This window comes from Kribbella swartbergensis (genome assembly GCF_054784135.1).
Map to the genome: position 1 here is coordinate 370,953 of NZ_BAAGPM010000022.1, position 56,712 is coordinate 427,664.

The window sequence follows — 56,712 nt, forward strand, 5'->3', positions numbered from 1 at the left end:
CGCGGGAAGCGCCTCCGCCGCGGACGGCGCGGGAAGCGCCTCCGCCGCGGACGGCGCGGGAAGCGGCTCCGCCGCGCACGGGGCGGGGTGCGGCTCCGCCGCGGATGGGGCGGGGTGCGGGGTCGCCGGTTTTTCGTGGAGTTTGAAGAGGGCTAGTTGGGTTGGGGGGCCTAGTTGGGGGTCTTCGGGGCCTACTGGGCGGAATTCCACTGAGTAGGCGTAGAGGTCGGCGATGTGGGTTGCCCAGTGGGAGAACTCCTCGCGGGTCCACTCGAAGCGGTGGTCGGGGTGGCGGTAGGTGCCGGCGGGGAGGGAGTCGAAGCGCACGTTGTACTCGCTGTTCGGGGTGGTGACCACGACGGCGCGGGGGCGGGCGGTCTGGAAGACGGCCTTGGCGAGGGCCGGGAGGCGTGGCGGGTCGACGTGTTCGATCACCTCCATCAGCACTGCGGCGTCCAGCCCGGTCAGGCGGTGGTCGGCGTACGTGACCGACGACTGGAGGAACCGCAGCCGCTCCCGTTGCCGGTCGGGCAGCTCGTCGTACCGCAGCCGCCGCTTCGCGCCGATCAGCGCCCGCGCCGAGACGTCCGTCGCGATCAGTTCGCCGATCATCGGGTCCTTCAGCAGCTCACCGACCAGCGCCCCCTCACCACAGCCGAGGTCCGCGATCCGCCGCGCTCCGAGTTCCTTCAGTAGGGCGGCAACCGTCGTACGACGCTCGACAGCAAGCGACAGCGGACCTTCCGCGTCGTCCGGCACCACCTCCGGCTCGGCCAGACCGTCCGCCTCGGCGAGACGTTCGAGCGCGGAGTCCGCGAGGTAGCGGCGGTGCGCCAGGTACCGGCGGGAGATCAGGTCCTTCTCCGGGTGCGCGCCGAGCCAACCCGAGCCGGCCCGGACAAGTTTGTCGACCTCGTCGGGGCCGACCCAGTAGTGCTTGGCGTCGTCCAGGACCGGGAGCAGCACGTAGAGGTGATTGAGTGCGTCGGCCAGCCGGAGTACGCCGGTCAGCCGCAGATCGACGTACCGGGAATCACCCCACCCGGGGATCTCCGGGTCGAGCGGCACGGCCCGCGCGTCGACGGTCCACCCGAGCGGACCGAACACCCGCGCGGCCAGCTCGGCACCGCCGCGGCACGGGAGCGCCGGGACGTGGATCTCGAGCGGGATCGGGCGGGCGGCGAGTTCGGGGCGGGCGTCGCAGCGGCCGTTCATCGCGGTCCGGAACAGCTTGCCGAGGGCGACCGCGAGCAGGCTGGAAGCGGCGTACGGGCGGTCGTTCACGTACTGCCCGAGGGTGAACCCTTCCGGCGCCTTGCCCCGGCCGGACCGGACCAGCGCGATCGGGTCGATCTCGAGCAGCACGGCCGCCGTACAGCGATCGTCGGTTGCCTCGGGGTAGAAGACGTGCGCCGTGCCACCGGTGATCTCGATGCCCTGCGGTCGCGCCGGGTTCTTGTGCAACAGGAACCCGAAATCACTCGCGGGTGCGTCAACTCCGGCAAGATCGGTGGCAAGTGTCAGGAACACTTCAGTATTCGATCATGCCCGGCGTTCATCCCACATCCGATAAAACGCCCGATATGTCAGGAGTTGCGCGGCCGGCCGCAACCGAACGTCGAGACACGCGGGCGAGAGGTCTGGCGTGTCGGCCGGTTTGGTTCTAGCTTGATTCGGAGAAGATGAGTCGCTACAGACCGTCCTTCCCCGCTGACAGTCCGTATTGTCCCCGGTTTGTGGCGAGCGCCCACCCACGCCGACCACGGGGAAAGGACCATGGCAGCACCCTCAGGCCCGTCACCTTCCGACAGAGCCAGTTCCAGTTCAGGCCGATCCGGCGAGGTGCGCCGGTGAAACCGCAGACCTTCGAACTCGTGCGTTACACCGACATCAGCGGAGTGTCCGGGACCGGCGTCGTCGCGGAAGGGTGCGTCTTCACCGACGGCTCGGTCGCGCTGCGCTGGCACGGCGCGAACCCGTCCACGGCCGTCTGGCCGGATCTCGACTCCATCCTCGCCGTCCACGGCCACTGCGGCGCGACCGTCGTCCGCTGGCTGGACGTCTCCGAGATGGAGCCGGTCCCCGGCACCGACCTGCTGCCCGGCGAGGTGGCCCACATCCTCGCCACCGGGCGACAGACCCACCGTCACCCGCCGGCGGTGGCCAGCGCCTGACGCCTACGGAGTCAGGCCGGTCAGGGCGAAGAACTCCTGGCGCGAGCTGAGGTTCTCCCGCAGTACGCCGTGCAGGGACGACGTCACGGTCCGGGAGCCGGTGGCACGGACACCGCGCAGCGACATGCATTGGTGTTCGGCCTCGATCACCACGCCGACACCCTTCGGCGCGAGGTGGTCCTGCAGCCAGTCGGCGACCTGCTTGGTCAGCCGCTCCTGCACCTGGAAGTCGCGCGCGAACAACTCCACCACGCGGGCCAGTTTGGACAGTCCGAGGATCCGCTCCCCCGGCAGGTAGCCGACGTGCGCGACGCCGTGGAACGGCAGCAGGTGGTGCTCGCACAGTGACTGGACCGGGATGTCCTTGGCCAGGACGAGTTCGTCGTACCCCTCGTCGTTCGGGAACGTGGTCAGTTCGAACTCGCGCGGCGTGAGCATCTCGGCGTACGCGTTCGCCACCCGGCGCGGGGTGTCCGCCAGATGCGCGCTGCGCGGGTCCCGCCCGAGCGCGACCAGCAGGTCTGCGACCGCACGCTGGGCCGCGGGGAGGTCGATCTCCGCGCGACCGGCGACGATGCGGAGGGGGACGGGTTCGAGATCGGCCGAAATCGCCATCTGCACTCTCCTGAGGGGTCAACGAACTGTCATCATACTCTTTCATCAATCGAAGTTGTCGATAGAATCATTGGGTGGACACGTCCTGGGACGCGCAGGTTCAGGCGGTCGCCGTACTCGAGGAACCGACTCGGCGGCGTCTGTACGAGTACGTCGTCGGGCAGCCCGAGCCGGTCGGCCGGGACGAGGCGGCCGCCGCGGTCGGCATCCCGCGGACCACCGCCGCGTTCCACCTGGAGAAGCTCACCGAGGAAGGCCTGCTCGCCACCTGCTACGAGCGCCGTTCCGGGCGCAGCGGTCCCGGCGCCGGGCGGCCGGCGAAGCTCTACCACCGGTCCGACCGTGAGATCGAAATCACCCTGCCCGAGCGGCAGTACGCCGTCGCCGCCCGCCTGCTGGCCGCCGCGGTCGCGGACGCCGAGGCGTCCGGCGGCTCGGCCCGTGAGGCGGCCAACCGCCGGGCCCGGGAGTACGGCGAGTCGCTCGGCACGACCGCGGGCGCGACCTCGCTGACCGAGATCCTGGCGGCCCACGGCTTCGAGCCGCGCCCCGATCAGGACGGCATCGCGCTCGCCAACTGCCCGTTCCAGCAGGTCGCCCGGGACCAGCCCCAGTTGGTCTGCGGCATGAACCTGCATCTGCTCGCGGGCCTCGTCAGCACCCTGGAGATTCCGTACGAAGCCCGCCTTGTCCCGTCTCCCGGCCATTGCTGCGTTCGTCTGGTGCCACAACTAAGCTCGGCGCGTGGCTAAGAGCAAGCAGAGTCAGGGCACTCCAGCGACGGTGGCGCTGACGAAGGCGCAGGTCGAGTTCACCACGCACACCTACGACCACGACCCGACGGCCAAGTCGTACGGGCTGGAGGCGGCCGAGGCGCTGGGGCTCGCACCCGAGCAGGTGTTCAAGACGCTGCTCGTCGAGGTCGACGGGAAGCTCACCGTCGGCGTCGTACCGGTGGACAAGCAACTGGACCTGAAGGCGATCGCGGCCGCCGCCGGCGGGAAGAAGGCGGTGATGGCGGACCCGGCCGCCGCCGAACGCACCACCGGGTACGTGGTCGGCGGCATCAGCCCGATCGGCCAGAAGCGCGCGCTCCCGACGGTGATCGACTCCACCGCCACCGCCCACGCGACCGTCTACGTCTCCGGCGGCCGCCGGGGCCTCGACATCGGCCTGGCCCCGGCGGACCTGATCACCGTCACGAGAGCCCGTACGGCGGCCATCGCCCGGTGACTGTCCGGCGTCTCAGCCGGTGATGCTCGGCTTGCCGGTTTCCAGGTGGCCGGTGAGGCGGCGCCGGTACGACGTGTCCTCGGCAACCGTGACCTCGACGTCGTACCAGCCGTGGTCGGTCGGCCAAGGCAGTTCGCGGGTCTGCTTGCCCCGCAGCTCCACGGTGACGGTCTTGTTGCCGTAGCCGCGGGCCTTCACCTTCAGGGTCAGCGGCTTGCGCGACCTGTTGACCAGCGCGAGCTCGAGTGAGCTGCCGTGCTGCTCGGCGCGGACGTCCAGGCCCGCCGCGGCACCGTCCGCGGTGCCGGCCAGCTCGGCCCAGAACCGGTTCGGGCCCTGGACGGCGAACTCGTACGGCCCGTCGACCGCGATGATTTCGACGTGTTCGCGCCGTACGTCGACATGCTCCGGCGCGGGCAGCTCACCGCCGTAGGAGTAGATCGCGAAGTGTGCCGCCTCGCGGCCCTTGTTGCCGAGGGCCAGCGTCAAATTGCCCTCGGCAACGAAGCCCGAGACGGACGGCTGATAAGGCAAGGCGCGGGCCGGGCGGTGACCAGGCTCCTGCCGCGGCACGGCCTGGTCGGCCGGCGGCGTCGGCTTCCAGCGGGCGATCGGCGCGGGCACCGGACCGGGTGCGTCCACCGACGGCCGGCGGTAGCCGCGGGCGAAGTCGAACGCCGAGGTGAGGTCACCACAGACGGTCCGCCGCCAGTCGCTGATGTTCGGCTCGCGGACACCGGTCCACTGTTCGAGGAAGCGGATCACCGAGGTGTGGTCGAACACCTGCGAGTTCACGTGCCCGCCGACCGACCAGGGCGAGACGACGGTCATCGGGACCCGCGGACCGAGGCCGATCGGCCGGCCGGCATACCAGTCGTCACCCTCCCCCGACGCAGGCCGCGGTGCGACCGGCGGCGGGACGTGGTCGAAGTACCCGTCGTTCTCGTCGAAGTTGATGAACAGTACGGTCTTGGACCAGGTCTCCGGGTCCGAGGCGATCGCGTCGAGCAGGTCGTAGACCAGGTTCGCGCTGCCGACGGGCGTGGAGGCGCCCGGGTGCTCGGAATCGACCGCGGACGGCACCAGCCAGCTGACCTGGGGCAGCGTGCCGGCCTTGATGTCCGCCCGCAGCCGCGGGATCAGCGACTCCGGCTCGGACCGGTACATCGCCTGGTGGAACAACTTCCGGTCCTTGGCGGGCAGCTTGTCGACCGAGGCCTGGAACTGCTTCAACGCCTCGGCCCGCTCGGCCGGCGTCTTCGCGAAGAGCTTGTCGTAGAACTCCTCGGTGGTGCGGTAACCACCCGGCACCGACGCGAGGATCCGGCGCCCGATCTCCTTGAAGGTCTTGAAGTACTCGACCGCGTTGTCGGTGAAGTTGTCCCACTCCTGGTAGATCTGCCAGCTCACCCCGGCCTGCTCGAGGCGTTCCGGGTACGACGTCCAGTCGTAGCCCTTGTGGTCGTACGAGTACGCCGCGTTCGTCACCGCCCGTTGGGTCGTCCCGGGCTCGTATCCCGTCGTACCGGACCAGAGGTAGTTGCGGTTCGGGTTGGTGGAACCGTTGACCGAGCAGTGGTAGGCGTCGCAGATCGTGAAGGTCTCGGCGAGCTCGTACTGCAGTGGGATGTCGCGGCGGTCGTAGTGCGTCATGGTGGCCGCCGTCTTGGCCTGGACCCAGTCGTCGTTCCAGCCGTTGGCCCAGGCTTGGGTGGCGTCGTTGAAGCCGTGCGGCAGGTCACCGAGGTACTGGATGTCGTGCGGTGGCCGGCCTGCGTCGGCCGCGGCCTTGCGGATCGAGAACGGCAGGACCTCACCGCCACCGGCCTTCGGCTGGTGGAACACGCTCTTGCCGTTCCGCAGCCGCAGCGGCTGCCGGTCACCGAACCCGCGCACCCCGCGCAGGGTCCCGAAGTAGTGGTCGAACGAGCGGTTCTCCTGCATCAGCACGATCACGTGCTCGACCGCGCGCAGACCACCGCGCCTCACCGGTTGCGCCATCGCCGTGTGCAGCGACGGGGGGAGCAGTGATGCCGCCACTCCCCCCGCCGCCGACCCCAGCACCAGACGCCGAGAAATCTCAGTCATGCGCGCGAGACTAGGCGGAACCCGTAGCCGACGCGAGGCCACGGGGTGAACAGCTCATCCGCGCCGCGCCACCGCCGCCGCGTGAAGCTGCTCCAGCACAGCCTCCGTGGTGTCCCAGCCCATGCAGGCGTCGGTGATCGACTGGCCGTAGGTGAGATCGCGGGTCGGGTCCAGTTCCTGGCGGCCCTCGACCAGGAACGACTCGAGCATCACCCCGACGATCGCGTGGTTGCCGGCCGCCACCTGCCGGCCGATCTCCTCCGCGACCACCGGCTGCCGGCGGTGGTCCTTGCGGCTGTTGCCGTGGCTCGCGTCGACGACCGCACGCTCCTGCAGCCCGGCCTTGCGCAGCAGTTCCATCGCGCCCGCGACGGAGTCGGCGTCGTAGTTGGGTCCGCCGTCGGACCCCCGCAGGACCAGGTGACAGTCGGGGTTGCCGCGGGTGTGCAGGATCGCGGGGGCACCGTCGTGGTCGATACCGGTGAACACGTGCGGCACCGAGGCGGCCTTGATCGCGTCGACCGCCGTACCGATGCTGCCGTCGGGGCGGTTCTTCATGCCGATCGGCATCGACAGCCCGGAGGACAACTGCCGGTGCACCTGGCTCTCCACCGTCCGCGCGCCGATCGCGCCCCAGCCGACGGTGTCGGCGATGTACTGCGGTGTGATCGGGTCGAGGAACTCGCAGCCGACCGGCAGGCCGAGCTCGAGCACCTGCAGCAACAACTGCCGGGCGGTCCGCAGACCGCGGTTCACGTCACCCGAGCCGTCGAGACCCGGGTCATTGATCAGGCCCTTCCAGCCGAGGGTCGAGCGCGGCTTCTCGAAGTACACGCGCATGACCACGAGCAGACCGTCGGAGAGTCGCTCGGCCACCGGTCGCAGACGCTGGGCGTACTCCAGGGCTGCCTTGGCGTCGTGCACCGAGCACGGGCCGACCACGACCAGCAGGCGGTCGTCGACGCCGTTCAGTACGTCGGTGACGGCCTCGCGACCGTCCATCACGCGCTGGGCCAGGGCGTCGTCGAGCGGAAGCTCGTCGTGCAGGGCGAGCGGCGTAATCAGCGGGACGGTCTTCTCGATCCGTCGGTCGACGACCGCCGCCTGACTGGTGCTCTGCGGGAGGGTGTTCATCTGCTGGGGCTCCTTTGGATGGCCGGCTTCGCCAAGGAAGTCCCAGGCAGCGCCGGCGGGGAACGAGAAAAGGCAAGGACGCGTGTCCTTGCCTTCGTGCCGGCTCTGGTGTCTTCGGTTGGGCGTCAGCAGGCGGCTGAGTCGCCCGGCACCAGGGCCGGCCACTCAAAAAATCGCCAATAGCTGCGCTTCACGGGACCGACCATACCATCCCGGCCATCCGGACCATCCCGCCTGCCCCGTCCGCCGATCTGTAACCACGGACGGCCCGGCGTCGTTGAGGGCTGCAACGACGGGTCGAGACGATGAGGGGTGCAGTGACGGTGGCAGGTCCGCTCGGGGTACTGGTTCTGCTCGGTGACCGCCCACGCGGGGCGGGACGGTGAGGCCGCGGACTTTCGAGCTGGTCCGGTACCGCGACCCCAGTGGTGTCTCGGGGACCGGGGTGGTTGCCGAGGGGTGTGTGTTCAGCGACGGCTCGGTGGCGTTGCGCTGGCGCGGCAGCAACCCCGCCACGGCGGTCTGGCCGGACATCGACTCGGTGCTGGCCGTGCACGGCCACCAAGGCGCCACGGAAGTCCGCTGGATCGAGCAACAGCCCAAGTCCGGCCTCTTCGACGACCTGCACCAGGTGCGTGCACCATCCTCGATCACCGACCCGCCGCTGCCCGGCGGCCACGCCCGTGGATGGGCGGGCGCTCGCCATCTCAGGTAGAACATGGCCGTGACGCAGATCTACCTGGTCCGGCACGGCGAGCCGGACTACGGACCGGTCGACGCCCAGGGACTGCCCGGGCCGGCCGCCGACACCGCCCCGCTCACCTCCCTCGGCGCCAAACAGGCCGAGGAACTCGCCGACCTGCTCAGCGGCATCGGAGCGACGTACCTGGTCAGTTCACCGTTCACCCGCGCCCTGCACAGCGCCGCGATCATCGGGCACCGGCTGGCGCTCGGCGTCCGGGTCGACTACGACCTGCGCGACTGGCTGCCGGACCACACCGGGATGTGGCGCGGAGTGGCCGACGTACGCGCGGCTCAGGCCGAGTTCGAGGCATACGACGGGGAATGGCCGCACGGGATCCAACGACCCTGGGAGCCGCTGTCCCGGGTGCGTGAGCGGGCTCGTGCGGCGCTCGGCAGGCATGTCGCGAGCACGGACGGACCGGTGCTCGCCGTCACCCACGCGGTGGTGATCCGCGCGCTGACCGGTGAGACCGGCACCGCCCACGGCGGGCACGAGTACTACCGCTACGATCCGGCGGAGGATGGCTGACACCGGACTCCCCCGCGTGCTGGGCGTCGTGGCGCTCGGCGGGATCATCGGGTCACTGGCCCGCTACGGACTCGCCGAGACGTTTCCGCACGGCCCGGGCGAGTTTCCCTGGGCAACGTTCGCGACGAACGTCCTCGGCTGTTTCGCGATCGGCGTCCTGCTGGTGCGGTTGACGCCACGATCGCACCAGTTGCTCAGGCCGTTCCTCGGCACCGGGATCCTCGGCGGGTTCACCACCTTCTCGACGTTCGCCGTCGACACCGAGAAGTTGCTGCCCGACCACGTCGTCGTTGCCCTGGTCTACTTCTTCGGAACCGTCGCGGCGGCGTTGTCGGCGGCAGCGCTCGGCGAGTGGGCCGGGCGGCCCGAGCGCGGAGAGAAGAGGCGATGAGCGTCCTGCTGGTCGCGCTCGGAGCGGCCGCCGGAGCTCCGCTGCGGTACCTGGTCGACAAGCACATGGTCGGCCGGTTGCTGCTGAGCAGCAGGACCGAGACACCACTTCCGTGGGGAACCTTCACCGTCAACATCCTGGGGAGTTTCGTGCTCGGGCTGCTGACCGGAGTGACCGACCGCACGACGGTACTGCTCGTCGGAGTCGGGTTCTGCGGCGCGTTCACGACGTACAGCACCTTCGCCGCCGAGACGAACGCGCTGGCCGCTTCCGGCCATCGCGGGAAGGCGTTGCTGAACGTCGTACTCAACCTCGGGGCCGGTGGGCTGGCCGCCGTACTGGGCGCTGTCCTGGCCTGAAGCAATCGAGTGACTCATGTCACAGACGGTGATGACGTGAACACGCTCACCGTGTGAAGACGGTCCGATTACGGCGTGCGACGCCGGGGTCCGATAACAAAAGGACCGAACTTCGAGACAACAAGGGTTGAACTCGCTGTGAGTTGAGCATAGTTTTCACCGAGCGCCCGTCCGCGCTCACGGTGAGTCAAGGAGGTTGCCATGTCGAGAGGGATGCCTCGCCTACCCCGCCCGCTCATGGATCTGTGGGACTGGCAGTCACAAGCGGCTTGCCGCGACGTCAACCCGGAGTTGTTCTTCTCGCCCGAATCGGAGCGCGGCGTTCGCAAGAGGGCCCGCGAGATGGTGGCGAAGTCGCTCTGCGGGACCTGCCCGGTCCAGCCCGAGTGCCGGCAGCACGCGATCTCCGTCGGCGAGCCGTACGGCGTCTGGGGCGGCACCACCGAGTCCGAGCGCGACAACACCCTCCTGCCCGAACACCGCAAGTCGGCCTGACGGAGGCTGCGACCTCACCAGCCGCACCCCGGCCGTTGCCCTCGACGTGAGGCCTGCGCGAAAGGTCAGGCCTTACCGTCGTCCGGCTCCGACGGGGTTTCGGTGGTGTCGTCCTCGGCCTTCTTCTTCGTCGGCTCGTCGTCCTTCGCCGACTCCGGCTCCGGGTCCTTCGGCGGTTCCGGCGGCTTCACCGTCGTCCGCGGGTCGCGATAGCGGTCCAGCGAGGCGAGGAAGTCCGGATCGTCGTCGGGCGCGACCGGCCGGGCGGCCGGCTTCACCGGCCCGGTGCCGCGATCGCGGCGGCCGAGCCGGCTGCGCAGCATGAGCAGCCAGACGATCGGCCCGACGAACGGGACGAACACGATCAGGACGATCCACACCAGCTTCGGCAGGTGCGGCACGTCCTCGTCGGGCGTCTGGATGCAGGAGAACAGCGCGTACACGCTGAGCGCCAGGCTGATCAGGAACGGCAGAAATCGGACCACGCTCCAACAGTACGGCGCGAGTCCGAACGCACCGCATCCACGGCCGCACCGGTGGCCAAGCCGTGATCCAGGTCAGCGGGTGGTAACGGTCAGGCCACGGGCTCGCAGAACGGAGTTCTCCAGCGGCCGGAACACCAGCAACTCGATCCCGACGCCGACGACGAAGATCAGCAGGATGCCGGCGAACACCATCGAGATGTCCGACAGCGACATCCCGTTGTGCAGGAACTGACCGAGTCCCTCACCGAGTTCGGGCGAGGTCGCGATCAGCTCCGCCGCCATCAGCGACCGCCACGAGAACGCCCAGCCCTGCTTCAGCCCGCCCAGGAACCCGGGCAGCGCGGCCGGCAGCAGGATGTACCGGATCCCCCCGAGCCGGCCGGCACCGAGCGCCTTCCCGACCCGCGGCAGGATCGGCGGCACCTGGTCCAGACCGGACACCAGCCCGTTCGCGATCGACGGTACGGCGCCGAGCAGCACGACCCAGTAGATGGCCCGATCGTTCAGCCCGAACCACAGGATCGCCGCCGGTACCCAGGCCACCGACGGCAGGCTCTGCAGACCGGACACCAGCGGGCCGATCCCCCGCCGTACGACGGTGATGTTGGCGATCGCCAGGCCGAGCGGCACCGCAATCACCAAGGAGATCGCGAATCCGATCACGGCCCGGTGCAACGACACCCAGAACAGCTCGAGGATCTTCCCCGTCGTCACCAACTGCCAGATCTGACCCCAGACGTCGACCGGCGCCGGCAGCTTGAACTCGGGCCAGAACGCGGCCGCCCAGAGGGCCTGCCACACCGCCACCAGCAGAGCGATCGCGACAACGGGCGGCAGCATCCGGCCGGCGAGCCGCCGACCCAGCGAGCCCTCGCCGGGGTTGACGGGTGTGTCCAGCGCGTCGAGACCCGCTTCGACGTCGTACAGGTCCTCCTGCACGTCAGGCCGCGGCATGACTGCTGATCACCTTTCGCAGCGCCCCGTTGATCTCCTCGACCGCACCGGACTCGTCGGCACCGGTCAGCCCGTCGACGTCCCAGTGCCGGACCACTCGTCCGGGCCGCGACGACAGCAGTACGACGCGTTGCCCGAGCCGCACGGCCTCGCGTACGTCGTGCGTCACGAACAGGATCGCCGTGCCCGTCGCACGCCAGATCCGCAGCAGCTCACCCTGCAACACGTCGCGGGTGATCGCGTCCAGCGCGGAGAACGGCTCGTCCATCAACAGCAGCGACGGCTTGCCCGCATCGGTGCCGGTGATGTCGTCCGTCGACGCCAGAGCCCGTGCCAGCGCGACCCGCTGCCGCATACCGCCGGACAACTCGTGCGGCCGCTTGTCACCGAGCCCGGCGAGCCGCACGAGCTCCAGCAACTCAGCAGCCTTCGCGCGACGAGCGGCCTTCGGTACGCCGGCCATCCGCAGCGGCAGCTCGACGTTCCCGGCGGCCGTCAGCCACGGCATCAGGGCGGCCTCCTGGAACACGACAGCCGGCCGCGACGAGCTCAGCTCGATCCGCCCGGTCGTCGGCTGGTCGAGACCCGCCACCAGGTTGAGCAGCGTGGTCTTCCCGCAGCCGGACGCACCGACCAGGCAGACGAACTCCCCCGCCCCCACTTCGAGGTCGACACCTTCCAGCGCCACGACCGCGTTACGTCCGTGGCCGAACGCCTTGCCGACCTGATGAAACCGCACGGTCCGCACCACGTCCTGCTCGACCTCGACTGTCACGGTCATCGTCCGCCTCCTACTTCGTGTCGAGGCCGGCCGCGTCCACGGTCGGCTTCCCTGCCTTGGCGAGTACGTCGTTCAGCGGGCCGAGATCGGCGAAACCGGCGACCGCCGGCGCTTCCTTCGCGATCCCCGCGGTGACCGAATCCTTGGCCAGTTGCGGGAAGGTCGACGCAATCGGGTCCGCGGTGATCTGGATGTTGTCGAACGCCCGATCGATCACCTCCGGCTTCAGCGCCTTGCCGGTGAGCTCCTTCAACTGCGCATTCACCACGGTCTTCGCAGCCTCCTTGTCGGTGGTGGCGAAGTCGATCGCCGCGACCAGGCCGGTGAGGAGCGCCTTCACGGTCTCTGGGTGTTCCTGGAGGAACTGGGTCCGCACGATCAGCACGGTGGTCGGGAACCTGCCGTCCGGCCACAGGGCCTTCTCGTCCAGCAGCACCTTGGCCCCGGCGTCCAGGACGAGCCGCGACGACCAGGGCTCGGGCAGCCAGGCCGCGTCCACCTCACCCTTCTTGAACGCGTCCAGCGTCTGCGCGTTCTCCAGGTTGGCGACCTTCACCTTGCCGGTCAGGTTCTTCTCGGCCAGCCACTTCTTCAGCGAGACGTCCTGGGTGTTGCCGAGCTGCGGGGTGACCACGGTCTTGCCGGCCAGGTCCTCCGCCTTGGTGATCGTCGGCTTGACCACGAGCTGCGCGCCGCCGGACGTCGTACCGGCGATCAGGCGGACGGCTTCGCCGTTGGACTTCGCGTAGGCGTTGATCGCCGGGCCGGAGCCGATGAAGGACGCGTCCAGCGAGCCGCCGAGCAGTGCGCCGACGGCCTCGGGGCCGGCGTTGAACTTGGTCGGCACCAGCTTGGTGCTGCCGAGTTCCTTGGAGAACAGGCCCTTGTCGAGGCCGACCAGCGCGGCGGCGTGGGTCACGTTGGGGAAGTAGCCGAGCCGCAGCTCGGCGGCCGGGCCCTTGTCGGTCGCGGCGGCCGGCGCGTCGTTGCCCTCCGCGCGGGAGCAGCCGGCCGCGGCGGTGACCAGGGCCAGTACAGCGGCGGAGGCGGCGAACAGCCGGCGACGGGCAGGACGGAAGCTGGGAGTGCTCACAGAAAGACCTTCGATCGTGCGGGCGACCGAACAGCCCGCGGGCGGAAGAAGCAGCAGGTCAGGCGACGGTCTCGAGATCGCGCTCGTCGGCGAGGACGCGCTCGGCCTCGGCAACGGCCCGGCGAGCGGCGAATCGCACGCCGTAGGCAACGACCGCGGCCCAGCCGGCGACCAGTGCGGTGTACACGACGTAACGCGGGCCGTCGGCCACGCCGAGCCCGTTCAGCAGCGTGCGGGCGTTGGTCAGGATCAGCACCAGGCCGACGCCGACGCCGAGCCAACGGGTGGCCAGTCGCGACACCAGCCAGGCAGCCAGCGGTGCGGCGAGCACGCCACCGGCCAGCAGCGCGGCGACGATGCCGAACGGCAGGTTCTGCCGGCCGAGGCCGATCAGGAACCCGATGCTGGCGGCGATCGAGACGAGGAACTCCGCCGCGCTCACCGAACCGACCGTGCGGCGCGGCGTCAACTTGCCGCTGCTCAGAAGCGCCGAGTTGGCGACCGGCCCCCAGCCGCCACCTCCGGTGGCGTCGATGAACCCCGCCGCCAGGCCCAGCGGGCCGAGGAACCGCCCGGCCGGCCGGCCCTCGATGATCGCCCGGACCTTCCCGGTGGCGAACCGGGCCAGGATGTAGACCCCGAGCAGGAGCAGCAGGCCCGCCACCCAGACCGAGGCCGACTCGGTCGACAGGCTGGACAGGAACGTCGCCCCGGCGAACGCGCCGACGGCCCCCGGGACGCCGATCAGCGCGACCACGCGCCAGTCCACGTTCCCGAACCGCCAGTGCGACAGGCCGGAGGCAAGGGTCGTGCCCACCTCGGCGAGGTGGACGGAGGCGGACGCGACGGCCGGCGTGATGCCGGTGATCAGCAGGGCCGTGCTGGCGGTGACGCCGTAGGCCATGCCGAGGGTGCCGTCGACGAGCTGGGCTACCGAACCGAGCAAGGCGATCAGGATGAGACGACGCACAGAGCTGTTCCTTCGGGCGAGGACAGTGGTGGACGGGACCGAAGTGGTGCGCCGAAGATCAACAGCTCGCGGAGTTCACCCGCAGCAGGTCGACGTGCCGGCGCCGCGTCAGGGCGTCGCCGGGTGCGTTCGTGGTGACCTGCATGCCTCCATGAAAGCGGACAAAGTCGAGCAAGATGCTCAGGTTTCACGATCTGAGACAACAATTCCCTGGGTGAGACGGGCGGCCGGTTGCGGTCAGGGTGTTGAAAGCGCCCCGCGCGCCTGTCTACGGTCCTCGGGGACCCACGAGCCGGAGGAGCCGCCTGATGCACGAACTGCCGGACGGTTGGACGCCTGGTGGTCCGCTGAGCGCCGGAACGCTGAAGACCGAGTACGCCGTCCGGCCGCTGGGGACCGACGTCCGGCGCCCCCGGTTCGGGTGGGTCGCCACGGCACCGGGCTACGGCGCGACGCAGACGGCGTACCGGATCCTGGTCGGATCGGCCCCCGGCCTCGGCGACGTGTGGGACTCCGGCAAGGTGGCGTCGTCACGGACCTTCGGTGTCGAGTACGACGGACCGTCGCTGAAGCCACGCACCCGGTACCACTGGACCGTCCGCCTCTGGGACGGCCTGGACCGGGAAGGCGGCTGGGCCGATCCCGATTGGTTCGAGACCGCACTCCTCGACGAGGGTTTCGGCGCTGCGCGCTGGATCGGCGGCACGACCGACAGTGCTCCCCTGCTCCGGCGTGCCTTCGCTGTCGACGGAGTCGTGAAACAGGCCCGGCTCTACGCCAGCGGCCTCGGATACGCCGAACTGCGGCTGAACGGTCAGCAGGTCGGCGACGCCGTACTCGATCCGGGCTTCACCGACTACGACCACACCGTCCTCTACGTCACCCACGACGTCACCGACCTGCTGCGGACCGGGGACAACGTGGTCGGTACCGAACTCGGTCGCGGATTCTTCGGACTGAGGGCACCGAACGTCTGGCGGTGGCACCAGACACCCTGGACCGCGGAGCCACGCCTGCTAGCCCGCCTGGTCATCGAGTACGACGACGGCAGGACGACCGAGGTGGTGTCCGACGAGTCCTGGCGTATCACGGGCGGGCCGACCATCTCGGACGACCTGTACACCGGCGAGACGTACGACGCCCGCCGCGCGCTCCCGGGTTGGGACACGGCGGCCTTCGACGATTCCACCTGGTCGACGGCCGCGGTCGTGGACGCGCCGAAGGGCACCCTGCAGGCGCAGGCCCACGAGCCGATCCGGGTGACCGAATCGGTCGAGCCGCAGGAGGTGACCGAGGTCCGCCCTGGCGTGTGGATCGTCGACTTCGGCCGCACCACGGCCGGCTGGACCAGGCTCCGGGCCACCGCGGACGCCGGGACGACGATCAGCCTGACCCATGGCGAGACAGTTGCCGATGGCAACGTGGTGGCGGTCAACGTGCACGTCGAGGGCGACCGGATCCAGCGCGACGAGTACATCGCCGCCGGCCACGGCGTCGAGGAGTGGGAGCCGCGCTTCTCCTACAAGGGTTTCCGGTACGTCCAGGTCGAAGGCATCACGGAGCGGCCGGACCTGCTGATGCGGGTCGTGCACTCCGACGTTCGCACGGTGACCCGGTTCGCCTCCACGCAGCCGGCGTACGAACAGTTCGACCAGGCGATGCGCCGGACGATTCTGAACAACCTGCACGGCATCCCGACCGACACGCCGTTCATGGAGAAGAACGGATGGACCGGTGACGCCCAGGTGGGCGGGCCGACCATGCTGGCGAGCCTCGACCTGGCGCGGTTCTTCACCAAGTGGCTGGGCGACATCCGCGACAGCCAGGCCGAGTCCGGGCAGCTCCCGGTGATCGTTCCGTCCAGCGGCTGGGGTTTCACCGACCTCTCCCCCGCCACCGAGTGGCCGACCGTGTACCCGTTCCTCCTGCGCGAGATGCATCGCGCGTACGGCGACGAGCGGCTGCTGCACGAGCACTGGGAACCGCTGACCCGCTACCTGTCCTGGGAACTCGACCGGGTCGAGGACGGCCTGTCCGTCAGCGTGCTCGGCGACTGGCTTCCACCGGGCTTCGGCAGCGGCCCGGCTCCGGAGGACCGGCGGCTCACCGGTACGGCGTACCTCTACCGGGCACTGATCGCCGCGGCGGAGATCGGCGACGTCATCGGCAAGTCCAACGACTACCGCAAGGCCGCGGCCGAACTGGCCGACGGTCTCAACCGTGCGTTCCTCGATCGGGACGCCGGGATCTACAGGTCCGGTGAAGACCCCGACTACCGGCAGACGTCCAACGCGGTGCCGCTGGCGTTCGGCATCGTGCCGGAGGAGTTGGCCCCGCAGGTCGCGGCCAACCTGGCCGCGGATGTCGAAGCCCGCGGGTTCCACCTCAACACCGGCTGCCTCGGTGTCGGCGTCCTGCTGCCGGTGCTCACCGCCTACGGGTACGGCGACGCGGCGACGAAGGTCGCGTTGCAGCGGACCTATCCGAGCTGGGGTTACTGGTTCGAGCTCGGCGCGGACACGATGTGGGAGAAGTGGGAGGAGGATTCGCGATCGCGGAACCACTACTTCCAGGGCACCGTCGTGGAATGGCTGTACGAGAACGTGGCCGGGCTGCGCAACCTCGAAGCGGGTTGGCGGCGGATCATGGTCCGGCCGGACGCGCGTTCCGAGGTGGACTCGGCGACGATCAGCACCGACACGATCCGCGGCCGGGTGTCGGTGTCGTGGCAGCGGGCGAGCCGGGTGCTCTCGCTGGACGTCCAGGTCCCTGTCGGTACGACGACCGAGGTCCACGTGCCGTCCGCGGCTGCCTCGGACGTCACCGCCGTACCGGCTCCGTTCGCGGGCGAGGCGTCGTACGAGGACGGCTACACCATCTACACGGTGCCGGCCGGGCTGTGGAGCTTCACGAGCCGGTCGGCGTGACCTTGGTGAAGAGGAGGTCGCGGCAGACGCGGCCCTCGGCCCGGGCGCGCGCCTCGAACTTCGTGACCGGCCGCCACTCGGGCCGCGGGGCCCAGCCGTCGTACTGGTTACGCAGCAGCGGCTCGGCGTCGCACACCTCGAGCATCCGGTCCGCGTAGTCCGCCCAGTCCGTTGCCAGGTGCAACGTTCCGCCGGGCTGCAGCCGGGACGCCACCAGCGCGACGAACGGCGGCGTGACGAGGCGGCGCTTGTGGTGCCGCTTCTTCGGCCACGGGTCCGGGAAGTAGATGCGTACGCCGGCCAGCGCGTCGGGAGCCACGTGGTCGCGGAGGAAGTCGAGCGCGTCACCCTGCAGCAGCCGGACGTTGTCCAGCTCGTACTTCTCCACCCACAGCATCAACTGGCCCAGACCAGCCGGGTAGACCTCGGCGGCCAGGTGGTTCACCTCGGGCGCCGCGACCGCGAGCTGAGCGGTCGCGTCCCCCATACCGGACCCGATCTCCAGCACGGTCGGCGCTTCCCGGCCGAACCACTCGGCCAGATCGACCTCACCGGGCGGCAGGTCCTCGAGCTTCCGCCCGAGCGACGGCCAGTGCGTCTCCCAGACGCGCTTCTGCCCCACCGTCATCCGGACACTGCGCCGGACGTGGCTGAAAACCCCCGCCTGCCTGACCTGATCCACCGTTTCCACCGTTTCCACCGTTTCCACCGCCAGGAGTCTATTAGTCGTCCCAGAACAACCGTGCGACGGTGTTGTGGGCCCGGCGGGTGATGCGGAGGTAGTCGTCGGAGAAGCGGCTCGACTCGCCCGGTGGGTAGCCGCAGATGTGGGCGACCGCGGCGAGGTCGCGCGGATCTCTCGGCAGGGAGTCTCCGGGGCGGGCCCGGACGAGCATGATCGCGTTGCGGATCCGGGTCGCCATCTCCCACGCGACCCGCAGGGTGTTCGCGTCCGACGCCTCGACCAGGCCGGCGTCCACCGCGGCCCGCAGTGCGCCGAGGGTGCGCGTCGTACGCAGACCAGGGACTCTGTGAGCCTCGAGCAACTGCAGCAGTTGCACCGTCCACTCGATGTCGGCCAGGCCGCCGCGGCCGAGTTTGGTGTGCGTGCTCGGATCGGCGCCCCGCGGCAGGCGTTCGGCGTCCACCCGCGCCTTGATGCGGCGGATCTCGACCACGTCCCGGTCGCTGATGCCGTTCGCCGGATAGCGCAGCGGGTCGATCAGTCCGCGGAAGGCCTCGCACAACCCGGCGTCGCCGCACAGCGGATCGGCCCGCAGCAACGCCTGTGCCTCCCACACGGCCGACCAGCGCGCGTAGTAGGACGCGTACGACGCCAACGTCCGGACCAATGGTCCTTGCCGGCCTTCGGGACGCAGATCCGCGTCGACCTGGACGGCCGGATCGGCTCCGGGCAACGCCAGCAGCCGGCGCAACTCGGTCGCAGTCTGGGTGGCGAAATCCGTCGCCGCCTTCTCGTCCGCACCCGGCACCGGATCGTGGACGAACATCACGTCCGCGTCGCTGCCGTACCCGAGCTCGTGGCCGCCGAACCGGCCCATCGCAACGATCGACATCCGCGTCGGTTCGGGTGCCCCCTTGGCGACGGTCCGCTTGGCCACCTCGAGCGCGGTGGTCAGCGTGCCGACCGAGATCGTGGTCAGGACTTCGCCGACGGTCTCGACGTCGAGCAGGCCGGACAGATCGGCCGCGGCGACCCGGAAGAGCTCGCGCCGCCGGACCGCCCGGATCGCGGCGACCGCGGCCTCCGGCTGGTCCTGCCGGCCGGCGGCCGCCGACATCTCGGCGATCAGGCCCTCCTGCGTCCGCGGGACGAGCTCGCGTTCGTCGGCGAGCATCGCGGTCGCTTCAGGGGCCCGTTGCAGCAGGTCGACGGCGTACCGGCCGCTCGCGAGCAGATGAGCGAGCCGTTCGGCCGACGCACCCTCGTCGCGCAACTGGCGCAGGTACCACGGCGTCGAGCCGAGCGTGTCCGAGATGGTCCGGAACGCCAGCAGCCCGGCATCGGGATCCGGTGACTCGGCGAACCAGCCGAGCATCGCCGGCAGCAGCGCCTTCTGGATCGACGACCGGCGCGACACGCCTTCGGACAGTGCCTCGATGTGTCTCAGCGCCGAGGACGGGTCGGCGTACCCGAGGGCGGTCAGTCGCTGCTTGGCGGCCTCCGGTGTCAGCCGCACCTCCTCGCCGGGGATCCGCGCGACGGCGGCGAGCAGCGGCCGGTAGAAGAGTTTCTCGTGCAGGCGCCGTACCTCGAGCGCGTGCTTCCTCCAGGCCGCGGTCAGCTCGCCGACCGGGTCCTTGGTGAACCCGAGCGAGCGCCCGAGCCGGCGCAGGTCGGCCTCGTTGTCGGGGACGTGATGGGTACGACGCAGGCGGAACAGCTGGATGCGGTGCTCCATCGACCGCAGGAACCGGTACGCGTCGGCCAGCACGGCGCCGTCGCTGCGACCGACGTACCCGTTGGTGGTGAGCGACTCGAGCGCGACGAGCGTCGTACCGCTGCGGACCGCCTCGTCGCTGCGGCCGTGGACGAGTTGCAGGAGTTGTACTGCGAACTCCACGTCCCGCAGACCACCGGGACCGAGCTTGAGCTGCCGATCCGCGTCGGCCGCCGGGATATGGTCGATCACCCGCCGCCGCATCGCCTGGACGTCGTCGACGAATCCCGGCCGGTCCGCCGCCGACCACACCAGTTCGGACGTCTGCTCGGCGTACCGCCGGCCGAGGTCCTTGTCACCGGCAACCGGACGGGCCTTCAGGAGGGCCTGGAACTCCCAGGTCTTGGCCCAGCGCTGGTAGTAGGCGAGGTGGCTGTCGAGGGTTCGGACCAGCGGGCCGGACTTGCCTTCCGGCCGGAGCGCGGCGTCGACCGGCCAGAGCGTGCCTTCGGCGGTGTGGGCCGAGCAGATCCGCATCGTCGCCGCGGCGAGCTGGGTCGCCGTCTTCAGCGCGGCCGCCTCGGGCTCGCCGTCGAGCGGTTCGGCGACGAACAGCACGTCGACATCGCTGACATAGTTCAGCTCGCGGCCGCCACACTTGCCCATGGCAATGATCGCGAGCCGGCAGTCGGCCGCGGCCGGGTGCGCGGCGAAGTACTCGTTGCGGGCGATCTGCAGCGCGGTCTCCAGCGCTCCCCCGGCCAGATCGGCCAGGACGGCGGCCACCTCGTCGACCAGCAACCCTTCGGCCAGATCCCTGGCCGCCAGCCTGAGCAGGAGCCGGCGGTACTCGACCCGCAGAGCATCGACCGGGTTGGGCGCGTCGACGGCGGTGGCGAGCCTGGCCGCGACGTCGTCCGCGGACGGACGTACGCCGGTCAGCGCGGGATCGGCCACGTCGTACCAGTGCCGTGGGTGTACGCCGAGGTGGCGTCCGAGCGCCTCACTCGCGCCGAGGACGGACACGAGCCGGCGGCGGAAGTCGTCGTCGACCTCGAGCGTGCGCGCGAAGGCGGCGACGTCGTGCCGGTGGCGGTGCAGCGCTTCGACCAGACCGCACAGACCTTGCAGGGCGAGGTCCGGATCGGCCGACTCGGACAGGGCGGTGATCAACGGCTCGTCGGCCATCGGACTGTGCGAGTCCAGCCGGTCGAGCTGTTCCAGCATCACACCGGCCCGCTGCGGATCGGCGAACCCGAGCCGGACCAGCCGCCCCTCCCACGACCCCCGACGCACCTCAGCCACGCCTGCAGGCTACCCAATCCCCGCCGACCGCCCCGGCCCGGACTGTGGGTAGGGGGTTGACCCCTGGGATGGTGGGTTGCGCACCGAGATTCCCGCGGTGCAACCCACCAGCCCAGGGGTTGACCCTTGAGATGGCGGGGGCGGAAGGTTGCGCGCGGGCGGCGTATCTCAGTGGCGTCGCGGTCGAGTTGCGGCGAATACACGGCGTCGTGTAGCGGATTCGCTCAGTAGTCGGCATGATGGCTGTCCATGGTCATGATGACGGGGTCGCTCGCTGTCCGGGGCACGGTGGTCTGGTTGACGCCCCAGCAAGGCGGGCGAGTGTCCGGCCCGCCCGAGCCGGACTACGACTACGACTACACAGCCACCGCCTACATCCCACCGCGTACGCCGGACACCGGGCAGGCGGGAGTCGCGTTACGCCGGTTCGCGCCGGGCGCCTGGCGCACACCGGCCGAGGGAATTCTCGTGCCGGGCAAGGGGAATCGGGCCCAGCAGGTGATCCCCGGCTGCCTGGTGGTGATCACCGAAGGGACCCGCCCGGTCGGCCTGCTCACCGTGGAGGAGGTGCACGCCCTCGCCCCCGACGGCTCGCCGATCATCCCGCCGGCACCCGATCCCACCGCATCCACGACACCGGTCGAGGCCCAGATCGAGCCTCCCTACCGGCACTCGACCGCGGCCGCGCGCTGGACCTCCGAACACGCCTCCGACGACCAACTCGCCAACCTCTGAGTCGGCTCGACACTCGACGGTACGACGGCTGAGGACGACCCGCCGGCCCGGTCAGAGCACCGGGAGCAGCTTGTTCAGCTCGAACGGGGTGACCTGGCGGCGGTAGTCCTGCCACTCGGCGCGCTTGTTGCGGAGGAAGAAGTCGAAGACGTGCTCGCCGAGGGTCTCGGCGACCAGTTCGCTGTCCTCCATCGCGCTGATCGCTTCGGCCAGGCTGCTCGGCAGTGGCTTGATGCCGAGCGCGCGCCGCTCCCGGTCGGTCAGCGACCACACGTCGTCCTCGGCCTCGCGGGGCAGCTCGTACCCCTCCTCGATGCCCTTCAGGCCGGCCGCCAGCATCAGCGCGAACGCCAGGTACGGGTTCGCGGCCGAGTCGAGCGAGCGGAACTCGACCCGGCTCGACTGGCCCTTGTGCGGCTTGTACAGCGGGACCCGGACCAGCGCCGACCGGTTGTTGTGCCCCCAGCACACGTACGAGGGCGCCTCACCGCCCGCGGCGAGCCGCTTGTACGAGTTCACCCACTGGTTCGTCACCGCGGTGATCTCGTCCGCGTGCCGCAGCAGCCCGGCGATGAAGGCCCGGCCGGTCTTGGACAGCTGGTACTGCGCGCCGCCCTCGAAGAACGCGTTGCGGTCGCCCTCGAACAGCGACATGTGGGTGTGCATCGCCGAACCGGGGTGCTCGCTCAGCGGTTTCGGCATGAACGAGGCGTAGATGCCCTGGCTCAGCGCAACCTCCTTCACCACCACCCGGAACGTCATGATGTTGTCCGCGGTGCTCAGCGCGTCGGCGTACCGCAGGTCGATCTCCTGCTGGCCCGGGCCGCCCTCGTGATGGCTGAACTCGACCGAGATGCCCATCGACTCCAGCATCGTGATCGCCTCGCGGCGGAAGTCGTTGCCGACCCCCTGCGGGGTGTGGTCGAAGAAGCCGGACGAGTCGACCGGCTCCGGCTCCCGGCCGGTGCCCTCGACCAGCTTCTTGAAAAGGTAGAACTCGATCTCCGGGTGGGTGTAGAAGGTGAACCCGAGATCGGCTGCCTTCGACAGCGCGCGTTTGAGCACGTACCGCGGATCCGCGTACGACGGGGAGCCGTCCGGCATGCTGATGTCGCAGAACATCCGAGCCGTCCCCATCGTCTCCCCGCGCCAGGGCAGGATCTGGAACGTCGACGGGTCCGGCTTGGCCAGCATGTCCGCCTCGGTCACCCGGGCCAGGCCCTCGATCGCGGACCCGTCGAACCCGATGCCCTCGGCGAACGCGCCCTCGAGCTCGGCCGGCGCCACCGCCACCGACTTGAGGAACCCGAGCACGTCGGTGAACCAGAGCCGCACGAACCGTACGTCGCGCTCCTCGAGCGCGCGCAGTACGAACTCCTGCTGCTTGTCCATCAGTCCACCTCTCGCTCAGCCATCGATGTCCCCGGAGCTCTCACCAGTCTGCCCCGCGTCTGTTAAGCAGACGTTACGTGCCGGTGCGGACATCGCGCCGGTCAGGGCCTACCGTTTGGCGGATGCAGACAGTCTTTCGCGCCGCGCTGATCGTGGCCGCGATCCTGTGTGCCGGTGACCTGATCCTCAGTACGGCGCGATTCGTCCAGTCGATCCGGGGCAGGCGGCCCGCCGAGCGCGACGTGCTGGGCCGGCGCTGGCTGCCGGTCCCGGAGCTGGGGTTCGGCATGTGCGCGTTCTGCTGCACCGGCCTGGTCACACTCGGCCTGACGCACCACGACGCCGACCTGCCCACCAAGCAGATCCTGCTCGCGGCCCTGGTCTTCGGGTACGCCGGTGCCGTGCTGTCCCGCGTGGTCCGTACCCCCGGCCCCGGTGGCCGCCGGTTCCGGTTACGCGCCGGCCTGCTCCTTGGCCTGCCGGCCGTGTTCGGCCTGCTCTTCGCGCTCTCCGGTGTCGCGGTCTGACCGGCGCCGGAACCACGGCACGATCCGCTCCATCGGCGCGAACGCCAGCCAGCACACCACGGTCGGCAGGAAGTGGATCAGCAGGATCGCCGTGTTCGCCGCGTGGAAGCCGAGGAAGAACAGTGCCCCGAGCAGCTGCCACCGGCCCTTGAGCCAGAGGATCACCGGCGACAGGATCTCCGCGACGAACCCGATCCACTGCATCACCTGCAGCATCCACGGGTGGTGCAGCAACCACTCCCCGACCGGGTGCGGCCGCCGTACGATCGCCCACGTCAGTACGGCGCTGCCCGGCCACGTCAGCGCCCACCCGGCGCTTCGAAGCTTCGCGATCGCGGACAGGAAGTACGTCGCGATCACGCAGATCTGCACGCACCGGACAGCCCAACCGGCTGCCTCGGACCTCGTCTGATCGCCGTACGACGCCAGTCCGCGCCGGCCCGACGTGACGGTCGGGAGCACCCAGAGCGCGATCACCAGGGCGAGGTGGTCGTGGTCGACCTTGCCGTCGCTCATCCCGATCAGGACCCACCAGGTGAAGGCTGGGGCGACGATCCAGCCGGCGATCCGCGGGAAGTAGTTCGTCGCACCGACCAGGCAGGCGATGATCAGGACGACGTACAGAGTGGTCGTGTTCGCCACCGACGGCCTGGGCAGGTCGAAGATACGGGCCAGCAGCAACGGCTGGTACAGGCCGGAGTGCTCGCCCTTGAGCCGGGTGTCGCGGACGAACGCGTGCATGTCGAGAATGACGAACAGGTACAGGATCGTCCGCAACCAGGCGACCCTGGCCAGCGCGATCCTGGGCGTGAACCAGCCGGCGACCCGGGTGGCCGTGGTCTCGAGCCCACTCATCGACGGACCTCCCAGGTGGCCAGCACCTCGGAGGCCGGTGGACCCTCGACCCGGCCGTCGACCAGCTGGGTGGTGTCGCGGATCAGCTCGAGCTTCACGTACTTGGGCTGGTCCGGGTGCTTCTTCGCCCACCCGTCCGCGACCTGCTGCAGCAGCGACGGGTCCTTCACGATCTCCCCGGTCCGCGCCTCGATCTCGGCCCGCGCCACCCCGGCGCCTTCGATGTTGAGCGGTACGTCGACCGTCGTACCGGCGTCGGTCCGGGCGCTGATCCGGGTGTAGGTGATCGCGGCGTCGTCCGGCACCGACATCGCGTACTGCGACATCGGCCCGAACGGCCAGGCGTCGTCGGTGGCCCGGACCGATCCGTTGATCAGCAAGCCGATCCCGAGCACGGCCACGAGCACTCGCAGCCCCTTGCCGACCCGTCCCAGCCGGACGTCCCCCGCCGGCTCCTGCCCTGTTGTCACGCCCGCCATTACACACCACGTCCGACTGGCCGCCGCGGTTTCACGGGGCTGTGCGTAGGGAATTTTCTATTACATGACCGCCCCAGAAAATTTCCAACCTGCCCGGATGTCCCGGCGTACCCTCCTGCGCGGCACTGCCGCCGGCGGCGTACTGCTCGGCGGCATCACCCTTCCGACCACTGCAGCCCACGCCGCACCGGCACCACGCTGCTACACCCGCGCCGAGTGGTCCGCCCGGCCACCGAGGGCCGCGACCCAGGTGATCGGCGCGCCCGATCACATCGTCATCCACCACACCGCCAGCGCGAACGTCACCGACTACTCGCTCGCCGCCGCGTTCAAGGTCTCGCACTGGATCCAGGACCTGCACATGGACACGAACCGCTGGATCGACTGCGGCCAGCAACTCACCATCAGCCGCGGCGGCTACCTGATGGAGGGCCGCAGCAAGTCGCTGCCGGCAATCAACAACCGGCAGAACGTCCTCGGCGCCCAGACCGCCAACCACAACAGCCACACCATCGGCATCGAACACGAGGGCCTCTACACCAACGTCGACGTACCGATCGCACTGTTCGACATGTCCGTCCTTACCTGTGCCTGGCTGTGTACGACGTACGGCCTCGATCCACACGCCGCGATCGTCGGCCACCGCGACTACAACGCGACCCAATGCCCGGGCAACGTCTTCTACGCCCGCCTACCCGAACTCCGCAACCGCGTCGCCGCAGTGATGGACGGCTGACAGGCGAAGCGCCGGATCAGAACCTCGACCGGGCCCCGGGGGAGCTTTGTTGCTGCTGATTTGATCAAGTGCTCCATCGGGCGTGGATCGGAGCCGGTGAACCAGTAATGTGCTCCCGTGCCTCAGCTTCGGGTAGCCCTCGCTCAACTCAACGTGACCGTCGGTGACATCGACGGGAACGCCGAGAAGGTCGTCGCGTGGACCCGTAACGCCGTCGAGCGCGGTGCCCACGTGGTGGCCTTTCCCGAGCTCGCGCTGACCGGCTATCCGGTCGAGGACCTGGCCCTGCGGGCGTCGTTCGTGGACGCCTCCCAGGCCCGCATCCGCGACCTCGCCGCCCGGCTGGCCGACGAGGGCCTCGGCGACATCGTGGTGGTCTGCGGCTACCTCGACCGCGCGACCGGTACGGCGATGGGCGTGGACCGGCTGGGCCGGCCGAAGGGCTCGCCGACGAACTGCGCGGCGGTGATCCATCAGGGCCGCGTCGTCACCAGCGCGGTCAAGCACCACCTGCCGAACTACGGCGTCTTCGACGAGTTCCGCCACTTCGTTCCCGGCCACACGCTGCAGGTGGTCCGGATCCACGGCGTCGACGTCGCGGTCGTCATCTGCGAGGACCTCTGGCAGGACGGCGGCCCGGTCGCGGTGACCAAGGCCGCCGGCGCCGGACTGCTGCTCGTCGTCAACTCCTCGCCGTACGAGGCGAACAAGGACGACGTCCGCGGTGAACTCGTCAGCCGCCGAGCCCGCGAGGCCGGCTGCTCGCTGGCCTACGTCAACCTGGTCGGCGGCCAGGACGAACTCGTCTTCGACGGCGACTCGCTGATCGCGGACGCCGAGGGCAAGGTGTTCGCCCGGGCCCCGCAGTTCGAGCAGGGCAGCATGGTGGTCGACCTCGACCTGCCCGCGGCGACGGGTACGCCGTCCGGTACGCACCAGGGCATCGACATCGTCCACACGGTGATCCACGACGAACCGCTGCCGGCGTACGAACCGATCGCCGCAGCCGTCGCGCCCCGCCTGTCGGACGAGGCCGAGATGTACGGCGCGATCGTCACCGGACTGCGCGACTACGTGCAGAAGAACGGCTTCAAGTCGGTCCTGCTCGGACTGTCCGGCGGCATCGACTCGTCGCTGGTCGCCGCGATCGCCTGCGACGCGATCGGGCCCGAGCACGTCTTCGGCATCTCCAACCCGAGTGTGTACTCCACCGATCACTCGCGCGACGACGCCGCCGAACTGGCCGCACGCACCGGCCTGAACTACCGCGTCGTACCGATCCAGCCGATGGTGCAGCCGTTCATCGACACACTCGGCCTGACCGGTCTCGCCGAGGAGAACCTGCAGGCCCGGGTCCGGGCAGTGATCTGGATGGGTCTGTCCAACGCCGACGGACACCTGGTGCTTGCCTGCAGCAACAAATCTGAGCTGTCCGTCGGCTACTCCACCATCTACGGCGACGCGGTCGGCGGGTACGCGCCGCTGAAGGACGTCCCGAAGACCCTGGTCTGGCGGCTGGCGAAGTGGCGCAACGCGGACGCCGAGGCGCGCGGGCAGCAGCCGCCGATCCCGGAGAACTCGATCGCCAAGCCGCCGTCGGCGGAGCTGCGCCCGGGTCAGCAGGACACCGACTCGCTGCCGCCGTACGACCTGCTCGACGACATGCTGGACGACTACGTCGAGCGCGACCGCGGCAGCGCCGAGCTCGTCGCGGCCGGGTTCGGCACCGAGCTGGTGAGCAAGGTGATCCAGTTGGTCGACAAGGCGGAGTACAAACGGCGGCAGTTCCCGCCGGGGCCGAAGATCACCCACAAGGCCTTCGGCCGGGACCGCCGAGTGCCGATCACGAACGCCTGGCGCGAGGACGCCCGCAAGGCGGCGCATCTGACGCACGGACCATCCACTGGTGAGGATGCACGGAAGGTGGCGGAGAGCCCTGACTGATCCCTGGCGGTTCCGCCCGACCTCCGACACCCCGTGGGGTTCCCCCGAGGAGCCCACGGACCGCTCCGGCCTGCCCGCCGACGATGTGAGCGATCGCTCAACCGCAGGCGGTAGCGCTCACCCTCCGCAACGGTGGGACGATGACGGCATGGTTGACAACTTCCTGTCGGCCGGTACCCAGGACGACGACGAACTGCCGTCGCCGTACGGGACCGGACCGAAGAACCGGACAACCGAGGAGCACCGCCGCTCGGACTACGACAACGACACCTGGCGGGACCGGCCCAACGGCCTCGGTCTCGACCCGTCGCCGTCGCTGCCGAACGCGCCCAGAGCCTACGAACGCGGCCCGGTGCCCCAGCAGCCGTACGTCCCGAAGCCGCCGTACCTGCCGGGACCGCCGCCCCCACCGCCGACGCAGCAACCACAGCAGCCGCGGTACGGCGACCAGCCGCACCAGCGCCCGTACGGCGAGCAGCCGCCGGAGTACTACAACGAGCCCGGTCGCGGTGAGCCCGGTCGCGGTGAGTCCGGTCGCGGTGAACCCGGTCGCGGTGAACCTGCGCGTGGTGACGGCGGTCGCGGCGAGGTTGGCCGTGGTGAGTTTGGTCGCGGTGAGGTTGGCCGCGGGGAGTTCGGTCGCGGTGAGCCGGCGCGGGGTGAAGAGTCGCCGTTCGGTCAGTACCAGGAGCAGAGCCCGTTCCGCCCGCAACAGCCGCAACAGCCGCCGGCCGGACCGCCGCCGCAGCCGAGCCGGCCGAGCCCGTTCGGTCCGGGTAGTAACGGCGTTCCGCCGAACCAGCAGCAGGCCCAGGGGCCGAGTGCACCGCAGCAACGGCCGCCTGCTCCCCCACATGCCGGCAGCAACGGTCTGACCCAGCACCCGCCCGGACCACACGGCTCCAACGGGACCAGCAACGCCAGCTGGAGCGGCCCTGCCCCTGCACCGGCGCAGAACGCCGGTCCGACACAAAGCAACGGCGTCACCGCGCAGCAACCGCACGGTGGACCGAGCCAGCCGCCGACTCCGCCACCAGCTCCGGCCCAGCCGCAAAACCAACAGCCACAAAACCAGCAGCCGCAGCAGCCTCCGCATCAGCGCCCTGCGTCGGCTCCTCCGAACCCATCGCAGGGCAACTACGGAGTCGATGCCCCGACCATCACGGCGTACCTGCCGGAGATGACGGAAGGCAACTACGGGCGGGTGTCCAGAGGAGCGGGTCAGTCGGACAACGCCTATCCGTCCGACCCGAGTGCGGAGTACGAGAGCAACACACCGGTGAGTGAGGACCCCAAGCCTGTCGGCGCACGGCGACGCGCGGACGTCCAGCACGACGCGCCCAGCCAAGTGCCGGCCGAGCACACCGGTGCACACCGCGCCCGCCGGGCCCAGCCGACTGCTACCCCCGCTCCGCCGACTGCAGACGTCGCACAGCGGACCGCAGAAGTCGCACAGCCGGCACAGGTCGCTGAGCAGCCTGCTGAGATCGCCCAACCGACCCCAGACGTTGTTCAACCCGTCGCACAGTCCGCTGGGCTTGCTCAGCCCACCGCAGAGTCTGCTCAACCGACCGCTGGTGTTGCCCAGCCAACCGCAGAGTCTGCTCAGCCGGCCGCCGAGGTAGCTCAGCCGGTTGCAGACGCCGATCAGTCGGCTGCCGAGGTTGCTCGGTCGGCAGCGGCCAGTGCCGAGCCCACAGCGCAGGCCGGCGGGTCTCCCGAGGCTCAGGCGAGTACTCCGTCGTCGAGTGGGTCGTCGGCGCCCGCAGGCCCGGGTGAGGGCAGCAAGCGTCCGCGTCGGTACCGCATCCACCACCTCCGCGACATGAAGAACCGCGGCGAGAAGTGGGCGATGCTGACGGCGTACGACATGTACACCGCCGAGATCTTCGACCACGCCGGCATCCCGGTGCTGCTCGTCGGCGACTCCGCCGCGAACAACGTCTTCGGCTACGACACGACCCTGCGGGTCACCGTCGACGAGTTGATCCCGTTGGCGCGCGCGGTCGCCGGAGCGGTCGAGCGCGCGCTGGTCGTCGCGGACCTGCCGTTCGGCTCGTACCAGGCGTCACCCGAGCAGGCCTTCCACACCGCCGTCCGGTTCATGAAGGAAGCCGGTGTGCACGCGGTCAAGCTCGAGGGCGGCCGGACCGTCGTACCGATGGTGGAGAAGCTGACCCAGTCCGGCATCCCGGTGATGGCGCACATCGGCTTCACACCGCAGAGCGAGCACAGCATCGGCGGCTACCGGGTCCAGGGTCGTGGCGACCAGGCGGCCGGGCTGATCGACGACGCGATCGCGCTCGCCGAGGCCGGTGCGTTCTCCGTCGTCCTCGAGATGGTGCCGGGTGACGTCGCCGCCGAGATCACCAAACGGGTCACCATCCCGACCATCGGCATCGGCGCGGGTCGCGACACCGACGCGCAGGTGCTGGTCTGGCAGGACATGGCCGGTATGCGCTCCGGCACGATGCCCCGCTTCGTCAAGCAGTACGCCGACCTCCGCGGCATCCTCACCACCGCCGCCACCACCTACGCAGCCGAAGTAGCCTCCGGCACCTTCCCCACCGACGACCACACCTTCTGACCCACCCGAGCCGGCTGATTCAGCCTAGATCCACGGGAGGGTGGATCGGTGGGTCCAGTAGTCGTTGGCGGGTTGGATGAACTGGGCGAGGGGGCCGTCGGGGTGGTGGGTGGGTGCGGACTCGTTCGCGAGTTCGGCTGCTCGGAGGTTGCTGTCGAGTTGGGCGGCTGTGGTTGCGCCGCTGAGGACGACGTCGGCCCAGGGTTGTGCGACGGCGGCGGCGATCGCGAGTGTGTCGGATGCGACGCCGTGCCGACGGGCGAACTGATTGAAGGGCGTCTCGCCGGCCTTCGCCGTCAAGCGTCCGTTGGCGACCGCCTCCTTCACCACCACGAACCAGCCCGCGTCGTGCGCCTCCTGCAGCGCCGGCCCCGCCGAGGTCTCCAACACGTTCCACGTCGACTGCACGGCCGTGAACGGTCCGTTGAGTGCCAACGCCCTCCGCAGTGTCTCCGCCTGATGTGGTCCGCTCGTCGACAGTCCGACGCGTACGCCGTCGTCCGCGAGCTGACGCAACCGGTCCAGCAGCTTGGCGTCGTCCAGGGCCGGGCTGTCCGAGGTCAGGCTGTGGACAAGGTAGAAGTCGGGTGCTCCACCAAGCGCTTGAAGGCTCTCCGGCCACTGCCGTTCGAACGTCGCGAGCGAGTGGTCCTTCACCTCGTGCGTCTCCGCGTCAGGCCGCCAGTCGGCGACGTACGTGTAACCCCACTTCGACCCGATGGTGAGTTGTTCGCGCCGCTCCGGTGTGAGCCATTCGCCGAGGAACAGTTCGGCAAGACCGTACGAACGCGCGGCGTCGAAGTACCGAACGCCCGACCGCCAGGCCAGCTCGAGCAGTTCATGCGTCCGCGCCCGCAGATCGTCGATGGTGCGGTCCGGCGGCAGGTCCTCGTCATGCCCGAGGTTGATGTACCCGGGCCGTCCGAGTGCCGCCAGTCCCAACCCGATCGTTGCCGTCATGCGTCGATCGTCTCACCCGGTGTCCGCGGCAACGACTGTGAGACGCGCCGCAACGCCCGACGCGGGACGCCCTGTGTCGTCTAGCGTTTTGTCGTGTGAGCGATCCTCGTCTGCCACCACCTGGCACCGTCGTCCGGCGTACGACGGCCCGCGTCCTGCCGGTCCGACCGGACGGCAAGGTGCTGCTGCTGCACGGCTGGGATCCGCTGAAACCGCAGACGCCGTACTGGTTCACCATCGGCGGCGGGGTCGAACCCGGTGAGACGGTCGCGGACGCGGCGAGCCGGGAACTGCGCGAGGAGGTCGGCATCCACCTGCCGGCCGAGGCCCTCGGTACGCCGGTGGCGACGAACACGATCGAGTTCGAGTGGGGCGGGTGCCCGATCATCCAGCACCAGACGTTCTTCGCGGTCGCGGTGGACGGCGTCGACGTGACCTTCGCCAACCAGGAACAACTCGAACTGGAGACGATCAGCGCGCACGGCTGGTGGTACGCCGACGACCTCGAGGCGACCGGTCAGGCCGCCCACATCACCATCCCCGACCTGCTCCGCCAGGCCGCCGACGCCGTCACGCTGCGCCGGGCGTCCTGAGGCCTCAGCGGCTGCGGGCCTCCTTGAGGACCTTCTTCTTGATCTTCTTGTCGACCTTGTAGTGCACGCGATCGAGCCGCTCCGCGCAGCCGGCATCGGCCAGCCGCTTCAGGACGACCGGGCACTTCTTGCACCTCGGCTTGTCCTTGCAGCACTTCTTCTTCGCGGTCATCGACGGCACGCTGCGAGTGTAGGTGAGGCATACCTAACCGTCTAGCTGATGGAGCAGGCACCGTGTCGCACATCACTGCGCCCGTCCGCTCATCGCAGTTGCCGGCTGAGCAGTTCACGGGCCTCGACCAAGGACGGCCCGTACCACGTCAGATGACGCCCCGACACACACTTCGCCGGCTCGCTGAATGCCTCCGGGCCGTCGTCGGGAGAAAACGGATAAGGCTCGTCCGGCAGTACGACGAGATCGTGGCCGGGTAACGCCTGCGGGTCGAACCGGGGATATCGTTCACCGGAATCGGCGAGCACGTTGTCGATCCCGATCCGGGACAACACATCACCCGCGAACGTGTCCCGTCCCAATGCCATCCACGGTCTCCGCCAGATCGGTACGACGGCCCGCCGGCGCTTTCCGGCGTACGTCGTACTCCACACTTCACGCGCTTCTTCCAGCCACTCCGGAACCGCGCCGGTGATCGCGGACAGCAGCCGATCGAGCGAGTCGAGTGATTCGGCGACTGTGGTCGGCGACGTGGTCCAGACCGCGATTCCGGCCGCACGCAAAGCATCGAGATCGACGGCGCGATTCTCTTCGGCATTCGCGATGACGACGTCCGGGGCAAGCGACGCGATGACGTCGAGATCGGGATTCTTGGTGCCGCGAACGCGGGTCACGTCGAGGTCCACGGGATGCGTGCACCAGTCCGTCGCACCGACGACCAGGTGCGGATGGGTGACCGCGATCGACTCCGTCAACGAGGGCACGATGCTGACCACGCGCGTCACCTCCGACGGCAACGTCACGACGTCTCCGAGGTCGTCCACGAACTCTCTGGTCATGTCGGTGCGAACCCTTCGAGCCTGCTCTTCGACACGTCCGTCACCTCACCCAGCGCATGCCGTTGCCGAGGACAACACTGTCCGAATCGGCCGTTCGACACGAACTTTGTGCGCGTGTCGCCAAGAAATTATCGGACCGGTCGGGCATCCTCTTAGCGCGACGGAATCCCTTCTGCACAAGGATTGTGGGCATTTTCCCGCCTGCTCGCGATCCGGACGCCTTAACCTGAAGACGTTTCGGGTGCTTTACGTAGCCACCAAGTGTTGTCATCATCGTGACGACGAGGAATCCACGGTGGTTTTCCTCAGCCGCACCAAGGAGGCAGAGTGCCAGCCAAGAAGGCAGCCGCAGGGAAGGCGACAGCCAAAAAGGCTTCTCCCGCCAAGAAGACTGTCGCCAAGAAGGCCAGCGCAGCGAAGACTACGGCCGCGCGCAAGGTCAGCGCAGCGAAGAAGACAGTGACGAAGAAGGTGAGTGCGGCAAAGAAGGCGGTCTCCAAGGCCCCCGCCAAGAAGACCGCCGCCAAGAAGTCGACTGCTGCGAAGAAGACCGCCGCCAAGAAGACGACGACGGCCAAGAAGACGGTCGCGAAGAAGGCGCCGGCGAAGAAGACCTCGACGGCCAAGAAGACCGTCGCGAAGAAGGCGCCGGCGAAGACCACGGCCGCCAAGAAGACCGCGGCCAAGAAGACGACCGCGGCGAAGAAGACGACGGCCAAGAAGGCGCCCGCCAAGAAGACCGCGGCGAAGAAGACCACGGCCAAGACCGCCGCCAAGAAGACGACGACGGCGACGCGGACCGCCGCGAAGAAGGCGCCGGCTCGCAAGACCGCGGCCAAGAAGGCCCCGGCCCGCACGACCGCGGCCCGCCGGGTCACGCGCTGAACCGCGCACAGCAGATCCACAAAACCCGAGGGGCACCACCGTCGCCGGTGGTGCCCCTCGGTGCGTGCCAGACCACCTACACCTGCTCGCCGGGCTGAGCGCACTCCCCACACGTTGTGGTTTCAGTCGTCGTTCCACCTGGGGTCGTTGTCCCAGTCCTCGTTGCGTTCCTGGACCTTTTCCAGGGCGCGGGCGGCTTCTTCCGGGGAGTTGTACGGGCCGAGCCGGTCGCCGGCTTTCCCGCCCTGGTACGGCTCGACCTTGCCGGTCTTGGTGTTGTAGTACCACTCGTTGCTGTGATCGTCACTCATCTGGCTGACCGCCTCCCGGAGTCTTTGTCGCAGCTCACTACAATGTTCCCACCATGTCGCCTCTCACTCCCGGCATCATTTCGCCGCGCCGCGAAGTCCCCGCGTCCATCCCACGTCCCGAATACGTCGGGAAGCAGGGCCCGACGCCGTACGAAGGTTCCTACGTCACGGCGCCGGAACTCGTCGACAAGATGCGGGTCGCGGGCAAGCTGGCGGCGCAGGCACTGCAGGCGGTCGGTGCGGCCGCGAAGCCGGGGGTGACCACCGACGAGCTGGACGCGATCGGCCACGAGTACCTGATCGAACGCGGCGCGTACCCGTCGACGCTCGGCTACCGCGGCTACCCGAAGTCGCTGTGCACGTCGGTCAACGAGGTGATCTGCCACGGCATCCCCGACGACCGCCCGCTCGAGGACGGCGACATCGTCAACGTCGACATCACCGCGTACCTAGACGGTGTGCACGGCGACACCAACGCGACGTTCCTGGTCGGCGACGTGGACGAAGAGGTCCGGCTGCTGGTCGAGCGCACCCGCGAGGCGCTGAACCGTGGCATCAAGGCGGTCAAGCCGGGCCGCCAGGTCAGCATCATCGGCCGGGTGATCGAGTCCTACGCCAAGCGGTTCGGGTACGGCGTCGTCCGCGACTTCACCGGTCACGGCATCGCGACGGCGTTCCACTCCGGGCTGATCATCCCGCACTACGACGACGAGCGGTTCGACGACGTGATCGAGCCCGGGATGACGTTCACGATCGAGCCGATGCTCACCCTCGGCACCCACGAGTACGACCTGTGGGACGACGGCTGGACCGCGACCACCAAGGACAAGTCGATCACGGCGCAGTTCGAGCACACCCTCCTCGTCACCGACACCGGCGCCGAGATCCTCACCCTCCCGTGAAGCTCCGGCGGGACGGTCAGCGGTTCGACGATGAACGGATGAAGGCCGCCAGGTCCTCGGACTGTTGCAGGCGGGACTCTTCGTGGATGTACATCATGTGGCCGGCCGGGTAGTACCTCGTCTCGATGTTGCCGACGAGCTCGCTGGGGATCTGCAGGCGGGCGAGGGTGTGCTCGGTCGCGAAGTACGGCGTCGCTCCGTCGTAGTGGCCGGACGCCACATGGACCTTGAGGTGCGGGTTGACCCGCATCGCCTCGGCGAGTTTCTCGGCGACGGTGATCTGCTGGCCCTCGAACTCCTTGAAGGACCAGTTCTTGGCCGCGTCCATGTTCAGGATCTCGTACGGCAGGTCGTTCTTGTACTCGAGCTCCACCCGGACGTAGTGGTTCAGCGCGGCCGTGTACGGCCCGATGATCGCGCTGAACGACGGGTCCTTGCCCGGCGTCTCACCGGCGTAGTCCGCGTCCCACCCGGTGAAGCGGCCGTCCAGCCGGCCGACGACCTGCCGCCGGGACCGCAGCACCTCGGCGAAGAAGCGCATGTGCTCGATCCGCAGGTTCACCCGGTCGAGGTAGTCCTCGGACAGCCCGGTCAGCGACGCCAGCCGGGAGACCACCTCGGCCCGGTACTCGGCCGGGATCCGGTTGCCCTGGGCAAGCGCATTCGGGTAGCGGCCGGCCGCGAACCGCTCGGCGTCCGCGAGCACCTCCTCGAGCGACCGGTCCGGGATCAGGCCGTGGTAGTGCGCGATAGCGGCGTACGACGGCAGGAACAGCGTGTACGGCAGGTCGTTGCCCGGGGTGAAGTCGAGGGTGCCGAACTCGAGGACGGCGGAGATCAGCATCACGCCGTTCAGGTACATGCCGTACCGCTCCTGCAGATGCGCGGCCAGCCCGGCGGCGCGCGTCGTACCGTACGACTCCCCCGCCAGGAACTTCGGCGACATCCACCGCCCGTTGCGCGACGTCCACAGCCGGATCACCTCACCGACCGACTCCAGGTCGCGGGTGAAACCGTGGTAGTCGCCCGGCTTCTCGCCCTCCACGGGCCGTGAGTAGCCGGTCGACACCGGGTCGATGAACACCAGGTCGCTGTGCTGCAGCAGGGATTCGGTGTTGTCCACCAGCCCGTACGGCGGGGGCGCGAGGTCGCCCGCGTCACCGGACACGACGCGGCGCGGACCGAGCAGACCGAGGTGCAGCCAGATGCTCGACGAACCCGGACCGCCGTTGAACGCGAACGTCACCGGCCGGTCGGCGGCCTCGGCGTCGTCCAGCGTGTAAGCGGTCAGGAACACCTCCGCCTTCGGCTTGTGGCCGTCGAACTTCCCCTCGGTCAGCACCTCCTGCCGCAGCACGATCCGCCCGGTCGTGGCCGTGTACTTCAGCTTCTTCCGGCCGATCGTCAGCACGTGCTGCGTCGACACCAGGTCGTCGGTCGGGTCCTTGGCAACCACCGGCTCCTTGTCCGGGGCCGACTCGGGTGCGGATTCGGTGCTCTCGTCCTTCGCCATGTCGAGCACCCTAATCGACGGACCGACCACGATCGCCGGGTCTTCGGTTCGGAGGGCGGGCGATCAGACCTTCACGGCACCTGGGCGACCGTCCGCCACGACGAACGACGCGTAGGTGTAGCTCGGGGCGTCCGCGCGGCTGACCGTGGTGACCATCCGCAGGTCGGTGCGGAACTGCTCGCGGTCGATCGTGCAGCGGACGTACCCGCGCCGGTCGCCGTCGAAGAACTTGATGTGCGGGTTGTACTTGATCATCGGCCCGTAGTAGGGCCCGTAGACCTCGCCGTCGCCGTTGCTGGTCAGCGAGGTGCCGACGAACTCGGTCGCCACCACCGGCGTCCCCTCGCGGTCGAAGTCCGCATGGATGTCGTTCACGAAGGTCGAGTGCCAGTCACCGGTGACCACCACCGGGTTGCGAGTCTTCGCCTCGTCCCAGGCCTGGACCAGCCGCTGCCGCGCAGCCGGGAATCCGTCCCACGCGTCGTGCCAGAGCAGGTTGCCGTCGGCACCGTCGTGGTCGAGCCGGCTCAGCATCACGTTGCTGGCCAGCACGTCCCACTGCGCGCGGGACCGCTTCAGCCCGTCGTACAGCCACTGCTCCTGGGTCTTGCCGAGCATCGTGACCGCCGGGTCGTAACCGCCCTCGCACGCGTCAGCCTCACCCCACCCGCACGGCGGGACGCTGCGGTACTGCCGGCCGTCGATCACGTCGAACTGCGCGAGATCGCCCCACTGCAGCCGCCGGTAGATCCGCGGACCGTCACCGTCGGGACGCGCGGGCCGGCGTACCGGCTGGTGTTCGTACCACGCCTGGTAGGCCGCCGCGCGGAGCGCGGAGATGTCGCCCTCGTACTGCGACTGCGTGTTGGCGTAGTCGTTCTGGACCTCATGGTCGTCCCAGGTCACCATCCACGGGAAACGCGCGTGGGCCAGTTGGAGATCGGGGTCGCTCTTGTACAGCGCGTACTGCATCCGCCAGCGCTCCACATCGCGCGGCGCCGACTGCAGGACCGCCGGCACCGGCGTCTTCCGGTAACCGCCGTTCGCCGGGATACCGCCCTCGTACACGTAGTCGCCCAGGTGCAGCACCAGGTCGAGGTCCTCGTCGGCCAGGTGCCGCAAGGCCGAGTAGTAGCCACTCGACCATTCCTGGCAGGACGCGAACGCGAAGTTCATGGACGCATGCCGGCCGGTGCGGACTGGCGCAGTACGAGTGCGTCCGACCGGGGACACATCGGTGCGGTACCTGAACCGGTAGAACCACTCGCGGTCGGGCGCCAGCCCCTCGACCTCGACGTGCACGGAGTGGGCCAGCTCAGGCAAGGCCCACGTCGTGCCCCGCTGTACTACGTGGCGGAACGACGAGTCGAGGGCGATCTGCCACTCGACCGGCACCTTGCTGTCCGGCATCCCACCACCGGGAACGAAGCGGTCCGGGACCAGGCGGGTCCACAGCACCACACCGGACGGCGTCGGGTCACCACTGGCGACGCCGAGCGTGAACGGATAGTCGCCCCCGGAAGGGCGCGGCGTCGCGTTGGCACGATCGACCGGGAGCTGCGCGAGTGCCGCTAGCCCGGCGACGCCTCCGACGGCACCGAGAAAGCGGCGGCGATCAAGGCTGGCAAGTTGTGTGTCAGGCGGAGTCACACGCCGCACGCTAGCTGGATCCGGTGACATCGGGACGACCTGCGAGTGTCGTAACGAAAACTCGCCGCGTGGGCGCCGATAGCCTCAGTGCATGGCGACGATTCTGCACATCGCGTTTCCGGACCAATGGGAGGCCGCCAAGCAGGCGGGGAGTTACCGGTGGTCGACGCGCGGCAAGAGCCTCGACGACGGCGCGACGTTCATTCACGCGTCCCGACCGGAGCAGGTGGCCATGGTGGCGAACTTCGTGTACGACGACGTGCGGGAGCCGCTGTGTCTGCTGGTGATCGACACCGAGCGGCTGGTGTCCGCGCTCTGCGACGAGGACCCGGACGCGATCGGGATCAGCTTCCCGCACATCTACGGCCCGCTGAACCTCGACGCGGTGGTCGACGTACGCCCGTACGAGCGGGGTGCCGACGGCCGTTGGCCGGAACTGACCGCCGAGGCCGTATCCTGACACCAGGAACGGGTCGGTCGGGCGATCGCGTCGTCCACCCCGGTGGGCGCCGAGGAAAGTCCGGACTCCACAGGGCAGCGTGGTGGGTAACACCCACCCGGGGCAACCCGCGGGACAGTGCCACAGAAAGCAGACCGCCAGCGGCTTCGGTGAACCCCGTGGTTCACCGGAGTGCGGGTGAGGGTGAAAGGGTGGTGTAAGAGACCACCAGCTCCGCAGGTGACTGCGGAGGCTCGGTAAACCCCACGTGGAGCAAGGCCAAGAAGGGCGGTGGGAGACCACCGTCCGCGCGAGCGTTCGAGGGCTGCCCGCCCGAGCTCGCGGGTAGGCCGCTGGAGGTGCCCGGCAACGGTCACCGTAGATGGATGATCGCCGACCACAGAATCCGGCTTACAGACCGGCCCGTTCCCCCCACATCAGCAACCGACCCACGCGTGGGTGGGGGTTTGGTGGCAGGCTTGGGGTGTGGCGAGGCGTGGGGTACGGCGGGTGCGTACGGGGATCGTCATCCTCGTGCTGTTCGTGTTGCTCGCCGGGAGTGGGTACGTCGGCTGGGTGGCGGTCCAGCGGTCGGAGCCGGTGTCGTTGCCCGAGCCGACCGGCAACTACCTGGTCGGCCGGCGGACGTTCGAGTGGACCGACACTGCTCGCAAGGATCCGTACGGCGAGGGGCAGCGAAGGCTGTCCGTGTGGCTCTGGCACCCGGTGGCCAAGGGCACGACCGGTCGCAGGGTGCAGTATGCACCGGGGCTGTGGAGAGACCTGCAGTTGCAACCACCTGCAGCGCACTTCCAAGGACCGTTCGACTCGCTGCGAGACCCGGCGTTCGACCGGGTGGCAGTCGCGCCCGGCCGGTTCCCGGTCGTCGTACTCATGCCGGGCCTCGGCTTGTCGGCACCGATGTACGCGAGCCTCGCCGAGGACCTCGCGAGTCACGGGTACCTGGTCGCCGGCGTGACCCCGACGTACAGCGCGGACCTCACCGTGCTCGGCGGGCAGAAGGTCGAGAGCACCGAGGCGGCCAAGCCGGACGACCTGGAGAAGGCAGGCGATCGCCTCGTCGGCACGTGGGCCGCCGACGCCCGGTTCGCCGGCGCGACGGTGGCCAAGCAGTTGCCGAACAGCGTCCACTCCGGGATCGGCACGTCGTACGTCGGCCACTCGTTCGGTGGCGCAGCGGCGCTCGAGGCCTGCCGGACCGACAGTCGATGCGCGGCGGCCGTCGACCTGGACGGCGTTCCGTACGGCGAGGCCGTCACGAAGGGCGTGCAGGCGCCGATTCTGCTGCTCGGCGCTGATGACTCGTGCGTCACCGGTGTGTGCGGCCCGGACGCCCGCGGCGACGAGGGCCGCGACCGCACCTTGTCGTTGCTCAAAGCAAGCACGAACACGTCGTGGTGCGCCACGATTCCCGGCACTCGCCACTACAACTTCACCGACTACGGCGCCTACTACCTCGCCTGGCCGCTCCGGAAGTACCTCCCCCTCGGCAGCGCCGGTCCCCGCCACGCCCTCCGTGTCCAGAACGGTTACGTCACCACATTCCTGGCGCACTCCATCTACCGCACCCCGACCCCCGGCGCACCCGCCTGCAGCACCTGACTTCGTTTCAGCCGAGGTCGAGCTCGTAGGTCTGCCCGACGAGCTCCTGACCCCAGGAGCTGTGAGGCTCGGACGAGGTGAGGCGGAAGCCGCGGGCCAGGTAGATGTGGCGGGCGGCGACCAGAGGGTCGTTGGTCCACAGCACCATGCGCTTGTATCCGGCCTCGCGGGCGAATGCCAGGCAGGTGTCGACCAGCTGGGCGCCGAGCCCGAGCCCGCGGGCTTCCGGCGTCACCAGGAGCAGCCGGAGCTGCGCGGTCGCCTCGTCCGGACCGCGGACGCAGAAGACGCTGCCGGCGCGCTTCCCGTCAACCTCGGCGATCCACGCGGCCTCGCGCGCATCGTCGTGGTCGTTCGCGTAGCCCGAGACGATCTGCGTGATCAGCGCCTCGTACGGCAGACCCCAGCCGTACTCCGCCGCGTAGATCTCGCCATGTGCCTGCACCACCCAGCCGAGATCCCCCGGCTCCCCCAGCTTCCTGACCACGCCTGTGCGACTCATCCTGTCTACCCAATCTACTGACACGAGTGTTTCAGTAGGCGATACTAGCCTCGTGCCGACCACGAAGCCAGCCCCTTCCGCCCGCGAGCAGGAACTGCTCGAGCGCGCCTACGCGTACTCGCTCACCCACGGGCTGGCCGACCTGTCGCTCCGCCCGCTCGCGACGGCGATCGGCTCCAGCCCGCGCGTGCTGCTGTTCCTGTTCGGCAGCAAGGACGGCCTGATCCGCGCCCTCCTCGCCCGCGCCCGAGCCGACGAACTCGACCTGCTGGGCCAGCTCGACGCCCGGTACGACGAACCACCCGGACTGACCGTGGTCGCCAGGGAGCTGTGGACCTGGCTGGCCGCGCCCGAACGGCGGCCGTTGATGAAGTTCTGGGTGGAGGCCTACGGCCGCTCACTCGTCGCACCGGACGGCCCATGGGCGGACTACGCCCGCTCGACCGTGGACGACTGGCTCGAACTCCTCAAGGCGAGCCAGCCGGATCCGGGCACCGTCGAGGCCGAGGCACGCCGTACGGCGGTCCTGGCCATGCTCCGCGGGGCGCTGCTCGACCTGCTCGCCACCGGCGACCTCGACCGCACGACCAAGGCCGTCGAGGACTACCTAGGAAACTAGTTCGAACGCCACCGAACGCTTCGCGATGTCGGCCTCGACGAGTTCGACCCGAACCGCCTGACCCAGCGGCAGGGCCGTCGTACCGGTGACCCGGCCCTCGATCGCCAGCGTCGACAGGACGACGATGCCGCGGGTGTCGTCGCGCTGGTCGACCTCGGTCACGACGCCGTCGAACACGGAGCCGACCTGGTCGGCCACCAGACCGGCCTCGACCATGCCGACGATCGACCGCTCGTACGCGTTCGCCCGCCGCCCGGCCTCGTCCATGATCTTCGGGATCTCGTCCATCGATTCGCGGACCCAGTCCGGCACCTCGGCGCCGGCGGACAACGCCACGCAGATCTCACTCGTCCAGCGGTCGACCAGACGCCGCAGCGGCGCGGTGACATGCGCGTACTCCGCCTTCATCGCGGCGTGTTCCGGCTGCTCCGGCACGCCACCGGAGAAGGCGCTGTAGCCGGCACCGCGGAACAACACCGTGCAGGCCGCCAGCATCGCCGCGTGCGCCGGCACCTTCGGGTCCAGCCCGTGGATGAACGCCGCGTACGACGTCTCTTCCGGCCAGGAGATCCCGAGTGCCTTGGCGGTGCTGCCCAGCTTGCGCCGCAGGTCGTCGTGCGACTCCGGCAGTGTCCGCAGGATGCCGATCCGGCCCTTCATCATCAGATCTGCGGCGGCCATCCCGGTGAGCAGCGAGATCTGCGCGTTCCAGCCCTCGACCGGGAGCGGCGCCCGGAACTCCAGACCCCAGGCGTGGTTGGAGGTGACGATCTCCTGGTCCGGGATCGGCAGGTTGACGCCACCGCGCTCGAGTTCGCGCTGCTCACGGAGCCGGCCGACCTCGCGCAGCAGTTGCAGCGACTCGGAGGCCCGGCCCGCGTCGAGGTCCTTCTGGACGCCGGCGTAGTTGAGCTTCGCGCGCGACTTCACCAGCGCGCGCTCGCAGACGACGTTCGTGGTTTCGGCGTTCGCGTCGACCGAGATCGTCCACAGCAGCGCGGGACGGACCCGATCGGGCAGCAACGAGGCCGCGCCCTCGGACAGCTCCGGCGGGTGCAGCGGGGTGCGCTTGTCGGGCGCGTAGAGCGTCTCGCCACGGCGGCGTGCCTCGCGGTCGATCGGGTCACCGGCCTGGACGAACGCGGCCACGTCGGCGATCGCGTAGTGGACCGTGTACCCGTGGCCGGCGCGCTCGATATGCACCGCCTGGTCGAGGTCCATCGAGTCCGGCGGGTCGATGGTGACGAAGTCGATGTCGGTGCGGTCCAGGTCGGGCAGGCGAGGGTTCTTCGCCGCGTCGAGGGCCGCCGCGACCACCTCGGGCGGGAACTCGGCCGGAACCTCGAGCTCACGCCGGATGTCCTGCAGCGACGCCCGGAACACCTCCGGCACCTCGTCGGCGAAATGAACCCTCTGCAAAGGCACGTGAGCTCTCCGTCCTGATCGCGTCCAGGCCTCAGACTAGCGAGGGTTGCACGTTGAACGAACGCAGTGAGGCCAGGCCGTCGGCGTACCAATGGATCTCGGTCACCGTTGCCGGGCGCAACTCCATCCGGAACAGCGAGCTCATCGGAGCCTGCAGCACGGACCGGACCATCAGTTTGATCGGCGTGACATGGGTGACGACGACCACGGTCTTCCCGGGGTACCTGGCCAGCAGTCCGTCCCGCGCCGACCGCGCCCGCCGGGCACACAAGTCGAAGGACTCACCGCCGGGCGGTGCGACCGCGGTCGACTCCATCCAGGCGTTCAGCGCGTCCGGCCACTTCTGCTGGATCTCGGCGAACGTGTGCCCGTCCCAGTCACCGAACGAGACCTCGACCCACCCCTCGTCGACGATCGGCTCGAGCCCGAGGCCCGCGCCGACGATCTCGGCCGTCTCCCGGGTCCGCCGCATCGGCGACGTGACGAGCGCGTCCACTCCGCCGATCCGGGACAGATACTCCGCGGCCGCCTGAGCCTGCACCCGCCCGGTGTCGCTGAGTCCCGGGTTGTCGCCGCCGGAGCCGGAGAACCGCTTCTCCACGGTGTGCGGTGTCTCGCCGTGCCGCAGGAAGATCAGTTGCGTCGGCGGCTCGGCCTGCGCACCCCAACCCTGCAACGCCTTCTGCAGATCCGACGGCTCCTTCGCCACCGCTGGACCGGGCGCGGCCGTCTCGGGCTTCAGCGGAATCGGTACGCCGTCCAGCGCCATGTTCGCCAGCGCATCGGCCGTCGCGTTCTGGGCCCGCGGCACCCAGGTCCACTCGGTCCCGAACGGCGCCAGTCCCTGTGCCTTGATCGCGAGCGGCTGCAGGTCCGGGTGCTTGATCTTCCACCGGCCGGCCATCTGCTCGATCACCAGCTTGGAGTCCATCCGCACCTCGATCGAGGCGTTCGGCGCGTACTCCGCGGCGAGCTCGAGGCCGGCGATCAGGCCGGAGTACTCGGCGACGTTGTTGGTCGCGATCCCGAGCGTCTTCCCGGTCTGCGCGATGACTTCGCCGGTCACCGGGTCGCGGACCAGAGCGCCGTACGCCGCCGGTCCGGGGTTGCCGCGCGATCCGCCGTCCGCCTCGACGACGACATGATCTGGGCTCATACCGCGCTCTCCGCCGTCCGGACCAGGATCCGCCCGCACTCCTCACAGCGCAGTACGGCGTCCGGCGCGGCCGCCTTGAACCGGGTGAGGTCGGACGGCGCCAGCTCCATCCGGCACCCCATGCACCGCTTGCCGACCAGCGGCGCGGCGCCGATCCCGCCGTTGCGCTCTCGGAGTCTCTCGTACTGCGTGACCAGGGCGTCCGGGAGTTCGGCGGCGACCGCGGACCGCTTGTCACCGAGCTGCGCGCGCTGCTCGTCGAGTTCCTTGAGCGCGGCGTCCCGGCTGGACTCCAGCTCGGCCTGCCGGCCGGCGAACGCCTCGGCGCGGGAGCGCAGGTCGGCCTGCACCGCCTCGGCCGCCTCCAGCTTCTCCATCACCTCGAGCTCGGCGTCCTCGAGGTCGGCGATCCGCCGGTCCAGCGAACCGATCTCGTGCTGCAGGTTCTCCAGGTCCCTCGGCGAGCTGATCTGTCCGGAGTCGAGCCGCTGCTGGTTGCGCGCCTTGCGCTGGCGCACCTGCTCGACGTCGCTGTCGGCCTTCTTCTGCTCCCGCTGCAGGTCGCTGACCTCGGTGTCGACGGTGACGAGCTCGCGATCGACCACGGCCTTCTCCGCGGCCAGTTCGGCCAGCGCCTTGTGCTCCGGCAGCGATTTGCGTTTGTGGGCGACCTGATCCAGCTGCAGGTCGAGTTCCTGCAGGTCCAGCAACCGGCGTTGGACAGCGGGCTCGGCGTTCAGAGTCGGCTCCTTAGCTCGTTCAGTTGTCAGTGCCGCGGACTCAGAGCCGCAGGTTCCACGCGTCCGTGCGGAGCGTCGAGATGTGAGTGTCCACGGTACTGCCTTGCTCTGCCAACCCTTCGAGCAGGAGCCGCTCCGCATCCCGCAGCCACGGCCACTCGCTGGCCCAGTGCGCGACGTCGACCAGTGCCGGCCCTTCGTCGTACGCCCGGGCCTCGGTGGCCGGATGGTGACGGAGGTCCGCGGTGACGTACGCGTCGACGCGTGCCGCGCGGACCCGGTCGAACTCCGAGTCGCCCGCTCCCCCGACCACGGCGACAGAGGAGATGGTCCGGTCGGGATCTCCGGAGATCCGGACGCCGTGCTCAGTCCGCGGGAGACTGTCGGCGACCAGCCGGGCGAAGTCCGTCAGCGGCATCGGCTCCGGGAGTACGCCGACCCGCCCGCCGCCACGCTCACTCGGCAATGCGGCCAACTCGTAGATGTCGAAGGCCGGCTCCTCGTAGGAGTGCGCCGCCTTCAGCGCTTCGACGACCGCGCGGCGGTTGCGACGCGGCAGGATCAGCTCCAGCCGGTTCTCCGCGACCACCTCGATGTCGCCGACCTGTCCGATGGTCGGGTTGGCGCCTTCGAGCGGCCGGAACGTCCCTTCGCCGGTCGCGCTCCAGGCGGCTCGCTCGTAGTCCCCGATCCGGCCCGCGCCCGCCTTCGACAGCGCGTCGAGCATGGCCTCGGTCTCCTCGACCGGGACGAACACGACGAGCTTGTCCATCGGGTCCGACGGCATGGCCTTGAGCGGACGGGTGTCCCGCAGGCCGAGGGCGGACGCGAGTGCGTCGCTGACACCCGGGTTCGCGTTGTCGGCGTTCGTGTGACAGACGTGCAGTGCCGTGTTGCTCTTGATCAGGTCGTGCACGACGCGGCCCTTGGGCGTCGTCGCGGCGACGCTGTTGACCCCGCGCAGCAGGAGGGGATGGTGAGTGACGAGAAGGTCGAAGTCACCGGCGACGGCCTCGTCCACGACGGCCCGCATCGGGTCCACCGCGAACAGGATCCGCAGTACCGGCTGCTCCGGATCACCGGTCACCAGCCCGACCGCGTCCCAGCTCTCCGCCCAGGCCGGGTCGTACAGCCGATCGAGCACAGCAACAACGTCACCAACCGTCGGATTCACAACCCCAATCCTGCCGCACGGGGTGGTCCTGGTTCAGATCAGCCAGGCGGTGGTGTCCCCCGGAAGCTTGTCGCCCTCGAGCGGACCGCTGGACAGCACCACCGCGCCGTCCGGCAACTCGACCGGTGCCGCACCGAAGTTGGTGATCGACTGCCAGCCACCGGGCCGCACGAAGTGCAGCACCTCGTCAGCACCGTCGACCCAGGTCAGCGAGTTGCTGGCCTGGAGCCCACGCCGTACGGCGAGAGCCTTGCGGTAGAGACTCAGTGTCGAGTCCGGGTCTCCTTCCTGCGCCTCGACCGAGTAGCCGCCGAACCACTTCGGCTGCACCAGGTGCGAACCACCCGAGCCGAAGCCGAACGACAACCCGTCGATCGTCCACGGGATCGGCACCCGGCAACCGTCGCGGCCCTTCTCCGCCCCCTTGGACCGGAAGTACGCGGGGTCCTGCAGGTTCGCCGCCGGCAATTCACCGACCTCCTGCAGACCCAGCTCCTCACCCTGGTACAGGTACGCCGAGCCTGGCAGCGCCAGCATCAGCAGCGTCGCCGCACGCGCCCGCCGCAGCCCGAGCTCGACGTCGACCGTGGGCTCGGTCCCGTTGCTGAGCAGCCACGCCTTCCCGTCCTGCCAGAGACCGGACGGGTCCTTCGGCAGCCCGTAGCGGGTCGCATGCCGTACGACGTCGTGGTTGGAGAACACCCAGGTCGACGAGGAGCCGTTCTGCTCCGCCAGCGCGAGGTTGTCCTCGATCACCTGACGGAACTTCTCGTACTCCCAGTCCGCCTGCAGCAGGTCGAAGTTGAACGCCTGCCCGAGCCCCTCCGCACTCGCGTAGCGGGCCCGGCGCGCGGCCGGCACGAAGGCCTCGGCGACCGCCGAGCGCGGCGGGTCGTACTCGTTCAGGACCTTCCGCCACTCGCGGTAGATCTCGTGTACGCCGTCCTGGTCCCAGAGCGGGTGTGCTCCGTTGGACTCGGACTGACGGGGCAGCGTGGTCTTCGACGGGAACGGCTCGGACAGGTTCTTCACCAGCGCGTGCGCGACGTCGACGCGGAAGCCGTCGACACCGCGGTCCGACCAGAACCGCAGTGTCTTCAGGAAGTCCGCGCGAACCTCCGGGTGCTCCCAGTTCAGGTCCGGCTGCTCGGCCGCGAACAGGTGCAGGTACCACTGCCCGTCCTCGACCTGGGCCCACGCGGAGCCGCCGAACACCGAGTCCCAGTCCGACGGCGGCTCGTCGCCCCGGCCGTCGCGGAAGATGTACCGCTCCCGGGCCGGCGAGCCCTTCGGAGCGGCCAGCGCCTCCACGAACCACTCGTGCCGGTCGGACGTGTGGTTCGGGACGATGTCGACGATCAGCTTGATGCCCACTTCGTGCAGTGCGGCGACCAGCTGGTCGAAGTCCTCGAGGGTGCCGAGCCGCGGGTCCACGTTGCGGTAGTCGTCGACGTCGTACCCGCCGTCGGCCAGCGCCGACGGGTAGAACGGGCTCAGCCAGACCGCGTCGATACCCAGGGACGCGAGGTACGGAACACGGCTGATGATGCCCTGCAGGTCTCCGACGCCGTCACCGTTGGAGTCGGCGAAGCTGCGCGGATAGATCTGGTAGACGACGGCCTGGCGCCACCAGTCTCGGTCGGTCGTGGTCGGCTGCATGCTGGTCAAGAAGGCCTCACTTGGGTCGGCAGGCGCTGGGTCCAGGTTTCCGGGCGGTTGCGGCGACAATGCCGGCTTGTTTATATAGACTCTAAATTTAGATTCTGCAGTATTCTGCGCTTCCGTTCGACGACAGGTCAAGGGGCTTCCATGGCGAGACCATCGGCTACTCCGCCCACCGCGACGCCGCCGATGCTGCGCCGGGTCAATGCGGGGAAGCTACTCGGCGTGCTCGCCAAGGCGGGGGTGATGACAGGAACCGGCCTGATCGAGGCGACCGGCCTGACCCGCGCGACCGTGCACGCGGTCTGCAACGACCTGATCGCGATGGGCTGGGTGGTCGAGCTCGACCCCGGCCGCGACGACACCTCGGTGGGGCGTCCGTCGCGGCGGTTCGAGTACAACAGCGGCGCCGGGTCCGTGCTCGGGATCGACATCGGCGCGGGCAAGACGACCGTGCTGGTCGCCGATCTGCGCGGCGAGACGATCGCCAAGGTGGTGCGGTCGGTGTCGGGTGAGAAGACCCCGGCCGAGCGGACCCAACTCGTGCACGAGACCGTCGTCGAGGCGCTGGAGACCGCGCAGGTGACCGACGACCACGTGCTCGCCGCCGGCGCCGGTGTCGCGGCCCCGGTCGACCGGGACGGCAACATCCTGGCCGACGACGAGTTCTGGCGGCGCTTCGACGCGGACCTGGCCCGGCGGCTGACCGAGTTGCACGGCTGGCCGGTCCTGCTCGAGAACGACGCGAACCTCGCGACCCTGGGCGAGCACTGGCGTGGTGAAGGCCGCAACGTCGACGATCTCGCCGTACTCCTGGCCAGTGAGCGGTTCGGATCCGGGCTGATGGACTCCGGCCGGCTGCTGCACGGCAGTCGCGGCGGCGCCGGTGAGATGGTCTACCTCAAGCTGGTCGAAGGTGTCGGCGACACCCACGGCATCGCCCGGATCGCCCGCGAGCGGGGCGCCGCGGCGGTCGCCGACCCGGCCGTCGAGACCGTACTGCGGGAGCTCGCCGACGACCGGCCGGTCACCGCCGAACTCGTCTTCAGCGCCGCGGACGCCGGCGACGAAGTTGCCATGGACATCCTTCAGCACATCGCCGCCCGAACCGCCCGGGTGGTCGCCACGCTCGGCATCCTGTTCAACCCGGAACTGGTCGTGCTGGGCGGTGCCGTCGCCGAGGCCGCCAAGTCGTTGCTGCCCGAGATCGAGCAGCACTTGGCCGGCTACACCAGTACGCCGCCGCGCGTGGCCGTCTCGTCCCTCGGCGACGCGATCGTGTCGGTCGGCGCCGTCCGGCACGCGCTGAACTACGTCGAGCAGAACGCGCTCGACCTGAAGCTCAGCTGCCGGCCCGGGTGAGAGCCCGGGCGACCGCTTCGAGCACGACCAGGTTGCGGCCGGACGTCGTACCGACGGCGACGCCCTCGGGGACGAGTTCCTTGTCCTCCGGGATGCCGGTGCACAGGACCACGGTGTCCTCACCACGGTTGTGCAGCAACGTGGCCAGTGCTTCACGCATCCACGGCGTACGTACGGCGTCCTGCACCGCGATCACCAACGGACGACCGGCCGCGGCCGCCGCGGCGCGCTCGATCGCGCCCTCGGACTGGGTCCCGGCGCCCTCCAGCATCCTGTGCTCGCCACGCAGGACGACGCCGTCCGACCCGGGTGCGATGCGGCTGAAGATCTCCGGAAGCCCACTGAAATAAGGGTTCCAGGCCGGGTGCACGCCCTGGGTGAGGTCGACGACGTACGGCGCGCCGCCGAGCGCCGGAAGGGTCTGACCGGCGACAACGCGAGTGGCGACTTCGCGGATCGGGGCGCCGTCGAGACCGGGCTGCCGGGTGCGGCTCCGCAACGTGGCGGCGAGGGCGCGGACCCGGCCGGCCGCGTCCGCGAGCCGCTCGGCGTCGAGCGAACCGTTGCCGACGGCATCCACCAGGCGGGCGGTGAGGGCGCGCGGGTCGGCGCTGCCGACCGCGATCATGGCGAGATCGGCCCCGGCCCGGACGGCCGCGACCGTGGCGTCCTCGATCGACCTGTTCTTGGTGATCGCCTGCATCTCGAGGGCGTCGGTGGTGATCACCCCGGTGAAGCCGAGTTCCTGGCGGAGCAGTCCGGTCAGGAGCCGGTGCGAGAGGGTGGCCGGCTGGTCGTCGTACGCCGAGAACACGACGTGCGCGCTCATCACCACGTCGGCGCCGGCCGCGATGGTGGCCTTGAACGGAGCCAGCTCGACGGCGGTCACCTCCTCGATCGACCGGTCCACCCGGGGCAGGTCGAGGTGGGAGTCGACGGCGACGTCGCCGTGGCCCGGGAAGTGCTTCGGGCAGGCGGCGATCCCGGCCTCGTGCACGCCTTCGACGAACGCGACGCCGTGCCGCGACACCACGTCGGCGGTGGTGCCGAACGAGCGGGTGGAGATGATCGGGTTCGCCGGGTTGCTGTTCACGTCCACCGACGGCGCGAGCATCAGGTCGATGCCGAGACTCGCCAGCGTCGCGGCGGCGTCCCGGGCGGACGCGCGGGTCAGGTCGACGTCGTCGAGGTCGCCGAGGAGCCGAGGCGACGCCAGCGGCCACGGGTTGGCCGGTGCGAGGTGGCTGAACTCGCCGCCCTCGTGATCGATCGCGATCACCAGGTCGGGCCGCTCGGCTCGCAGGTCCGCGGTCAGGGCGGCCACCTGCTCGGCGTCGGAGACGTTGCGCGTGAACAGGATCACCGCGCCGAGCCCGGCCGCCACCGCGCGGCGCAGCTCGTCCGATGCGGTCGTCCCGTCGAAGCCGACGATCAACGCGCCGGCAGCATCACGTTCCAGGTGATCACTCATCCCCACACCCTCTCGCGCCGGGGGTCCGCCCGCCACCCGACGTCGGCCGTCGCCGGTGCAGAGCCGTCACGGACAGCTAATAATTACCAGTCGCCCGGGCCGCCAGGGCGATCGTTGTCAGGGGTTGTCATCGGGGATTTTGAGCGTACTCCCGCAGGTTCTGCGCGGGTTCCCGGAAATGACCTCTCGCTGTCCGGGCCGACTACGGATAACGTTGTCTCTCGACCTTGACCGCTCTCCGACGGAGCCCGACACCGTGACCGTACAGATCACCCACGTCTCCTCGCCCGAGTTGTTCGCCGGCAGCGACGACGATCCCCGCCAGCTCCTGCGGGTGGAACTGACCCGTTCCGCCGGCGACGGCGCGCTGTCCGTGCGAGTCGCCGGGGACGGCGTTTCCGGTACGGCGGACCTCCCGCCGGGCGACGGTCCGATCCGGGTCGAGGTCCCGCTCGACGTCGCGGCTCCGCTGCGCACGCAGTACGGCGAAAGCGTCCCGGCAACCGTGACCGTCGCCGCCGACGGCGTCGAGGTCGCCTCGGACAGCGGCACCGTGGTGATCGCCGAGCCGGGCTGGACGATGGTCATGGTGTCGCACTTCCACTACGACCCGGTCTGGTGGAACACCCAGGCGGCGTACACCACCAGTTGGGACCTGCAGGGTCCGGACGGCACCACCCGGCCCTTGTACACCCACAACGCGTTCAGCCTGGTCGACGCGCATCTCAAGCTGGCTCTGCGCGACCCGGCGTACTGCTTCGTGCTGGCCGAGCTCGACTACCTCAAGCCGTACTTCGACACCTTCCCGGAGAACCGCGCCGTTCTGCGTCGGCTGATCGCCGAGGGCCGGGTCGAGATCATCGGCGGCACCTACAACGAGCCGAACACCAACCTGACCGGCGCCGAGACGACAATCCGCAACATCGTGTACGGCGTCGGGTACCAGCGCGACATCCTCGGCGGGGACCCGCAGAACGCGTGGCAGCTGGACGTGTTCGGCCACGACCCGCAGTTCCCCGGGTACCTGGCCAAGGCCGGGTTGACCGGGTCAGCTTGGGCGCGTGGGCCGTTCCACCAGTGGGGGCCGCTGCGGCAGGCGTGGGGCGATCCGAAGGCGGGCACCGCGGCCGTCATGCAGTTCCACAGCGAGTTCGAGTGGATCAGCCCGAGTGGCGACGGCGTACTCACCCACTACATGCCGGACCACTACGGCCCCGGCTGGGACCTGCAGCACGCGCCCAGTGTCGAGGCGGCAGGTGACACGGCGTACCAGCTGTTCGCCACGCTGAAGACAGTCGCGGCGACGAAGAACACGTTGCTGCCGGTCGGTGGGGACTACACGCCGCCGAACAACTGGATCACCGCGCTGCACCACGACTGGAACGCGCGCTACGCGTGGCCCAAGTTCATCTGCGGTACGACGAAGCACTTCATGGACCGGGTCCGCGCCGAACTCGCCGAGACCGGCCGCCGGCCGTCACCGCAGTCACGGGATATGAACCCGATCTACACCGGCAAGGACGTGTCGTACATCGACACCAAGCAGGCGCAGCGTGCGGCCGAGGTGGCGGCGGTCGACGCGGAGAAGCTCGGCACGTACGCCGACCTGCTCGGGCTCGGCCGGTTCGCGGAGGCGTCGCTGGACAAGGTCTGGCGGCAACTCGCGTACGGCGCTCACCACGACGCGATCACCGGGTCGGAGTCGGACCAGGTCTACATCGACCTCGTCACCGGATGGCGCGAGGCGCACGACCTGTCGGACGCCGCGCGGATCGCGTCGCTGGAGGCGTTCGCGGCGCGGATCGACACCTCGGCGTACGGGGACCACGCGGTGGTCGTCACCAACACGCTGTCGTTCACCCGAACCGATCTGGTCACCGTGCAGCTTCCGTCGTCCGAGGCCGCCTGGCGGATCGTCGACGACGCCGGCGCCGACGTTCCTTCCGTGGTCGAAGGCGACAAGCTGACGTTCCTGGCGCAGGATGTGCCGTCACTGGGCTGGCGCACGTATCGGTTGGCGTCCGGAGCCGCGGGCGCGTGGGGACCGGCGGACTCGGGCGAGTCGGTCGAGAACGAGTTCTTCAGTGTGACCGTGGATCCGTCGCGCGGCGGTGGGGTCAGCCAGATCGTCGACAAGCGCACCGGCCGGCAGGTGCTCAAGGGTCTCGGCAACGAACTGCGGGTCTACGAGGAGTACCCGGATCACCCGCGCTTCGGCGAAGGTCCGTGGCACCTGATCCCCTCAGGTCCGGTGGTGGGATCGGGCGAGGCACCGGCGAAGGTGTTCACGCAGACCGGACCGCTCGGCAGCCGGATCGTCAGCCGGGGCGAGGTCGACGGGATCTCGTACGAGGCAATCGTCGCCGTGTACGACGGTCTCGACCGGATCGAGTTCACCACCCGGATCCTGGACCACGCGCAGTCGGACCGGCTGGTCCGGGTCAAGTTCCCGGCCGACGTACCCGGCGCGCTCCCGTTGAGCGAGGTCGCCGGGGCCGTCGTCGGACGGGGATTCGGCCTCATCGACGTCGACAGCGCCGAGGCGCCGTGGACGCTGGACAACCCCGCCAACACCTGGTTCGGTCTCGGCTCCACGGCTCGGATCGAGCTGGTAGATGCCTCCGGCAACCACGTCGGCACCCGTCCGGTCGCGGTCGCCGAGATCGTCGTACCCGACGACTCCGACCCGGCCGAGGTCCGCGACCTGGTAGTAGCCCTGGCCCGCGTCGGCGTCACCGCCACCACCTCCTTGCGAGGCGGCTCCCGCTACGGCCACCTCAAAGTCGACTCCAACCTCCCCGACCTCCGCATCCTGGTAGGCGCAGCTTCGTCCTTGCTTGACGAAGAGCTGGCAGTTGAGGGCGCGGCGTTCGTGCCACCCCGGACCGCTTTGAGTGAGGTTTGGCAGCCGAATGCGGATGTGCGGGATGCTCGGGCTATTCCGGCTCTGGTGTTGCCGACGGCGGATGCCGTTGAGGCGGCTGTGCGGGAGTTGGGTGAGGCGCGGGTGACTGCGGCTGTTGCCGGTGAGGGTGTGATCGAGGAGTTCGAGGATCGGACTGTTGCGCTGCTGACCTACGGGCTGCCCGGGTTCGCGGTGGACGCGACCGGCGCACTGCATGCCTCGCTGATGCGGTCGTGCACCGGTTGGCCGTCGGGGATCTGGATCGATCCGCCGCGGCGGTCGGCGCCGGACGGGTCGGCGTTCCAGTTGCAGCACTGGACGCACGAGTTCCGGTACGCGTTGACCACCGGCGAAGGCGATTGGCGGGCGCAGCAGCTGCCGAGCCGCGGCCAGGAGTTCTCCTCACCGTTGCTCGCGGCAACCACCACCGCCCACGACGGCACCCTGCCGGCGACCCACTCGCTGCTCCAGGTCAGCCCGGAGCGCGACGTGCTGGTCTCCACGCTGAAGCCGGCCGGCAACCCCATCGCCCGCGGGTCGGGTGTCCCGGCCGACCGGCGGGACGGTGTCACGCTGCGGCTGATCGAGGCGACCGGCCTGGGCTCGACCGCGACCGTCACCTCGGCGCTTCCGATCACCGGCGCCCACCACGCCGATCTGCTGGAGAACCCGGCCGCACCGATCGACGTTGCCGACGGCAACTTCACGGTCGACCTGGCCGGCTCCGCCGTCGACACGTTCGTGCTGACCGTCGACGGGTCGGCTCCGGCGACCCCCGCCGTACTGGGTCAGCCGAGCGAGCTCGCCCAGCCGTCGTACGCGCGCTACTGGCTGCACAACCGGGGTCCCGCACAGATGGGCTTCCTGCCGGTCAGCTTGTCGGTCTCACCGACCGTGGCGCGCACGGCGGGCAAGCGCTTCGAGCTCTCGATGGTGATCGCGAACCAGTACGCCGACACTCCCGCCGAAGGAGTGTTGACGATCGCACTCCCGGACGGGTGGACCACTGATCAACCGGATCGGCACGTACGGCTCGAGCCGGGAGGCTACGTCCGGCACCTTGCGTACGTCCACCCGCCGGAGGACTGCGAACAGGGGCAGTACTTCGTCGCGGCTCGTGTCCTCACCAAGACCGACGAGCTCGCCGGCGGTGCCGGTGTGACGGCCGTCGAGGACGTCGTGACGGTGTTCGTCGGCGAGAGCCCGGAGCTGACCGCCACACTTGGATTCGGGATGCCGCCTACCGAGGCACCGGATCACGGCGCGGGTGCGGCCGAGGGCGAGCCCGGTCGGCCGACCGGCCTCACGGTGACGCCGTCGACGCAGGAGCTGCGGCTGGCTCCCGGTACGTCGGAGACGCTGGAACTGGAGTTCGCGAACACCACGTCCTCCGAGATCCGCGCCGAGTTGCAGCTGGCGTCGCCGTACGGGACGTGGTCGTGGTTGCCGGAGCCGGTGCGGCTGGTCGTCGTACCGCCGAAGTCGTCGGTCACGGTTCCTGTGCCGGTGACGGCTCCGGCCGATGCGACGCCGGCGCACGCGTGGGTCCTGCCGAAGGTGATGTGGTTCGGCCGCGCGCAGTACGCACCGACCGTCCGCCTGGAGATCCAGTGACAGCCGCCACCACCGCGGTGCCCACCCACGGCCACGGCCACGGTCACGGTCACGGTCATCGCCACGGGCATGGACATGGGCACGGTGGGGAGAGCCTGGCGCCGGCGGCGCCGCCGGAGGTGATGGCGTACCTCAACGGTGAACCGGTGCCCCGCGCGCTGCTGGACGAGCGGCTCGCGGTGCTGCGGGCGGGCGACGCCGCCTGCGTACTCCCCCGCCCGGACAGCCGCGAGGGTCGCCAGCTCACCCGCTGGGTCGCCCAGGTCGTCATCACCGAACAACTGTGCCTCGACGAACTCCGCCGCCGCGGAACTCCCACCGGGGAGCGCGCTGAGAGTGAACCGGAGGCGATCGACGTGGCGACGGCGATCGCGGTGGGCTCGATCACCGCCGCGGCGCTGGCCGGGTCGGACGCGGTACGGCGGGTTGCCGCGCTGGTGAGCGCGGACGTACGGATTCCGGCGGAGCAGTTGGCGTACGCGGCCGACGTACTGGGTGAAGAGCCGCCCGCCGACCCCGGCGTACCGGTGGCGGGCTGGCATCGCGAACTACTGCAGAGCGCCCGGTTGGAGGCGTTCGCGCGGTGGCTGAACGCGGCCATGCACGAGCGGGTCCAGCTCGTCCGCGGGCTCGAGCATCCGGGTGACAGCAACCAACCTGACAACCTGCACCGGCACTGACGGGGGGACGATGAGCGACGCTGCGGTGATTACTCCTCGGATCGAGGCGGAGCAGGACACGGTTCTCGGAATCGACATCGGCGGCACGAAGATGGCCGCCGCTCTCGTGTCCGCGGACGGCCGCATCCTCACCGAGGACCGGATCCTCACCCCGCCGGGCGACGCGGACCTGGTGTTCGCCGCGCTGAGCGAGCTGATCGACCGGGTCCGCGGCGACGCCGAGCCGCTCGCTGTCGGCATCGGTTCGGCAGGTCCGCTGGACCAGGAGCACGGACTGGTCTCGCCGGTGAACATCGGCGGCTGGCGGAACTTCCCCCTGGTCGACCGGGTCCGGGCGCTGGTCGGCGACGTACCCGTGACGCTCGGCGTGGACGGGCACTGCTTCGCGCTCGGTGAGTTCTGGACCGGGGCCGGGCGGGACGTGGACACGCTGCTCGGCATCGTCGTGTCGACCGGGGTCGGCGGCGGACTGGTCGTCGACGGCAAGCCACTGATCGGTCAGTCCGGCAACGCCGCGCACATCGGTCACGTGGTCGTCGACCTGGACGGCGAGGCGTGTGCCTGCGGGTCGTTCGGATGCGTCGAGGTGTACGCGAGCGGGCCGCGGATGGTTGCCCGCGCCCAACGTCGCGGCTGGCGTTCCGGCGAGGACGTCGACGCCGCCGTACTCGCCGCCGACGCGGCCGCCGGGGACGAACTCGCGCTGGCGACGTTCGACGACGGCGCCCAGGCGCTCGCCGCCGGCATCGTCGCCACCGCGGTCACCGTCGACCTCACCACGGTCGTCATCGGCGGCGGCGTCTCCAAGGCCGGCCCGATCCTGTTCGACCCCGTCCAGGCGTGGGTCAAGCGCTTGGCTCAGCTCCCCTTCGTCACCGACCTCACCGTGGAGCCGGCCCAGCTCGACAACGCCGGGCTGCTCGGCGCCGCCCACCAAGCCTGGTCCGCCATCCGCTGACCGCTCAGGCACCGGATGCCGCGTTGACGGGCCGACGGACAGTCGGCGGGTGCGGAAAAGGGATGTCCCGAGCACCTTTGCGCAATTTTTACGGAATTGCTCAGAACTGTGTAACGACCGGCGCTCCATTCCCGATGCAACGGATGGATGGGGTGGGGGCACGTCATCCACGGTCGGTCGAGGGGGGCCTGGACTGACCGACTTGGCCGGTCAGGGGGCCTGGACCGACCAGAACGCGTGAGCGGCGGAGAGGAAACTCTCCGCCGCCATCGTGTGGCAGTACGTCAGGTGAGGTAGCAACGTCCGCCAGCGTTGTCCGGGGCAACGCTCGACCCAGAGGGATCGGACCTGATGGACGTTGCGGCACCCGCGCTCTTCGTCCCCTTCCTCACCCCGCTGACCGTTTCGCGCACCGGGGTCGCCGATCGTCCTGTCCTGCTGAACGTCGCCGCCGCCCGCGGCGTTGCCGCCCTGCACGGTTGCCTGCGCGGACGAGCCCTCGCCGGCTCGGCTTCCGCCACGACCCTGCACGGCGCGGCCGGGGCCTGCTCACCGGGATCCGGCAACGGTTCCCACCCGGGGTCGCTCCCGGGTTCCGGCTCGGATTCCGGTGGGCGGGTCGA

The 56,712-nt window shown here is 69.6% G+C and carries 54 protein-coding genes and 1 other RNA gene (1 of these 55 cut by a window edge); 26 read left to right on the forward strand and 29 right to left on the reverse strand.

The features are described from left to right. A partial coding sequence (locus ACYVOK_RS20305; protein WP_460664049.1) for a 3' terminal RNA ribose 2'-O-methyltransferase Hen1 occupies positions 1-1,530 on the reverse strand: 1,530 nt, incomplete at its 3' end. Positions 1,531-1,850: 320 nt separating this feature from the next. Here ACYVOK_RS20305 and ACYVOK_RS20310 point away from each other — a divergent pair. Next, a complete protein-coding gene (locus ACYVOK_RS20310) occupies positions 1,851-2,174 on the forward strand; it encodes a hypothetical protein (RefSeq protein WP_460664050.1) in 324 nt (107 codons plus the stop codon). A 3-nt stretch (positions 2,175-2,177) separates the two neighbouring features. Here the strand turns inward: ACYVOK_RS20310 and folE are convergent, their stop codons facing one another. After that, positions 2,178-2,789, reverse strand: coding sequence for a GTP cyclohydrolase I FolE (folE, locus tag ACYVOK_RS20315; RefSeq protein ID WP_460664051.1), 612 nt, complete (start codon positions 2,787-2,789; stop codon positions 2,178-2,180). A gap of 74 nt (positions 2,790-2,863) precedes the next feature. On the opposite strand from folE, the gene ACYVOK_RS20320 reads away from it, so the two are divergent. Both ACYVOK_RS20320 and ybaK read left to right on the forward strand, forming a co-directional pair. After that, positions 2,864-3,541, forward strand: coding sequence for a helix-turn-helix transcriptional regulator (locus ACYVOK_RS20320; RefSeq protein ID WP_460664052.1), 678 nt, complete (start codon positions 2,864-2,866; stop codon positions 3,539-3,541). After that, complete coding sequence (gene ybaK, locus ACYVOK_RS20325; RefSeq protein WP_460664053.1) at positions 3,534-4,022, forward strand: Cys-tRNA(Pro) deacylase; 489 nt, start codon at positions 3,534-3,536, stop codon at positions 4,020-4,022. The genes ACYVOK_RS20320 and ybaK overlap by 8 nt, the downstream gene beginning before the upstream one ends. A gap of 12 nt (positions 4,023-4,034) precedes the next feature. Here ybaK and ACYVOK_RS20330 read toward each other — a convergent pair whose 3' ends face one another. Beyond that, positions 4,035-6,110, reverse strand: coding sequence for a phosphocholine-specific phospholipase C (locus ACYVOK_RS20330; RefSeq protein ID WP_460664054.1), 2,076 nt, complete (start codon positions 6,108-6,110; stop codon positions 4,035-4,037). A gap of 54 nt (positions 6,111-6,164) precedes the next feature. Then, positions 6,165-7,244 (reverse strand): 3-deoxy-7-phosphoheptulonate synthase, encoded by a 1,080-nt coding sequence (locus ACYVOK_RS20335; protein ID WP_460664055.1) that lies wholly within the window; start codon positions 7,242-7,244, stop codon positions 6,165-6,167. A gap of 382 nt (positions 7,245-7,626) precedes the next feature. Between ACYVOK_RS20335 and ACYVOK_RS20340 the strand changes: the two genes are divergently transcribed. From ACYVOK_RS20340 to ACYVOK_RS20360, 5 genes are all read left to right on the forward strand, one after another. Beyond that, positions 7,627-7,959, forward strand: a complete 333-nt coding sequence (locus ACYVOK_RS20340; RefSeq protein WP_460664056.1) for a hypothetical protein — start codon at positions 7,627-7,629, stop codon at positions 7,957-7,959. Between the two features lie 3 nt (positions 7,960-7,962). Continuing rightward, on the forward strand, positions 7,963-8,517 hold the full coding sequence (locus ACYVOK_RS20345; RefSeq protein WP_460664057.1) for a histidine phosphatase family protein: 555 nt from the start codon (positions 7,963-7,965) through the stop codon (positions 8,515-8,517). Next, complete coding sequence (locus tag ACYVOK_RS20350; RefSeq protein ID WP_460664058.1) at positions 8,510-8,908, forward strand: FluC/FEX family fluoride channel; 399 nt, start codon at positions 8,510-8,512, stop codon at positions 8,906-8,908. The genes ACYVOK_RS20345 and ACYVOK_RS20350 overlap by 8 nt, the downstream gene beginning before the upstream one ends. Further along, positions 8,905-9,267: a fluoride efflux transporter CrcB gene (crcB, locus tag ACYVOK_RS20355; protein WP_460664059.1), complete on the forward strand. Its 363-nt coding sequence runs from the start codon at positions 8,905-8,907 to the stop codon at positions 9,265-9,267. The genes ACYVOK_RS20350 and crcB overlap by 4 nt, the downstream gene beginning before the upstream one ends. 201 nt (positions 9,268-9,468) lie before the next feature. Beyond that, positions 9,469-9,762, forward strand: a complete 294-nt coding sequence (locus ACYVOK_RS20360; protein ID WP_132144566.1) for a WhiB family transcriptional regulator — start codon at positions 9,469-9,471, stop codon at positions 9,760-9,762. A gap of 65 nt (positions 9,763-9,827) precedes the next feature. On the opposite strand, the gene ACYVOK_RS20365 is transcribed toward ACYVOK_RS20360, so the two are convergent. The 6 genes from ACYVOK_RS20365 to ACYVOK_RS20390 form a co-directional block, all read right to left on the reverse strand. Next, positions 9,828-10,247 (reverse strand): PLD nuclease N-terminal domain-containing protein, encoded by a 420-nt coding sequence (locus tag ACYVOK_RS20365; protein WP_460664060.1) that lies wholly within the window; start codon positions 10,245-10,247, stop codon positions 9,828-9,830. A 72-nt stretch (positions 10,248-10,319) separates the two neighbouring features. Further along, a complete protein-coding gene (locus tag ACYVOK_RS20370) occupies positions 10,320-11,201 on the reverse strand; it encodes an ABC transporter permease (RefSeq protein WP_460664061.1) in 882 nt (293 codons plus the stop codon). After that, entirely contained in the window at positions 11,188-11,982 is a 795-nt protein-coding gene (locus ACYVOK_RS20375; protein WP_460664062.1) for an ABC transporter ATP-binding protein, read from the reverse strand. Before ACYVOK_RS20375 ends, ACYVOK_RS20370 begins: the two co-directional genes overlap by 14 nt. Positions 11,983-11,992: 10 nt before the next feature. Further along, a complete protein-coding gene (locus ACYVOK_RS20380; RefSeq protein ID WP_460664063.1) occupies positions 11,993-13,075 on the reverse strand; it encodes an ABC transporter substrate-binding protein in 1,083 nt (360 codons plus the stop codon). Between the two features lie 58 nt (positions 13,076-13,133). Next, complete coding sequence (locus ACYVOK_RS20385) at positions 13,134-14,045, reverse strand: sulfite exporter TauE/SafE family protein (RefSeq protein WP_460664064.1); 912 nt, start codon at positions 14,043-14,045, stop codon at positions 13,134-13,136. Between the two features lie 58 nt (positions 14,046-14,103). Continuing rightward, positions 14,104-14,190, reverse strand: coding sequence for a putative leader peptide (locus ACYVOK_RS20390; protein ID WP_460664514.1), 87 nt, complete (start codon positions 14,188-14,190; stop codon positions 14,104-14,106). Between the two features lie 163 nt (positions 14,191-14,353). On the opposite strand from ACYVOK_RS20390, the gene ACYVOK_RS20395 reads away from it, so the two are divergent. Next, positions 14,354-16,972, forward strand: a complete 2,619-nt coding sequence (locus tag ACYVOK_RS20395) for a family 78 glycoside hydrolase catalytic domain (RefSeq protein WP_460664065.1) — start codon at positions 14,354-14,356, stop codon at positions 16,970-16,972. Here the strand turns inward: ACYVOK_RS20395 and trmB are convergent. Next, positions 16,953-17,681 (reverse strand): tRNA (guanosine(46)-N7)-methyltransferase TrmB, encoded by a 729-nt coding sequence (gene trmB / locus ACYVOK_RS20400; RefSeq protein WP_460664066.1) that lies wholly within the window; start codon positions 17,679-17,681, stop codon positions 16,953-16,955. The two genes, ACYVOK_RS20395 and trmB, sit on opposite strands and share 20 nt — an antisense overlap. A 13-nt stretch (positions 17,682-17,694) precedes the next feature. Further along, positions 17,695-20,679 carry a bifunctional [glutamine synthetase] adenylyltransferase/[glutamine synthetase]-adenylyl-L-tyrosine phosphorylase gene (locus ACYVOK_RS20405; protein ID WP_460664067.1) on the reverse strand — a complete coding sequence of 995 codons (2,985 nt, stop codon included), beginning with the start codon at positions 20,677-20,679 and terminating at the stop codon, positions 17,695-17,697. A 249-nt stretch (positions 20,680-20,928) separates the two neighbouring features. Here ACYVOK_RS20405 and ACYVOK_RS20410 point away from each other — a divergent pair, with 249 nt between their 5' ends. Then, the gene (locus ACYVOK_RS20410; RefSeq protein ID WP_460664068.1) at positions 20,929-21,414 is read left to right on the forward strand and encodes a hypothetical protein; all 486 of its coding nucleotides are present in this window, start codon (positions 20,929-20,931) and stop codon (positions 21,412-21,414) included. Positions 21,415-21,465: 51 nt separating this feature from the next. On the opposite strand, the gene glnA is transcribed toward ACYVOK_RS20410, so the two are convergent. Beyond that, positions 21,466-22,806 (reverse strand): type I glutamate--ammonia ligase, encoded by a 1,341-nt coding sequence (glnA, locus tag ACYVOK_RS20415; protein ID WP_460664069.1) that lies wholly within the window; start codon positions 22,804-22,806, stop codon positions 21,466-21,468. A gap of 122 nt (positions 22,807-22,928) precedes the next feature. Here glnA and ACYVOK_RS20420 point away from each other — a divergent pair, with 122 nt between their 5' ends. Continuing rightward, positions 22,929-23,333 (forward strand): hypothetical protein, encoded by a 405-nt coding sequence (locus tag ACYVOK_RS20420; protein WP_460664070.1) that lies wholly within the window; start codon positions 22,929-22,931, stop codon positions 23,331-23,333. Here ACYVOK_RS20420 and ACYVOK_RS20425 read toward each other — a convergent pair. Together ACYVOK_RS20425 and ACYVOK_RS20430 are read right to left on the reverse strand one after the other, a co-directional pair. Next, a complete protein-coding gene (locus ACYVOK_RS20425; protein WP_460664071.1) occupies positions 23,259-24,188 on the reverse strand; it encodes a hypothetical protein in 930 nt (309 codons plus the stop codon). The genes ACYVOK_RS20420 and ACYVOK_RS20425 overlap by 75 nt on opposite strands. After that, positions 24,185-24,667, reverse strand: a complete 483-nt coding sequence (locus tag ACYVOK_RS20430) for a hypothetical protein (RefSeq protein ID WP_460664072.1) — start codon at positions 24,665-24,667, stop codon at positions 24,185-24,187. The genes ACYVOK_RS20425 and ACYVOK_RS20430 overlap by 4 nt, the downstream gene beginning before the upstream one ends. 97 nt (positions 24,668-24,764) lie before the next feature. On the opposite strand from ACYVOK_RS20430, the gene ACYVOK_RS20435 reads away from it, so the two are divergent. Both ACYVOK_RS20435 and ACYVOK_RS20440 read left to right on the forward strand, forming a co-directional pair. Further along, complete coding sequence (locus ACYVOK_RS20435) at positions 24,765-25,403, forward strand: peptidoglycan recognition protein family protein (protein ID WP_460664073.1); 639 nt, start codon at positions 24,765-24,767, stop codon at positions 25,401-25,403. 117 nt (positions 25,404-25,520) lie between these two features. Then, a complete protein-coding gene (locus ACYVOK_RS20440) occupies positions 25,521-27,347 on the forward strand; it encodes an NAD+ synthase (protein WP_460664074.1) in 1,827 nt (608 codons plus the stop codon). Positions 27,348-27,444: 97 nt separating this feature from the next. Here ACYVOK_RS20440 and ACYVOK_RS20445 read toward each other — a convergent pair whose 3' ends face one another. Then, positions 27,445-28,230 (reverse strand): hypothetical protein, encoded by a 786-nt coding sequence (locus tag ACYVOK_RS20445; protein WP_460664075.1) that lies wholly within the window; start codon positions 28,228-28,230, stop codon positions 27,445-27,447. Between the two features lie 924 nt (positions 28,231-29,154). On the opposite strand from ACYVOK_RS20445, the gene panB reads away from it, so the two are divergent. Then, positions 29,155-29,934 (forward strand): 3-methyl-2-oxobutanoate hydroxymethyltransferase, encoded by a 780-nt coding sequence (gene panB / locus ACYVOK_RS20450; RefSeq protein WP_460664515.1) that lies wholly within the window; start codon positions 29,155-29,157, stop codon positions 29,932-29,934. Between the two features lie 24 nt (positions 29,935-29,958). Here panB and ACYVOK_RS20455 read toward each other — a convergent pair whose 3' ends face one another. Then, on the reverse strand, positions 29,959-30,894 hold the full coding sequence (locus ACYVOK_RS20455) for an aldo/keto reductase (RefSeq protein WP_460664076.1): 936 nt from the start codon (positions 30,892-30,894) through the stop codon (positions 29,959-29,961). A 95-nt stretch (positions 30,895-30,989) separates the two neighbouring features. Here ACYVOK_RS20455 and ACYVOK_RS20460 point away from each other — a divergent pair, with 95 nt between their 5' ends. After that, positions 30,990-31,487 (forward strand): NUDIX hydrolase, encoded by a 498-nt coding sequence (locus ACYVOK_RS20460; protein WP_460664077.1) that lies wholly within the window; start codon positions 30,990-30,992, stop codon positions 31,485-31,487. A gap of 4 nt (positions 31,488-31,491) precedes the next feature. Here ACYVOK_RS20460 and ACYVOK_RS20465 read toward each other — a convergent pair whose 3' ends face one another. Beyond that, positions 31,492-31,668 (reverse strand): hypothetical protein, encoded by a 177-nt coding sequence (locus ACYVOK_RS20465; RefSeq protein ID WP_460664528.1) that lies wholly within the window; start codon positions 31,666-31,668, stop codon positions 31,492-31,494. A gap of 80 nt (positions 31,669-31,748) precedes the next feature. Continuing rightward, on the reverse strand, positions 31,749-32,498 hold the full coding sequence (locus tag ACYVOK_RS20470) for a helical backbone metal receptor (RefSeq protein WP_460664078.1): 750 nt from the start codon (positions 32,496-32,498) through the stop codon (positions 31,749-31,751). Positions 32,499-32,825: 327 nt separating this feature from the next. On the opposite strand from ACYVOK_RS20470, the gene ACYVOK_RS20475 reads away from it, so the two are divergent. Then, positions 32,826-33,383 (forward strand): histone H1-like repetitive region-containing protein, encoded by a 558-nt coding sequence (locus ACYVOK_RS20475; protein ID WP_460664079.1) that lies wholly within the window; start codon positions 32,826-32,828, stop codon positions 33,381-33,383. Positions 33,384-33,505: 122 nt separating this feature from the next. Here ACYVOK_RS20475 and ACYVOK_RS20480 read toward each other — a convergent pair whose 3' ends face one another. Beyond that, positions 33,506-33,694 (reverse strand): hypothetical protein, encoded by a 189-nt coding sequence (locus ACYVOK_RS20480; protein WP_460664080.1) that lies wholly within the window; start codon positions 33,692-33,694, stop codon positions 33,506-33,508. Positions 33,695-33,747: 53 nt separating this feature from the next. Here ACYVOK_RS20480 and map point away from each other — a divergent pair, with 53 nt between their 5' ends. Beyond that, positions 33,748-34,596, forward strand: coding sequence for a type I methionyl aminopeptidase (map, locus tag ACYVOK_RS20485; RefSeq protein WP_460664081.1), 849 nt, complete (start codon positions 33,748-33,750; stop codon positions 34,594-34,596). A 16-nt stretch (positions 34,597-34,612) separates the two neighbouring features. On the opposite strand, the gene ACYVOK_RS20490 is transcribed toward map, so the two are convergent. Both ACYVOK_RS20490 and ACYVOK_RS20495 read right to left on the reverse strand, forming a co-directional pair. Next, a complete protein-coding gene (locus ACYVOK_RS20490; protein ID WP_460664082.1) occupies positions 34,613-36,109 on the reverse strand; it encodes a S10 family peptidase in 1,497 nt (498 codons plus the stop codon). 63 nt (positions 36,110-36,172) lie between these two features. Beyond that, positions 36,173-37,759: an alkaline phosphatase D family protein gene (locus ACYVOK_RS20495; protein WP_460664083.1), complete on the reverse strand. Its 1,587-nt coding sequence runs from the start codon at positions 37,757-37,759 to the stop codon at positions 36,173-36,175. A 91-nt stretch (positions 37,760-37,850) separates the two neighbouring features. On the opposite strand from ACYVOK_RS20495, the gene ACYVOK_RS20500 reads away from it, so the two are divergent. From ACYVOK_RS20500 to ACYVOK_RS20510, 3 genes are all read left to right on the forward strand, one after another. Continuing rightward, positions 37,851-38,219 (forward strand): DUF952 domain-containing protein, encoded by a 369-nt coding sequence (locus tag ACYVOK_RS20500; protein ID WP_460664084.1) that lies wholly within the window; start codon positions 37,851-37,853, stop codon positions 38,217-38,219. Positions 38,220-38,228: 9 nt separating this feature from the next. Beyond that, positions 38,229-38,628, forward strand: an RNA gene (rnpB, locus tag ACYVOK_RS20505) — RNase P RNA component class A. Between the two features lie 56 nt (positions 38,629-38,684). Then, positions 38,685-39,821, forward strand: a complete 1,137-nt coding sequence (locus ACYVOK_RS20510; RefSeq protein WP_460664085.1) for an alpha/beta hydrolase — start codon at positions 38,685-38,687, stop codon at positions 39,819-39,821. 7 nt (positions 39,822-39,828) lie between these two features. Here the strand turns inward: ACYVOK_RS20510 and ACYVOK_RS20515 are convergent, their stop codons facing one another. Next, the gene (locus tag ACYVOK_RS20515; RefSeq protein ID WP_460664086.1) at positions 39,829-40,323 is read right to left on the reverse strand and encodes a GNAT family N-acetyltransferase; all 495 of its coding nucleotides are present in this window, start codon (positions 40,321-40,323) and stop codon (positions 39,829-39,831) included. A gap of 52 nt (positions 40,324-40,375) precedes the next feature. Here ACYVOK_RS20515 and ACYVOK_RS20520 point away from each other — a divergent pair, with 52 nt between their 5' ends. Next, positions 40,376-40,942: a TetR/AcrR family transcriptional regulator gene (locus ACYVOK_RS20520; protein WP_460664087.1), complete on the forward strand. Its 567-nt coding sequence runs from the start codon at positions 40,376-40,378 to the stop codon at positions 40,940-40,942. Here the strand turns inward: ACYVOK_RS20520 and ACYVOK_RS20525 are convergent. The 5 genes from ACYVOK_RS20525 to ACYVOK_RS20545 form a co-directional block, all read right to left on the reverse strand. Further along, the gene (locus tag ACYVOK_RS20525; protein WP_460664088.1) at positions 40,931-42,367 is read right to left on the reverse strand and encodes an RNB domain-containing ribonuclease; all 1,437 of its coding nucleotides are present in this window, start codon (positions 42,365-42,367) and stop codon (positions 40,931-40,933) included. The two genes, ACYVOK_RS20520 and ACYVOK_RS20525, sit on opposite strands and share 12 nt — an antisense overlap. A gap of 31 nt (positions 42,368-42,398) precedes the next feature. Continuing rightward, positions 42,399-43,523 carry a bifunctional RNase H/acid phosphatase gene (locus ACYVOK_RS20530; protein WP_460664089.1) on the reverse strand — a complete coding sequence of 375 codons (1,125 nt, stop codon included), beginning with the start codon at positions 43,521-43,523 and terminating at the stop codon, positions 42,399-42,401. Further along, the gene (locus ACYVOK_RS20535; RefSeq protein ID WP_460664090.1) at positions 43,520-44,233 is read right to left on the reverse strand and encodes a zinc ribbon domain-containing protein; all 714 of its coding nucleotides are present in this window, start codon (positions 44,231-44,233) and stop codon (positions 43,520-43,522) included. Before ACYVOK_RS20535 ends, ACYVOK_RS20530 begins: the two co-directional genes overlap by 4 nt. Positions 44,234-44,303: 70 nt before the next feature. Then, complete coding sequence (locus tag ACYVOK_RS20540) at positions 44,304-45,437, reverse strand: Nif3-like dinuclear metal center hexameric protein (protein WP_460664091.1); 1,134 nt, start codon at positions 45,435-45,437, stop codon at positions 44,304-44,306. A 33-nt stretch (positions 45,438-45,470) separates the two neighbouring features. Further along, positions 45,471-47,096 (reverse strand): glycoside hydrolase family 13 protein, encoded by a 1,626-nt coding sequence (locus ACYVOK_RS20545; RefSeq protein ID WP_460664516.1) that lies wholly within the window; start codon positions 47,094-47,096, stop codon positions 45,471-45,473. A 150-nt stretch (positions 47,097-47,246) separates the two neighbouring features. Between ACYVOK_RS20545 and ACYVOK_RS20550 the strand changes: the two genes are divergently transcribed. Next, on the forward strand, positions 47,247-48,461 hold the full coding sequence (locus tag ACYVOK_RS20550; RefSeq protein ID WP_460664092.1) for an ROK family protein: 1,215 nt from the start codon (positions 47,247-47,249) through the stop codon (positions 48,459-48,461). Here ACYVOK_RS20550 and nagZ read toward each other — a convergent pair. After that, the gene (gene nagZ, locus ACYVOK_RS20555) at positions 48,442-49,932 is read right to left on the reverse strand and encodes a beta-N-acetylhexosaminidase (RefSeq protein WP_460664093.1); all 1,491 of its coding nucleotides are present in this window, start codon (positions 49,930-49,932) and stop codon (positions 48,442-48,444) included. The genes ACYVOK_RS20550 and nagZ overlap by 20 nt on opposite strands. 256 nt (positions 49,933-50,188) lie before the next feature. Between nagZ and ACYVOK_RS20560 the strand changes: the two genes are divergently transcribed. From ACYVOK_RS20560 to ACYVOK_RS20575, 4 genes are all read left to right on the forward strand, one after another. Next, a complete protein-coding gene (locus ACYVOK_RS20560) occupies positions 50,189-54,451 on the forward strand; it encodes a glycoside hydrolase family 38 N-terminal domain-containing protein (protein ID WP_460664094.1) in 4,263 nt (1,420 codons plus the stop codon). Continuing rightward, positions 54,448-55,131, forward strand: coding sequence for a DUF7158 domain-containing protein (locus ACYVOK_RS20565; protein ID WP_460664095.1), 684 nt, complete (start codon positions 54,448-54,450; stop codon positions 55,129-55,131). The genes ACYVOK_RS20560 and ACYVOK_RS20565 overlap by 4 nt, the downstream gene beginning before the upstream one ends. Positions 55,132-55,141: 10 nt before the next feature. After that, on the forward strand, positions 55,142-56,089 hold the full coding sequence (locus ACYVOK_RS20570; RefSeq protein WP_460664096.1) for an ROK family protein: 948 nt from the start codon (positions 55,142-55,144) through the stop codon (positions 56,087-56,089). A gap of 351 nt (positions 56,090-56,440) precedes the next feature. Then, positions 56,441-56,712, forward strand: the 5' portion of a protein-coding gene (locus ACYVOK_RS20575; protein WP_460664097.1) for a hypothetical protein. It continues 49 nt past the right edge of the window; the window shows 272 of its 321 coding nt (coding positions 1-272); it begins with the start codon at positions 56,441-56,443; the stop codon falls past the right edge of the window.

What these genes read in the sequence shown, in the direction of transcription:
- folE (WP_460664051.1), bottom strand. Translation starts at nt 2,789, where the DNA reads ATGGCGATTTCGGCCGATCTCGAACCCGTCCCCCTCCGCATCGTCGCC.
- ACYVOK_RS20330 (WP_460664054.1), bottom strand. Translation starts at nt 6,110, where the DNA reads ATGACTGAGATTTCTCGGCGTCTGGTGCTGGGGTCGGCGGCGGGGGGA.
- ACYVOK_RS20335 (WP_460664055.1), bottom strand. Translation starts at nt 7,244, where the DNA reads ATGAACACCCTCCCGCAGAGCACCAGTCAGGCGGCGGTCGTCGACCGA.
- ACYVOK_RS20345 (WP_460664057.1), top strand. Translation starts at nt 7,963, where the DNA reads ATGGCCGTGACGCAGATCTACCTGGTCCGGCACGGCGAGCCGGACTAC.
- ACYVOK_RS20350 (WP_460664058.1), top strand. Translation starts at nt 8,510, where the DNA reads ATGGCTGACACCGGACTCCCCCGCGTGCTGGGCGTCGTGGCGCTCGGC.
- crcB (WP_460664059.1), top strand. Translation starts at nt 8,905, where the DNA reads ATGAGCGTCCTGCTGGTCGCGCTCGGAGCGGCCGCCGGAGCTCCGCTG.
- ACYVOK_RS20360 (WP_132144566.1), top strand. Translation starts at nt 9,469, where the DNA reads ATGTCGAGAGGGATGCCTCGCCTACCCCGCCCGCTCATGGATCTGTGG.
- ACYVOK_RS20370 (WP_460664061.1), bottom strand. Translation starts at nt 11,201, where the DNA reads ATGCCGCGGCCTGACGTGCAGGAGGACCTGTACGACGTCGAAGCGGGT.
- ACYVOK_RS20375 (WP_460664062.1), bottom strand. Translation starts at nt 11,982, where the DNA reads ATGACCGTGACAGTCGAGGTCGAGCAGGACGTGGTGCGGACCGTGCGG.
- ACYVOK_RS20390 (WP_460664514.1), bottom strand. Translation starts at nt 14,190, where the DNA reads ATGCAGGTCACCACGAACGCACCCGGCGACGCCCTGACGCGGCGCCGG.
- ACYVOK_RS20395 (WP_460664065.1), top strand. Translation starts at nt 14,354, where the DNA reads ATGCACGAACTGCCGGACGGTTGGACGCCTGGTGGTCCGCTGAGCGCC.
- ACYVOK_RS20410 (WP_460664068.1), top strand. Translation starts at nt 20,929, where the DNA reads ATGGTCATGATGACGGGGTCGCTCGCTGTCCGGGGCACGGTGGTCTGG.
- glnA (WP_460664069.1), bottom strand. Translation starts at nt 22,806, where the DNA reads ATGGACAAGCAGCAGGAGTTCGTACTGCGCGCGCTCGAGGAGCGCGAC.
- ACYVOK_RS20420 (WP_460664070.1), top strand. Translation starts at nt 22,929, where the DNA reads ATGCAGACAGTCTTTCGCGCCGCGCTGATCGTGGCCGCGATCCTGTGT.
- ACYVOK_RS20425 (WP_460664071.1), bottom strand. Translation starts at nt 24,188, where the DNA reads ATGAGTGGGCTCGAGACCACGGCCACCCGGGTCGCCGGCTGGTTCACG.
- ACYVOK_RS20430 (WP_460664072.1), bottom strand. Translation starts at nt 24,667, where the DNA reads ATGGCGGGCGTGACAACAGGGCAGGAGCCGGCGGGGGACGTCCGGCTG.
- ACYVOK_RS20435 (WP_460664073.1), top strand. Translation starts at nt 24,765, where the DNA reads ATGTCCCGGCGTACCCTCCTGCGCGGCACTGCCGCCGGCGGCGTACTG.
- ACYVOK_RS20455 (WP_460664076.1), bottom strand. Translation starts at nt 30,894, where the DNA reads ATGACGGCAACGATCGGGTTGGGACTGGCGGCACTCGGACGGCCCGGG.
- ACYVOK_RS20470 (WP_460664078.1), bottom strand. Translation starts at nt 32,498, where the DNA reads ATGACCAGAGAGTTCGTGGACGACCTCGGAGACGTCGTGACGTTGCCG.
- ACYVOK_RS20480 (WP_460664080.1), bottom strand. Translation starts at nt 33,694, where the DNA reads ATGAGTGACGATCACAGCAACGAGTGGTACTACAACACCAAGACCGGC.
- map (WP_460664081.1), top strand. Translation starts at nt 33,748, where the DNA reads ATGTCGCCTCTCACTCCCGGCATCATTTCGCCGCGCCGCGAAGTCCCC.
- ACYVOK_RS20490 (WP_460664082.1), bottom strand. Translation starts at nt 36,109, where the DNA reads ATGGCGAAGGACGAGAGCACCGAATCCGCACCCGAGTCGGCCCCGGAC.
- ACYVOK_RS20500 (WP_460664084.1), top strand. Translation starts at nt 37,851, where the DNA reads ATGGCGACGATTCTGCACATCGCGTTTCCGGACCAATGGGAGGCCGCC.
- ACYVOK_RS20515 (WP_460664086.1), bottom strand. Translation starts at nt 40,323, where the DNA reads ATGAGTCGCACAGGCGTGGTCAGGAAGCTGGGGGAGCCGGGGGATCTC.
- ACYVOK_RS20530 (WP_460664089.1), bottom strand. Translation starts at nt 43,523, where the DNA reads ATGAGCCCAGATCATGTCGTCGTCGAGGCGGACGGCGGATCGCGCGGC.
- ACYVOK_RS20545 (WP_460664516.1), bottom strand. Translation starts at nt 47,096, where the DNA reads ATGCAGCCGACCACGACCGACCGAGACTGGTGGCGCCAGGCCGTCGTC.
- ACYVOK_RS20550 (WP_460664092.1), top strand. Translation starts at nt 47,247, where the DNA reads ATGGCGAGACCATCGGCTACTCCGCCCACCGCGACGCCGCCGATGCTG.
- nagZ (WP_460664093.1), bottom strand. Translation starts at nt 49,932, where the DNA reads ATGAGTGATCACCTGGAACGTGATGCTGCCGGCGCGTTGATCGTCGGC.
- ACYVOK_RS20570 (WP_460664096.1), top strand. Translation starts at nt 55,142, where the DNA reads ATGAGCGACGCTGCGGTGATTACTCCTCGGATCGAGGCGGAGCAGGAC.